The organism is Desulfoluna sp. (genome assembly GCF_030145185.1).
GTDB lineage: Bacteria > Desulfobacterota > Desulfobacteria > Desulfobacterales > Desulfolunaceae > Desulfoluna.
In genome coordinates this window covers 57,672-115,342 of record NZ_JAQYWB010000004.1, presented here as the reverse complement: position 1 = coordinate 115,342, position 57,671 = coordinate 57,672, and the positions used below count along the sequence as shown (strand labels likewise).

The following is a 57,671-nucleotide window of genomic DNA, read 5'->3' as shown; positions in this document are numbered from 1 at the left end:
TTATCCTTCTCAGTGATAGAACTGGGATCGAGTGTAATCTTAGACAAATCGCTTCGCGTGTATGTTTTTAACCCGTTATCCGGAACGCAGTAAACGCTGTCCTTAAAATTAGAGTAATCATTTGCCACCGGGTCTTTTACGTCCCCCAAAGGATGCTCTCTATCGCCTGTACCAAAAAAAACACGATCTTCATTGCAGGCCATGCCTGCCACAGGGGCATAAAAAATTTTCTGATACAGATTTCTGCTGTCTCCTTCAATGGTCACGGCAAAGGGAGGATCATCAGAATTAGAGCTGTCCCCAGAAAAAAGCTTGTGACCGCTGTTCCAAGTGCCGTTTTCCCCAGCATCCTCCCAACGGTAAACATTGCCTTTAAGGTCACCTGCATAAACATGTGAGAAAATGCGGTTTTTCCCGCCTTTATGGTCGTGGTCAATGATTCTGGCATCCACGATGCAGGCCTCAACTAAACTGGAGGTACCATCGGCATTCAGACCCAATGTATGGAGAGGATTCCCGTCAAATCCGTATATGGCAACAAATCGACCCTCATTATCATCAGTACTCAGGAAATCATTATCCTGATTGGTATCGTATCCCCCAGCCACCAAAAAACCTTGCTCAATTAAATTATTGCTATCTTTCACCTGACAAAGTTGAGGTTTGCTCCATGACTGACCCCATGAATACCCATCACTGTCATTACCAACGGATGCTACATAAGAAGGGGTGCCAACGGTTGATACATCAATAATATGATATGTCTTTCCGCCTCGGCGCTCTCCGGCAATGAGATACTTGGGATTTTTCACCTTATAATCAACGCTTTCCGTCTCGATCGTGGTTGTATGGTCTTCATGCTCATAATACAGGGTAATATGTCCATCAGCAAACCAATGCTCTTCATCATCAAAGAAACTCTCCAGTTCATGGAGACGGTCTTTGAAATCCGGGTAGACAATGGCCCATTCCTCCTTGCCCGAATCGATACCTGATGACGCCTTGAAACAGTGAAGCATTCCCCCATTGGTTCCAACAAACAGATAGTCAGTCACATCATGAACATGATCCGTTGAATCAGGATAACGGGCAATGGCTACGTTTGAATGAATAATGTCACCGAGTGGCCAGTTGTACCCAAGCCCATATATTTTTCGAGTAAGAAACAGATCCAGCTCACCAACCGTTTGGGCATTAACCGTATCACCATAATACCCCCCTCCTTCCTTGGGGATCTCTATCGTCCCCGCAACAGCCAAGTCTGCTATATCACCAAGGCTCCCACCATTTAAAAACAAAATGTCACGTTTTACTTTTACCGTATTTAATATCTCTCTGGGAGTAGGATTATTACCAAAAGAGAGGCCTGTATTGATCTGATCATAAAGTTTGCGCGCAAGACCATCCTTGGCTTTTGGGTTGTCTTTTGGGTTGTCTGTTGTATTATAAGTCGGATCACCTCCTGGATACCAACAGTCACGGGTAGACGAGTCTACTTTGCCATCCATGTCAAACAGATTGTGAGCCTCATTTCCATTGACCTCACCTCCTTTGACCTCATCCCCGACACGCTTATATTTGGTAATATTTCCACGGCCTCTGGTACCGGCTTCATAGAGAAAGGAAGACATATACAAATCGCTGTCCGTGTAAATCATATCAGACTGGCTTACGGGTGAAGCTGCGGATGAAAATGAGAAATCTTCCATGGCCGAATTCAAAATAGAGTTCAACTCAGCAATCAGCTTTTCCTTACTGCTTGTAAACATATAGTGGCCGTGCCCATTCTCCGCAGCCTGAGTCAACAGGGGGCGGTCAATACTGCCTGCGTTTACTGCTAACTCAAGCCCAAGAGTATGAGTATGAATATTTTGGCGCCCTTTATCATTCTGTTTATTCGTCATATCTTTTTGAAAAAGAAAATACGACACATCATCCAGCCATTGCTGCTTATAGTTAACGTTTAATTTAGTTTCAAAAACCATCTTCACATCGTTGTCTACAAGTGGTGGCGTGGGAACGAAGCAATTCCCGATAGGTTTATCGGATACGGCGGTATTGTCATCTGGATCGAAATGGTAAAATGGTTTGTTCAGTATCCATTTCCATGAAACCCCTCTGCCCTTGTTCGTAAACAGCCCATCAAAAACTTCAAAGTCATCTTTGGGAGCCCCGTCGGTAATGATGATGATATGATTCTTCTGGTCCCTGCACTGGATAGGGCTTTTGTAAACAGAATCCGTTACGGAGCCCCCCCCACTATGGGTAGTATCAAAAAAACCAGTACTAAACGGAGCTGTATTGAACCAGCTTTTAGCACCTGCGAAATAACAACCGGCCTCTATCAAGGACTCGGCAAGAGGGGTCTCTTTTGAAATATCAGCCGGGTGTCCGAAATATAAAGGTTGTCCAAACTCTTTATAAGTACTCTTAGTCCTTTGATCATGGTCGTATTTTCCAAAAAGGATACGTTTAATGGTATCTTGCGAACTACCACAAGGAGCGGCAAGGTCAGCACCCTGGCTTGTCCAATGTGAAAGGTCGAAAAAGGTAGAAAATATTCCCAAATCAAACTGCATGATGCCATATCGTGCGTCATTCGTCCTTTTACTCACAACACTCCAGAGGGCATCAATTGCATTGTACCTCCTAGACTTAACTTTATCTAAATAATTCAGAAAATTACCTACCATAAGAGTATAAGTAATCGTCCCCCCACAAGAACAACCAAAAGCTTCCCATACTTTGCTTCGAGTCCAACCATCCTTAATCAGATTCTTTCTCGCATCCTCACAGTTAATAATTTGACGTCCTTTCCCGCCAGGATCACTGATATAAATACCATTTGGGATATTAGCGTCTAAAAAATTTCTTATGCTGTTAAATGGGCGGATATCTCCAGCCATTCTTACATAGACCTTGTTGGTTATATAGTCTCCGTAACCAAGATCTTCTACTTCAGTCGAACTGTCATTGTGGAATCGTCGATATTCTTCTTTAGAGTCATAAGGTTCACTGCTATCAATTTCGTTCCAGTTAAGGCTTTTTTGAGCATTTTCCATATACCGCAAGTAATTTATATAGTCTCCGGTCGCATAAAGATTCTGCTCATCGGTATTTTCGATTTCACCATGTTTATCCAGATCCCCTTGAAACATTCCGAATTTTAAAAAAGACTCCACAACATCTTCGTTTTTTACTTCATATATCTGTAACCAATTTCCAGGATGAAAAGGGTGCCAGTCCCCTGCCCCTGTGGTCTTGTTTATTACCAACCAATAAAAAATATTGTCTTCGTACTTATGTTTTCTATAACCACTCACGCCATAATCATTTCCCTCAAAGCCTCTATCTCTATAGCTTTGTTTATTACTGCTATCTGGATTGGAATCGTTATTATCCTCATCTCTCCGGATATTCCAATTTCCTGACGAACCTTCCAGGGCCCCACTGCTGTCTCTTTTTATAATAAAGGCACCCTCGCTATCGTAGCTTTCGATACCATCCGGCAGAACATCCTGCCTTCTCATACTCAAAGAGGTATCCATCAAAAACAGAACGTTGGGCTTGATCGCCACCGAACACTCATCAAACACATCTATATCGTATGCCATTGCTCCTGTTGGAGTCATCATCATGAACACCAGCAGTATAATTATCAGTCGTCTCATCCTATCCCCCTTCACAAGTAATGTTTAGAACAAGTCTGCATTCTGCTCCGCAGGCAGTGAAATACCCTTCTGCACCCAGGTAACGGAAAGGTTCGTTGAGTTTCGCCTGTAAGATGTGGCTGTGACTGCAAAACGACGCTTATCAATGGAACCGGCGTAGTACCGGTGAGGAAGGCGGGGAACGGTTCTTGCCGGCTCCGACAGGGTACAAAAGGCAGGGTCACTGCCATTCCCGCTACACGTCGGCTCGGTTTCATCGACGATCCTTCGAATTTCAATCAATGCAATACTGCTTGAGGTCCCCGGGGAATCCAGAGGAAAATCCTGCGGAGAATCATTGATATAGAAAGCAGTCTTAAAATCTCTGTACTTTGTATCGTTGAGGACATGGGCAATATCATAGGTGGTACCCACCTTTGACTGACTTCGAAAATTGGCGATAGAATCGTTCAACGCCGCCTCAGCCCCCGCCAACTCTTCACTGTACCTCCGAGAGTTTTCAGCAATCTTGATCTCAAACACCGAAGTCTGTGTCGCGATAAGCCCCATCACCGTGATGATAAGGATAAACATCAGGGTAAAGAGCATCACGTAGCCCTTTTCGTTGGATACATTTGCTGACATCACACCCCCTATTGAAGCATATTTGGCGGTTTAACCATCATTCGAGACAGAGTCTCTCTCTGGCCGGTCTTGATAGAATTCCAAACCGCCACCAGATAAACATTGCGATAGTTCACATCCCCAACGGTCTCCGTTTGGCCACAAAAAAGACCGGCCTTGTTGTTGCTTGAACCCATCCAGAAATAGGCTGCATTATTGGCTTTTGCCTTGGTCAACAGATTGGCGTAACCAACCCCATTGACAGCACCTAATGAGTCGTAATCAAGGCACTCCACCATCTCCGTCCCAGCAGCAAGAAGCTGAGATGCCATGTCCTTTCGCCTCGTCTCCTCGTCGGTCTGAATGGCGTTGAGCTGCAAGCCGATCACCCCGAACATGGCCACTGCAAAAATCGCCATGGAAAATAGGGCTTCCAGAATGGTAAATCCATTTTCTTTATTCATTGTCAGGTCTCCCTGTTTGCGATCAATAGTACATATTTCGAAGTTTCACGGTAGTGGTATAAAGACGGTATGAGTAGTTATCTGTATCCAAATCAGTATCTATGTTAACCCCCGGTATATTATCAACTTTATTTTCTACGGCATCCTTATTCTTTCGTTTGTTGCTTCGCATGAGCAGCCAGATCTTGGCAGCACGTATCCGGTCAATGGAGGGCTCTGCAGTCAAAGGCTTAGGAGATTCATCATTGGTTGCGATCTTCCCGACGCTATTAAGAGTATAATAATTGTCAAGCAGGTCATCATTGTCGTCATCATAAGCCCAGATCACATTGTTGCCGTCTTTTTCAAGAACGCCATACTTATTATTGCCTGCCCCCAAGCCATCTTTGTCATAGGCATAGAGGACTCTAAATACCTCTACATTTTTAAGAAACGCATTGTTATTGCCATTACGACGGACCACCTTCGCCCCATCGTTCTGGAGGTGCCACGAATAAGAAATGTTGGTATCGGTGTTCACGTTAAAATAGTTAAACTCAAAATTGTCGATTGCTGCGTTTATCATCCCTGCTACCTGGTCAGGTTTAGGTGAATACCCGGCAATCATCAATTCATTGGACAAAATAGAAAGCGCCGCCCTCCCCTCCTGCTGCATCATCACCTTCATCTGGTGGTCTTCGTGGGTCTGGGTCTGATCGATGATCAATGTGCAGATGGCGGTAATAAAAATTGATCCCATCACCAGGGCCACGAGGATTTCAAGGAGTGTGAAGCCCAAGTGGTCAAGAGATACCGACAACCTTACCGTCTTTTTCTGTTTACCCTTTTGCTTTGTTATCATTTATTACCCTCACACCGATTGTCGTTATTCTCACTTTAGGTAGCATTGCCATGGCCCTCATCTTCTTCTGTGGATTGTCCCTCCGTTTACGTTCCAGGACTGAGATCTTGATGCATCCCCGATGCCTGCCTTAGAGTACCAAGATTACCTATAACAACGCTGTACTCTCGTTTTGTGAGTGAACTCCATGTCCTCACTGTTCCGCTGTTAGTGGCCACAAGGATTCCCCGAGAGTTGTAGGCCATGCGCTCTTGATTTGTGTCACAATCTATATGTTTTAGTTTCAGAAATATTTCTTCTTTAATATCATTATTGCCATCGTTCCAGCATATAAACATCTTTTCAAATTTAGCGGTTTTTGGCGGAATATTGGGATCAGGAGGGTCAGCAGGGGCAGGAACATTAACGACACCTCCGTCACCGTCGCAATACTCTACGGTTATCGTCTTCCCCTCTTTGATGGCCTTCATTCGTGTATGCTGCAAGGCATTGTAAATCTCCCTTGATGCCCCCGCAGTCCTTCTATTCGATAAAAACTCCTTCCAGGAGGGCGCCGCAATCATGACGACAATAGCAATCATGGCGACGGCCACCATGAGTTCAAGGAGGGTAAAGCCGTTCTTATTTTTCATCACAAGCTCCCGGTTTTTGGAATCAGGAAAGAGTTCATTCACTTAATTTCAATTATTCAAAGTACCTGCATTGCATCTGCAAGTGAGATCCCGTGGAATCACCCCGATACATAAAGCAAAAGACACGCCAAGAGAACAATGTTTAAAACATTTACATTTCTACCCAAATCGAAGAGTAGCAATATAGAAGGGGCTTCCGCGATGCTGCCACGAAATCAAGGGTTTTTGGCACTGTCGCTTAGGCCGCCCCTTGCATGAGGGGGCCCCAAAAAGCCCATATCACTATCAAACTTTTTAATAGCTATCGAAAAAGCACAAAAAAAACGTGGCATTGCAATACTACTCTGTCATTTAATTTTTTTTACACCTGGTTAAGTTTCTGGCCCACCTTATTTCGCAATGCACTAAGAAACATGGCGTTTCGCTCGTTGATCAGGGGCAAACGATCCACACGTCTTTCCTGTTAAAAAATTTTACGACTGTTTACGAAACACAACGAATCATACAATTTTTAGAATGACGGGTTTAGTTAAATGTGATCACTGATATTGACAAAGGGAGGGGAGGGAGAGCCTGGTTTATGCCTATGGATTGGTTTTCAAACAAAGGGCTATTTAACCATGGGACATGAAAAACACGAACAGGACCGAATCCTGCTGCCCGACAATAAATGGTATGCTCCCAAAAAGCCTCCGGCGGCAAGGTGTGCCACCTTGAAAGCAGGTTACGAATGCGCTTTGCCCCATGTCACGGCGTAGCCGCAGGCGAAGACGGATCGCTTGTCGCGCCGTAGCCCATTGACGTTGGTCGACTGGTGGCGCATAGACATGGGCGTAGGCGGACTTGTCACGCCGGAGGCTTTTGCGTAGGCAGATTCCTCGGATCAAATCACATCCGTATTTGGGGTGATGCAAATTTGAAATATTTATTTAAGACCTGTTTGTTAAACTTTTCAAAAGTTTAGCCCCCGGCAGGGCCGCCGGAGGCACTATCTGAATAGTTACTAATAAGTCGTAACTATTCAGCCCAATCTACCTGAGTGGAGATAACATCCCGCCATACGACACCCCGTAGGCGTGTGTTTACGCACCATTTATTCGGAAAACCAACACCTTTCGCCATTTAATGGCAGAGTGAGAAGCACCCGTACACGGACTTTCGTGACCGTTGCGATTGGTCCACGGTGCGCAAGCGCACCCTACCTCACAGCCCCCACACCGTTGGCAACGGGTCACATAAGGGTGCCCTTGCTGCTATTCCACCGGAGCCTCATACAGAAGAGAAAAGTAAATCCAGGCATGGATCCCCGATCATTTGGCGATACAAAAGGGGGCAGGTGTCGGGCAGTAACGCTGCGGGAAATAAATAATCATACATTGACTCACCAGAATTCCGTTGGGATTTGACCCGAGGAACGATGGGAAAAGCCCATCGGAAACCTGCTTTCAAGGTGGCTCACCTTGCCGCCGGAGGCATTGTTTTTGTACTTTTATATTTTTCTTGCAACCTAAAGCGCGACAACGACACCTATTCCCCCGGGCAGCCGGGGAAGACGAGGAGGGACGAAGGGTATCACTCTCGCGACCCTCTTTTTCGCCCCACCCACGTCTTTCCCGCGAAGGCGGGAACCCATTTTAATTGTAGAATACTGGCGGGCTTTCTGATGCAGGCAGTGACGTAAGGGCCTACAATTCATGCACGTACCACGCACTGTGCGTCTCTTTGCACTTCACGCGAATGCGGACGCATTACAGCCCGGAGTTATGACTCCCGATGCGCATTCGCAAACCCGCTTTCAAGGTGGCACCACCTTGTTCCGGTAAAAATCAACGGCTGAGCTATATCCTGCTCACCTGTAATTCATGCACTTGCCACGCACTGTGCGTCTCTTTGCACTTCACGCGAATGCTGACGCATTACAGCCCGGAGTCATGACTCCTGATGCGCATTCGCAAACCCGCTTTCAAGGTGGCACCACCTTGTTCCGGTAAAAATCAACGGCTGAGCTATATCCTGCTCACCTGTAATTCATGCACTTGCCACGCACTGAGCGTTTCTTTGCACTTCACGCGAATGCGGACGCATTACAGCCCGGAGTTATGACTCCCGATGCGCATTCGCAAACCCGCTTTCAAGGTGGCGCCACCTTGTCGTTACTGCCCTGAAGTACTGGACTTCCAGTATTCGGATTTCACCACGGGGAGTCCGGAGTCATAAACCTCGCCATCGCCTGTGCTGATGAGGACATTTCCGGATTCTTTGTCATAGATCAGAGCAGGCTGTGGCATGGGGTCCTGCCCCTTGGTGACGATGGATTTCACGTCAAAGGACAAGGGACAGGCGTTGACAATATAGACCCGGCCTTCCCCTGTGATGCATTCGTTAGAGGCCCCGCAGCGACTGGTAAAGGCCTCCGTTTCTTTCGGGGTATAGGTTCCGAAGATCAGGTTTCCATTGACGACGCTGATTTCTGAGATTACCTTCTCGCCGTCTCGCTCAAAATCGAAATACCACCCTTTGAATTCTGACAAATCCGCGACGGTGGCTGTCTCATTGTAGGATTCACTGCCATCCACATTCCCTATGGAATCGCCAATTTGAAAGCACGCCAGGTCCGACCGGATCAGGGTGTCGTGATCGCTTAAATCACCGGCGTCCTGTTCCCAACGCTCACGAATGGCGTAGACGCTGTTGATCACAGTCTTGTCTTCGGGTTTTTCCCGGTCTCCGGTGCCGGCGTAGACCATATCGATGCCGCAGCCTTTTCCGTACATGGGGGCATAAAAAATCTTCTGTTTCACTTTCGTGCCGTCGTCCTCTTTCGGCTCAAAGAGTTTATGACGCCGGGGCCAGGTGCCATCCATGACGGAGCAGTCGCCTTCAATCTCTCCATCGCCGCAGTCGGCGGGCCGTTCAAAGGACATCGTCTTCCATTTTCCATCGGCCCCTTTTCGAAGCTCATCGGCAAAATGGTACACATTACCGGCCAGGTCACCGGCGTAGATCCGGGAAAAAATACGCGCCCCGTCGTGGTCGTGATCGACAATCCGCGCCCCCACGATGCACGCCTCAATATTATGGGAATCCCCTGATGCATCATAATATTCCGTGAACTCACGGATCATCTCGCCTTCAAGGTCATAAAGCGCCACAAATCTCCCGAGGGAATCTGTCACCGGAGGATTCTGGGTATCCAAGTCCTGATTGGTGTCATAGCCGCCCCCCACCAAAAATCCAAAATCCTTAACGCCAGCCGCTCTCACAATCTGGCAGAGCTGTGGCGTGCTCCAGGATTGTCCCCAGGGAGAATCGCCCCCCACCATGGAGACGTACTTCGGTGCATTATTAAGCGCCTGGGCAACGTTCACGAGGTGATAGGCACTCCCCCCCCTTCGTTCTCCGAAAATAAGAAGGGTGGGCGCTCTCTTCTCTCCCCCCCCGGTATCGGGCTTCGTGTGATAAAGCACCATCTGCCCGTCAATAAACCAGGGGTGAACAAGGGTATTCGTGAGCTCAAAGAGCCGTTTCGTCTGATCCGGGGGCACCAGGGCCCATATTTCCTGTCCGGTGCCCATGTCAAAGCAGTGAAGCATCCCGTCGTTGGCCCCGACAAAGAGCATGGGCAGATGACCACCAGAGATCGGGTACTGCGCTACCACGACATCCGTGTGGACGATGTGCCCCAGGGGCCAATTCAGGGCCAACCCATAGACCTCTTGAGTGAGAAACTGTTGCAAATCCTTGACGCCATACGTCCCCCCATCGGCCTTCACGTCATCGGCCTTGACGTCATAGGCCTCGGAGAAGGCCTTCGGGCTGAGGCCCATGGCCATCGTGCGCAGATCTTTGACATGGTATTTCGGATGGTCGCCATTGTCTACGGTCACCTTGACCCCATAAATCTTCCGGTCATTGGCCACCTTGTTAAGCTTGGCACTCCAGTCCGCATTCTCCTGAAAAGTAATCCCTGCAAGGCGGTTGAAAAGGACCCCGGCTACCCCTTCCTGGGGCGCGTCCTCATTGGCACTGTTGTTAAAATTTTTCGACCAGAGATCCTTGACACCGCTTTGCACACCCCCGGCTCCCACCAGGGGAGATGAGGCCCCTCCCTTCAAGCCCATGATCACATCACCCGAGCGACTGAATTTTTTGACGTTGCCCTCCCCCCTCTCATCGCTGCTCACATGAAAGGTGGTCAGCAGGGTTTCATCGCCGGAGTAGGTGAGATCATCCTGCCGCACCGGGGTCACGGCAGAGGAGAAGGTGGATGTCTTGATGGCGCTTGCAACAATGGTCGTCAGCGCTTTTGAGAGAGCCTCCCGCATCGTGTCTGCATTGGATTGGTTCGCTGTTTCCGCAGACTGACCGCCCACCACAAAGAAATGACCCTCCCCATTTTTTGCCGTGTTATTTAACAACCACTCGTTGGCCTGGGGAGCGTCGGCGTCCATGCGGAAGCTGATGGCATGGGTATGCAGAGGCTGCGTCCCCTCCAGCGGGGAGAGATCCTTATCGGCCAGAAAATCAGCCACATCATCTACCCAGGTCTGCTTGAACTTCTGGTCAAAGCACACGCCAAACAGGGAGAGACAAAACTCTTTGTCCTTATCGTAATCCCCAATTTTTGACGCATCGTCCGCCGTGAGCTTGCCGTTGGGCAGGTAGGTGCGAAAATTCCAGGTTTTGATGGCGTCTTCATCGGGAAAGGAAGGATCCACGAGGGCAAAATCATCTGAAGGCGCCCCATCGGTGATGATGATCACATGGTTCCCTTGCTCCGGGCATTCAATGGGACTCATGTAGCTTCGCCCCACGGTTGTCCCCGTGTGATAAGATCGATCCGCTGAAAAAAAAGAGGACTTCATGGTGTAGGAGTTAAACCAACTCGGCTGACCCGCAAAATAAAGTCCCGCTTCGATGAGGCTCTCAGCCAAGGGGGTCTCCTTACCGATATCACTCTTAGAACGTCCGAAGTGCAGCGGCTGCCCGTACTCTTTGTCTGCATCGGAGGTGTGAGTGTAAAGCACCCGTTTTATATCCGCAAGACTTGCACCACATGGCGCAGCCAGGTCCCCACCGTCGCTCTTCCAGGAAGAGAACGTGGGGAAATGCCCTAAGTCGAACTGCATAATGCCGAAATTCACATCATGATGGCGGGCCTGAATCACGTCGTATAAGGCGTCAATGCCATTGTACCGACGGGACCTTTTCATGTCGAGATAGTTAATAAAATTACGCGTCATGAGAAGTTTGGTCGTAACAGCCCAGCTCAGAAGTTTCGAAGGGCATGAATTATCACCGGATAATTTGATCTTTCGCTTGCTCCACCCATTGGAGAGGAGATCGCTTTTAACCTCTACACATGCAATATCCTCAACCTTCGTATTTCCGCTGAAATGAAAATAGGTCCCTCCGATTTTATGATACACCCTATCCAATGCCCTTTTGTAACTCCCGTCGGTAATGGCGTAATCGCCATATCCCATCCCATCCCCGTGATAGTTATAGTAATCGGTGCTTGGACAGTAATGATCAAGATCAGTCCCTGATGATCCGTTCTCCTGACCTTTGGCGAACGAAACCTTTTCCATCTCCCGTTCTACATACCTTATATAATTTAAATAATTGCCTGATGCGACAATTTTTGAAGTAACCAAAGTCCCCCCACACTCACCCGTGTGCGAGCTCAACTCTCCTTCAAAATACCCTTTAGAAGTAATATCATCAATGGCCTCCTGGCACGTCACATCACTTAAATGCGATATCTTATCCCCCCATAAAGAGCCCAAGGTAAGCCACAAACCACCTTTCGACGGCTTGTAATACAACCTGTAGGGTTCATCGTACTTCATATCCGAGGCCCAATCGGTTTTACCGTGGGCGTATGCTCGGATAGAATCATCATACGCATCCTGATTCCGCATGCTCAGGGACGTATCAAAAATCACCAGCACGTTTGGCGGGATTGCGTTGTCGCAGTCGCTGAAGACGTCGATGTCCTCGGCTTGAGCGACGGATGCCATAAGCACAAGCATCAAAATCAGCTGTATCAGTCGTTTCATCTTTTCCCCCTGCAGCCCCGAAATAAACATGGACTCTTTATGACGATGTCATGGTTCAAAAAGCAGCCTCCGGCCAGGGGAGGATCCCCTGGACCCCAGGTTGCGAATACGATGCGGCTGTCGGTACTCAAAGCACCTCGCGTCCGCGTCCGCATTCGCGCGAAGGGCGAGTACATCGCAAGCGCATTAGCTGCCGGTTCTTCCGTGTCAATTTACGGGTTGACAGTCACCGGAATAACTCCGGCTGCAAGGTGAGCCACCTCGGATGCGGATTCGTAAAAGTGAATCCGCATTTTGCATTTTCCTGGACAGGCTGACTTAGAACAGATCCCGATCCTGCTCGGAGGGCAGCGCCACGCCTTTCTGCACCCAGGTATGGGAGGGTTCAACGCTCCCTCTCTTCATGGCTGTGGCCGTAACAGCAAAACGTTTGCGGTCGACGGATCCGTCGTAGTACCGATGGCTCAAAACCGGCACCGCATTGGACTGGGGCAACAGGCCGGGGACCACTCCCGTCTCGCCCGATTCCGGAATAAAGATCCGACGAATCTCCACCCGGGCCAGGGCCACGCCGTCCAGGCTTCGCGTCTCCACGCAGCTGACGGTCTGGTTCCCCGGGTTGTCGGTGTCATTTAAAAGGGCCGCCATGTCCGTCTCTTTGGTCTCATCCTCGGGCTTGCGAAAGTTCCGGACAGCAAGGTTTACGGCCGTCTCGGCCCGGGTAAACTCCTCATCGAGGGTCCGCTGATTGCCGGCCATTTTGATTTCAAAGACACTGCTGCGGGTGGCGCCCAGACCAACCAGGGTGAGAACCAGCATCACCACCAAGGCCAGGAGCATCACCGAGCCCTCTTCGTCGTCTCTGTATCCCGTTCCATCCGCCATCACCCCTCCCTGTCCGGCGATTTCACCACCGTTCTGAAAATCTGTTCCTGACGCGTTCCCAGCGTCCACTGGACACAAAAAAACACCGTTTTTGTCATTTCGGTGGTATTTTCCGAAACAAAACGGCTCAACGCGTACCCTCCAGGGCCCACATCGATGGTCACCCCCACACTGTTGTCGCCAAAGGGAGCCTTGCGCCATGCCTCACGTTTATCCGCAGTCCCTTCAACGCTCCCTGTGTTATTCAAGGAGCCATAGGTGCTCAGCCCGATTCGTTCGGCGTGAAAGGCCAGCAACCGGTTGGCGTCATCCCAGTGGCGCGTCTCCGCGTTCGTCCGCAGCGCATTCAATTGAAGTGTCATGATCCCCAAGATCCCCACGGCAAAGATCACCATGGTCACCATCACCTCGATGAGGGTCATCCCCTCCTCGTTATTGCTCTTCTGCACGGGGTCCCCCTTCTCAAAAATACATGTTCCTCAGCTTTACCGTGGAGGCAAAGGACCGATACCGGTAATCGGAGTCCAGCGTTGAGGTATCCAACCCGGGAATATTGAAGACAAGATCCTGAGGCACGTCGAGGAGCTTCTGCCGGCCGCTACGCAGCAACAACCAGAGACGGACTCCGCGAATCTGCTCAAAAGGAATGCTGGCCGTGGTGGTGTCGGGGGTGGTAAAGGCCATTTGCCCGTCAGCCCCGGCCAGATAGCAGGTATCCAGAACACCATCTCCGGTACTGTCATGGCACCACTGGGTGCCCGCACCAGAAGGCTCGAGGTCGCCATACCCGCTTGAAGCCCCAGGGCCATCACGATCCCAGGCGTAAAGGATGGCAAAGGCCGCCACATTGGTGAGCAGAACATCGGTAACGCCACCCGTGATGCGCTCCAGGGTCGTAGGGGTACCGGAGTTCAGTCGATAGGAGATGGTTTCACCGGAATCATTCTGTCCGTTCTCGTTAAAATCACAGACAAAGGTCACCCCACGAAGGGCTGCCGTTGTCATCCCTGAACCGGAGGTGCTCCCATTCAAAGCCTCTGTGGCCTCAACACCCATGGGAAAATAGCCGGCCTGACGCATCCCATTCGACAAAATATTAAGAGCGGCCCGGCCATCCTGCTGAAGGGTCATTTTCTGGTTTTCATCCACCTGAAGACGATTCTGATTGTCGAAGATCTTATAGATAAAAAGCATCAGCACCGACGAAAGAACCAATGCCACCAGGATTTCCGCGATGGTAAAACCTCTTTCATCTCCCGGATGGGCTATCATACGCCCTCCCCAGGCACCGTCTTGCCTCTCATGTCGATAGTCCCCACGGCCGAAACGGAGAGTGCATAGGCTCTACGAGTGAGGGTGTTCGTCACCTCCACACCGGCCGCACTCCCCGTCAGCGTCCCCTGGGGATTAAAAAACACCCCCCGGCCGTCAGCCAAAGACCGCTTGGCCTTCACCGGAGCCTCAAAGGAGAACCGTTCCCGGATCTCATCCAGGGCCTTGCCGTCAGCGTCGATTTCGGTCAACTTCCCGTCATTATTGAGATCCAAGCCAAGCACAACATCGGAAAAAGAGGTGTTATCACTGCCTGGATCGCCAAACTGGATCCACACGGCCCCCCCCTCCCTGACCGCCAGAATGCGGCCATGCTGAAGCAGGTCATACACCTCTCTGGCCGCTGACTTGGTCTTAACATTCACCGTCATTTGCCTGAACTCGGGCAGGGCAATCCCGGCCAGAATACTCAGCATGGCCACCCCCACCATCAACTCCACGAGGGTAAACCCCGTGGTCCTTCTGCATATTTCCATGATCCTCCCACCACTCATACGTAATTGCTTGTGTTCATTGTTTACCACCAGATAACAACTAAGCAATACCCATACCATCGTCGATACCCACAGCCTATCAAGGAGCCGCGACATCTTTCGCAGAGGCGAGAGATTAAAGTTTAGCCTTTGTTATAAATGATTTTTTTCTTATTTAAGCGATAGCTAAAATAAAAAGCGAAAAGCGTGTTGTGATGGGATTTTTGAAACCGCGACAAAATGTGGAAAGGGGCAGGTATTAAAATATTTTATACTGAGCAGTCATTTTTTCTTCTATCACGTGCAGGTGCCTTCACGCTGCGTGCGAATGTGGACGCATTTCAACCCAGAATGCCGGGATCCCGAGGCGCATTCGCAAACCCGCTTTCAAGGTGGCGTCACCCTGGAAGCTCATCTGAGGTTGTGCAGTTTCATTTTTGAGAGGAGGGAGGGGTGACTGATCTCCAGAATCTTGGAGGCTTGCGTGCGATTGCCACCGGTTTCTTTAAGGGCACGCCGGATCATCACCCGCTCCAACTGGCGCACGGCAACCTTGAGGGAAAAGCCTTCAGGAGTCAAGAGTCCCTCCCCATCAGATTTTTCCAGAGACTTTCCGGTGATAGAGGGAGGAAGAGAATCGGGCTCAATGCGGTTTCCGTCAGATAAAACCACGGCACGTTCGATGGCGTTCTCCAACTCACGCACGTTGCCGGGCCAGTGATACCCCAACAGCAGCTTCATGGCTCCAGGAGCGATCCCGGTCACCTGGCTTCCTAATTTTCGGTTGAACTTCTTTAAAAAATGGTCGCAGAGAAGAGGGATATCCTCCTGTCGACCGGATAGGGGAGGAAGCGCAACCATCAGGACATTGAGCCGAAAATAGAGATCCTCTCGAAAGGTCCCTTTGGCCACCTCTTCCTGCAGATTACGCGAGGTAGCGGCGATGATGCGCACATCAATTTTCCGGGTTCGCACATCACCCACGGGACGAACCTCACTCTCCTGAAGAACGCGCAGCAGTTTGACCTGCATGGCGATGGGAAGTTCCCCGATCTCATCCAGGAAAAGGGTCCCCCCGCTGGCCTCCTCAAACAGCCCCTTCTTGTCATAGGTGGCCCCAGTAAAGGCCCCCTTTTTGTGCCCAAAAAACTCACTTTCCATGAGGGTCTCGGGAATGCCTCCACAGTTCACCGGCACCAGGGGCATCTGCGCCCGATCACTCTCCTTGTGAATGCCCCGGGCGATAAGTTCCTTGCCGGTGCCACTCCCGCCAATGATCAAGACCGTGGTGGCGTACCGGGCTGCTTTTCTGGCCAGGAGAAAGACCTCCTTCATGGCGTCGCTCTTGGCCACCATGCTGGAGAATCGAAACTGGTCCTCAATCCGGCCCAGCTGATTTTTGAGAAAGAGGTTTTCATTTTTCAAGGCCCGGTGCTCGGCGGCTCGGGAGAGAAGCAGGGTCACCTCATCGGGCTTGAAGGGTTTGGAGATAAAATCAAAGGCCCCGTGACGCATGGCCGACACCGCGGTATCGATGGTGCCGTAGGCACTCATCATGATCACCATGGAGCGTGAAAAGAGCCCCTTGTTCTCCTTGAGCAGGGAGATCCCGTCCACCCCGGGCATCTTGACATCGAGAAGAATAAAATCATACGGGGCCTTTTGCGTTGCCGCCCTCTCGGCCATTTTCACTCCGGTGGAGCCGGTGGCCGCCGTCTCTGCCGTGTACCCCTCTTTCTCCAGCAGTGTCATGAGCATGTGCCGCATGTTCTTTTCATCGTCGATGATCAGGATCTTTTCCGCCACGTCTTCCTCCATAGCCTTCTATGATCAAAGTGCATAAAACGCATGCCTCCGGCGGCCAGGGGATAATCCCCTGGACCCCAGGTTGGACAAAACCTGTTTATCAAATCCAGCACATCAGGACAGAGGCGGGCTCCCTCAGACGGGGAACCTTAAAATCATACGGGTGGCGTTGCTGTCGCTCTCCGCCCGCAAGGTTCCCCCCAGCCCTTCCACAATGAGAAAAGAGACAGAAAGGCCCAAACCGGTGCCCTGACCCGGCTCTTTGGTGGAAAAAAATGGATCGAAAATATTGGGGAGATCCGTCTCAGAAATGCCGTCTCCGTTGTCTTCGACGACGACCTCAAGGAATATGCGCCCCTCATCCCCTCTGACATTTCGCGTGACAACACCCAATGACCCGTCCTGTTTGTCGGCAGCAGCAATGGCATCGGCGGCATTTAAGACCATGTTGAGAAAAACCTGGCGAAGCTCACCGTGGGTGGCGACCACACCATCGTTTTCCGCATTCAGCGCGGTCGTAAAATCGATCCCTTTAAACAGGGGTTGCACACGCACCAGCTCACGAATTTCGGCCACCAGTTCATGCACACTCACCACCACGGTCTCCCCTTTGGCACCGCTGCGGTTAAAATCAAGGAGCTGACGAATGATTCCGTCAATCCGCCCCACCTCCTCTTCGGTTCGGTGGATAAAATCGGCCCGCTCATCGAGTTGTTCGGACGTTTTTATCAGGGACAGATAGCCCGTAATAATTCCCAGAGGGTTCCCGATTTCATGGGCGACTCCAGAGGCCAGCCGCCCCATGGCCGCCAGCTTCTCGGCTCGGACCACATCCTGCTGGGCACGGGTCAACTCGATATTGGCTTCCTTGAGCTCCCGGACGGTAAGTTTCAGCTTCTCCCGGTCTTCATTGACCCGACTGATCATCGTGTTCAAAGCCATGGAGAGCCTCGAAAATTCACTGCCCGCCTCCTCCTGAAAGAAAAAAGGCTCCTCGGTCCCCGCACTCTCGGCTTTGGAAAGAAGCCGCGTCACGGGCTTAAGGGCCACCTTGGACACCTGGGTCACCCCGGCCCAGGTGACCACGCAGAGATTGATCAGGATATAGATCGCCAGCAGTTTGACCGTGTTTGAAAGCCAGGCACTCACCTTGTCGGTGGAGACCACCACCGCCACTCCGCCCCGCCCCGGTTTTTCAAAAGGAACCGCCACAATCACGGCACCGTCAAACCCAAAGAGGCTATCCGCATCTCCCTTGACGATGACCGGTTCTCCAGCCTTTACCGATTGACCAATGGCCTCTTCTGCCGCCCCCACTCGGGTATCTGTGCCAAAGCCATAACTTAAATCCTCATCCAGAAGAGACACCTTCACCAGGGAGACGGCGCTGCCCTCCACCATCCCGCGCAAGGCGAAACGAAGGCCCGCAATATCCCGCTTCCCATGCTCATCAAACCCGTAATCCGTGACGGCCTGCGCCAGATGCAACGCCCTCTCCACCTCTTTTTTTACCATCACCTGACGCACCAGGGTCAAAGCGGAAAAGGCGGTCACCCCCATGGCAAAAAGAAAAAGAAAGGCAAGGTTCACACTGATGCTGGTTTTGATTCCATTGGACATCATCACATTTTCCCGTTGAATTCAAATCAGAGAACAGACACACTTAAAAAGGGCCGTAACTATTCAGCTTATGCCTTCGGCGACCCTGCCGGGGGCTAAACTTTTGCCTGATTTTATTAAGACGGGTTTAACAAACAGGTCTTAAAAAATTCTTCTTGAATGAATTTTGTTTTAAAGGCGGATGTGATTTGACCCGAGGAACGAGGGACAAAGCGCATCCGCAACCTGCTTTCAAGGTGGCACACCTTGCCGCCGGAGGCTGCTTTTCATGAGCTGAACAGTTACTTCTGTTTTAGTAAAAAGAAAAAAAAATGTCACCCCTAAACATCAGAGCTTGCAGTGCTTTGCCTTCATCATGGCCGCAGCACAGGAGAGAAGTTTGGGGCTCATACGAGTGAAGCGATCAAAATCTGCTGTAAAGGCAAACCCCGGCACCAGGGTTTTCACCACGGGAATGTCGAGGTCTCTGCGGGTGAGATCCACGTAGATAGGGGTGTACCCCTCATGGGCCAGAAGCTGTTCCACGAGCTTGCGGTCCCCGGGGGCCGAGCCGGTGGAGTAATCGGGCAGCTGCTCTTCATGGACAGGTACCGGGGTGACAGGGGGGGTCAGGGACGCCTCGCCGCCGGGAAAAACAAAGGGCACCTCGGTCATGGCGGAGACTGCCGCCCTGCGGGCGTCCAGGTGGGTGGCGCACCCCTTGGCCACAACGCCCTCATGGTCGATCACCATCGCCTTACAGCAGGGAATCCCGAGACGTCCGGTGAGCTCCTGGAAAAATAGGTTCACGCCCTCTTTGCGGTAGGCCGCAAGCAAGGGGCCCAGGTTGTCATTGGCGGTGAAAAGCTCAAAACAGAGGGTCGGATCAAAGGGCTGTGTTGCCTCTGCCTCGCGCTCCAGCGCTTCGTACAGACCTGAAACACGGGCTTCATCTATGGTATTGCCTGAAGCCAGCCCCGTGGAGCCCAGACTCGTAAACAAACCGGGTTCGTCAAGATTCATAAAGAGAAACACGGCCTGCACCGGGACAAGTATGGCTTCCTCTCCCCCTGGCGTGGGGGTGACCCCTTCCATCCAGTGAAGGACGTCGTCCTGATACGGGACATCCAGCATCAACGCATTGGGACTCAGCACCCGCCTTCCCGAAGCCGCCAGCTCACTGTACCGCGCTTTCACCACCTCATGCTGAAGCAGGGTGTCCGTCACGCAGCCGTTTTCAATGGAAGCATACGAGCTGTGGCGCTCTGCGATCTCCATGTACAGGGAAGCCCTGGCAGCGGCAATGGAAAGCCCTTTGCCGTAACTGGTCTGCTCACCGGAAAGGGTATAATTCAAATCGCCCTGGCAGACCCGTGTCTTCACCTTCCACTTCCTCAGAAGAGCCAGGGGAGAGAGTGAGGCCTGATGGCGCATCTCAGACCCTGTAAAAACACCTATCGCTTCGAGCTTTGCCTTGGCAATGGCTGCCGTCTCGGCAGCTGGCACTCCCTCAAGGGCTGGATAATTCTTTCGAATCTCAGCCGCCATCTCATCCACAGACAGAGGCTCGGAAGGACCGGTCGGCCCCGGCTCGACCGGAAGATCAGGGGCCTCAGCAAAAAAGGGCAACTCCTTGAGGCTGTCCACATTCTCCGAAAGCATCTCGGCCCAGGGGTGTGTAGCAGCACCGTTTGCCGCCACATAGCGACCATACACCAGAGGGCTCTCAATCTTTTCCGGGGTCCACCCCTCGGTCTCCAGGCGACCTTTGAGAGCGTGAAACGCATCAAAGGCAAGGGCTGCTTCATAGATCAACCCTTTCACCATCCCATCTCCCCCCACCAGCATCTCCGTCAACCTCTCTTCGCCCAACGCCCCCAGAAGATCCAGGGCCCGTCGACGCATAAACGAATCCATGGGTGCCGTGCGAAGTTCCAGGAGCGCTGCCTCAAAGGTCTCCACACCTTCGGGAACCACATCGAAAAATCCCGTGGCCGCCGTGGTGGTTTTTAACGTCAATCGGTAATCAATCATCTTTGCCTCTTCGTTTCTATGGATAAAGATCAGGAAAAATAAGCCTCCTGCCAGTGGCAAAAATTTGGCCTCCGACGACGAGGGGGGGCACTCAAGCGTTACCCCAAAAAAGTGCAATGAACACATGAAGGAGAGATCGACAGCCCAAAGCCATCCTCCCCCCCCCCTTCACTATTCACGACTCACTATTCACTATTCACCACTCACTATTCACTATTCACTATTCACCACTCACTATTCACCACTCACTATTCACTGCCCACCACTCACTATCCACTGCCCACTGTTTACCAAAAAAGGCCCCGGAACGAATTCCGGAGCCTTTTCACTTCATACAGCCACCGGGGCATTCCCCCCACAGGGTGACCCGTACGCCGTTATCCTTTAAAAAAAAGTTTCATGATATCGCTGTAAAAGACATAGACCATGAGAGACAAGAGGAGAAACATCCCCGCTTGACTGGCCATCTCCCGAATCTTGTCGTTCACCGGCTTTCCGGTCACCCACTCAATGGTAAAAAAGAGAAGGTGCCCACCATCTAATACGGGAATGGGCAAAAAGTTCAAAATGGCGAGGTTGATGCTGATAAAAGCAATAAAAGAGATCAGAGAGGAGATCCCCACACGGGCCTGATCACCGGCCATCTTGGCGATAATGATGGGACCTCCAAGGTCAGCGGGAATGCTGCCTTTCACCATCTTAACAAGACCCACCACCATCAGCTTTCCAAAGAACCAGGTCTTGGCCACCCCTTCGGTGAAGCATCCCAAAACGCCCAGCCGTTTATTGACCACCTCGTAATAAGGCGCGATGCCGATGCGCCAGGCACCCTCCCGACCATCCAGCTGTTCCGGCTGAAGAGAAACGGTGAGTTCCTCACCCGCCCTCAGCAGCTTCAGTTCCACAGGTTTTCCCGCGCTGCCGGTGATGGCCGTCACCACATCGGTCCAGAAAATAAGGGGATCGCCATCCACAGCGAGGATCCGGTCCATGGCCAGAAGACCGGCTCGGTCGGCCGGGGAATCACTCTGGATTCCGCCGATGACGGGATCCTGACGCGGACCAATCCCCACGGCCCAGGAGGGGACCTCCTCACCAAAAAGATTTCGGGAGGTGGAGGCCTCGGGGGTAAGCTCAACGCGCCGGGTCTCTCCGGCCCGTTCATAGGTGAGCGTCAAGGGCTTGCCCTTGCTCTCTTCAATGGCTTCGGCAAGATCATTCCAGAGGATGACCGCCTGGCCGTTGACGTCAATCACACGATCACCGTACCCCAAACCGGCATGATCGGCCGGTGTCTCCGCCACGACCTGGCCCACGATGGGGGCAAGGCCATTGACCCCGTGAACCCCGAAAAGACCGGTATAGATCACCACGGCAAGGACCAGGTTAAAGACCGGACCGGCAGCCACAATCAGCATCCGCTGCCACACCACTTTGTGGGTAAAGGAGAGATGCCTCTCCTCGTCGGTAATGTCTGCATCGGGGTCCTCGCCCACCATCTTCACATACCCGCCTAAGGGGATGGCCGACACGATGTACTCGGTCATACCGACTTTGCGGCCAAAAATGCGGGGTCCGAAACCCAGGGAAAATTTCTCCACCCCCACGCCAAACCATCGGGCCACCAGAAAGTGCCCCAATTCGTGAAAGAAGACGAGAACGCCCAGAACAATAATGATGGAAAAGAGGTTGGTCGTCATGAACTATCCTGCAAGGGTTGATGCCGCTACCGGCATATCAGTTCAGTTGCTTTTCGTCGGGCCCAGGCATCCGCCTCCTGGACATCGTCCAGAACAGGGCGGGTCATCACGCCGTGAGCATCCATGGTCGTTTCAATAATTCGTGGTATATCGAGAAAGCCAATCCGTTCCTCAAGAAACGCTGCGACAGCCATCTCATTGGCGGCATTCAACACCGTCGGCATGGTCCCCCCTGCGTCGGTCGCATCAAAGGCAAGCTTCAGGCATCGAAATCGTGAAAAATCTGGTTTCTCGAACGTAAGTGTGGCCAAAGCCGCAAAATCAGGCGGTGCCATGCCGATATCAAGCCGCTGCGGATAATTCAAGGCATACGCGATGGCCCCTTTCATATCCGGTTGCCCCAACTGCGCCATCACCACCCCGTCCACATAAGCCACCATGGAATGTACAATACTCTGGGGGTGAACCACAACCTCAATTCGGTGCGGATCAACGGCAAAAAGGTGATGGGCTTCAATGACTTCCAAGCCTTTGTTCATCAGGGTGGCAGAATCGATGGTGATCTTTTTTCCCATGCTCCAGGTCGGATGATTCAAGGCCTGGGCAAGGGAAATCGCCGCCATCTCCTCCGGGGGGGTGCTGCGAAACGGCCCCCCTGAGGCGGTGAGAATCAAGTGGCTCACCTCCCTGGGGTTTTCCCCGTTCAAGCACTGAAAGATTGCGCTGTGCTCGCTGTCCACGGGCAGAATCGGCACCCCTTTTTCGGCGGCCAGGGGCATCACCAAATCGCCGGCCGTCACCAGGGTCTCTTTGTTGGCAAGGGCAATGCTCTTGCCTGCCTCGATGGCGGCGAGGGTGGGCACAAGTCCGGCGGCGCCGACAAAGGCGGACACCACCATGGAGACGTCGGCATGGGACGCCGCCTGTTTGTAGCCCGAAACGCCGAAGAGAAGTTCGGTGGAACAGGTTGGCGGGAGCAGGGCCTTGAGTCGATCCCGGTGAGAGGCATCGATGACACAGGCAACCTCAGGAGAAAACTCCACGATCTGAGCCGCCAGAAGATCGACGCTGGTGGCGGCACACAGGGCCTTCACCCCAAACCGATCCGGGTAAAGCCGCACAATCTCCAACACATTTTTTCCAATGGACCCGGTGGAGCCCAGCAGGGTCAGGTATTTCATAGCACTCTCCATCAAGCGCTGACGATCATGAAAAAATAGAAGAGGGGCGCCACAAACAAAAAGGCGTCGATACGATCTAAAAGGCCACCGTGTCCTGGAATCAGATGCCCGGAGTCCTTGATCCCGGAGGCCCTTTTCATGGACGACTCAAAAAGATCGCCCAGGGGACCAAACACCCCGACCAGGGGAAAAAGCAGAAGACAGAAAAGCCAGCTCAATTCGGGGACAAAAAATCCCTTCATGACGAACCCGGCCACCAGGGCCGCGGCCATACCGCCCAGAAACCCCTCCACGGTTTTCCCGGGGCTCACTGAGGGACAGAGCTTTCGCTTGCCCAGAAAGGTGCCGGCATAAAACGCACCGGTATCACAGGCGGCAACGGTGACGAGCAAGGTAAAAATCCACAGGATCCCGTGGTCGGGCACGATGCGGAGCCGCACCACAGAGGCCAACGCCATGGGAATGTAGAGAAGACCAAAGACGTGAGTGAAAAGATGCCTCAGCACTTTAGGTTCCGTTTCAAAACGAGGCAGAAGGAGGAAGCCACCCAGGGGAATATTAAGAAAAACAACGCCAAGGAGAACGCCCCAGGGGTTGGAGATCACATGGGCCAGCCCCACCATCATGATGGCAGAGGCGTAACCGAGAAGGGGAAGGGGGCCGAGACGGTCGACGGTCTCGTCAACCAGGGGATAGTATTCGGTCAGGGCGATCACGGCCACAGCCATCATCAGAAGGGTAAAAAAAACAGGCCCGCCCTTAAGGATAAAAAGCCAGAGCAGAGGGATAGCCACAACCGCTGAAAGAATCCGTTTCACATGCATGGGTCTCACATCCTTTTTAATACAGCAAAAGGGAGCCCGGTTCTGCCGAATTCGGCAGCCGATACTCCCTTCGGGTACCCACTGTTTGAGCTTCCGCCCTCAGGGCTGAAGCACTTTTCCAAACCGTCGTTCACGCTCCTGGAAATCCTTGAGGATGGAGGCAAACTCCGACTCGCCGAAATCGGGCCAGAGGGTCTCGGTGAAGAAAATTTCGCTGTAGGCACACTGCCAGAGAAGAAAATTACTGAGGCGCATCTCTCCGCTGGTGCGAATCACCAGATCCGGATCGGGAAAGTCACGGGTAAAAAGAAACTGAGAAACCATCTTTTCATCCACATCCGCAGCCTCGATGTGCCCGACCTTCACCTCGCCTGAAATACGCTGCACCATCTCCACCAGCTCAGAGCGGCTGCCATAGCTCAAAGCAAGACATAGGGTCAGACGCGTATTATCCTTTGTCTCCGCCATGGCAAGATCCAACTCCCGACGCACCTCCTCGGGCAGTCGGTGAAGTTCACCGATGGCTGTCAGGCGAACACCGTTTTTCTGGAGTTGTTTCCTCTCATTGCGAAGAAATCGAGTCAGAAGCCCCATGAGGGCATCCACCTCTTTTTTTGGCCGTTGCCAGTTCTCCGTGGAAAACGCGTAGAGAGTCAGGTAGGGAATGCCGAACTTTGTGCAGCTCTCCACCACCGTACGAACCGCCCCTGCGCCCTTTTCATGGCCCTTGACGCGATTCAACACCCGCTTCTTTGCCCACCTTCCATTGCCATCCATAATAATGGCCACATGCGCCGGAAGGCGATCTGCTGAAAGGCCATCGGGAAGTTCTCGTTCCATCAAACCTCGAGGATCTCTTTTTCTTTGTCTTTGTACATCTCGTCGATCTTGCCGACGTAATCATCCGTGACCTTCTGCACAGCATCCTGAGCTTTAAACTGCTCGTCCTCTGAGATATCCCCATCTTTCTTCAGGGTCTTGAGAGTCTCATTGCCGTCACGGCGGATATTACGAACCGCTACCTTGTGGTCTTCACAGGTCTTATGAACCAGCTTCACAATCTCTTTTCTGCGTTCTTCCGTCAAAGGGGGCACAGAGATGCGGATCAGCTTGCCGTCGCTTGAGGGGGTCAACCCGATATTCGCTTTGAGGATGCCCTTTTCGATCTCTTTAAGGGCAGTTGCATCCCAGGGCTGAATAACAAGCAGGCGAGGCTCCGGAACAGAAACGGAGGCCATCTGGTTCAGGGGGGTCAAGGTACCATAATAGTCCACCTTGACACTGTCGAGCATATTAGCCGAAGCACGTCCGGTGCGAACACGGCCCATCTCTTTTACAAGAGCGTCCATGGTTTTGCCCATCCTGTCTCGGGTCTCTTCAAAAAGCGAATCGATCATATCGTCACCTTTCCTATTTAAATGTTAAGGTTAGATGGTTGCAAATCAGATATGGCAAGGGGGATTGAAAGGGACATGAAAACCGGCGAAAACACCGCCGAAGGAGATCCCCCCAAAACAGAAAAAGATCAGGCCCGCGAATCGCGAACCTGACCTCATTCATACCCGTAAGATCATCAGTTGTCAATCAGGGTCCCGACATCCTTGGCCCCGGTGACGACTTTGAAAATATTGCCTTTGCCGGAGAGATTAAAAACCGACAGAGGCAAATTGTTGTCCATGGCAAGAGAGATCGCGGTCATGTCCATGACACTCAGCTGTTTCTCCAGGACTTCCATGTACTTGATCCGGGGAAAGAACTTGGCGTCTTTCTCCTTGACGGGATCTTTATCATAGATGCCGTCCACCTTGGTGGCCTTCATCAAGAGCTCTGCATGAATCTCCTGAGCACGAAGCACCGCCGCCGTGTCGGTGGTAAAATAGGGACTGCCCGTCCCTGCGGCGAAAATCACGGCACGTCCCTTCTCCAGGTGGCGAACCGCCCGACGGAGAATGAAAGGCTCAGCCACTTCATGCATGCTGATAGCAGACTGAACCCGAGTGGGAATTCCGATCTTTTCAAGGGCACCGGAAAGGGCAATGCTGTTGATAACGGTGGCCAGCATCCCCATATGATCGGCAGGTGCCCTGTCCATGCCATAAGAACTGGCGGCGATACCTCGAAAGATATTGCCTCCGCCCACGACAATGGCCACCTCAACGCCCAGTTCATGAATCGACTTCACCTCGTCGGCGACGTACGTCATCATGTCGGGGCTGATACCGAAACCCTGATCACCCATCAGAGCTTCACCACTTAATTTAAGAAGAACACGTTTGAAGGCAGGCTTCGCCGCTGTCATCTACTCTCCTAACTGGTAACGGACGAAACGGCGGATACGAATATTCTCGCCCATTTTGCCGATAACCTCTTTTGTATAGTCTTCAATGGTGATCTGGGGATTCTTTACGTAAGCCTGGCTCATCAGACAGGATTCCTTGTAGAACTTCTGGACCTGACCTTCAACGATCTTGTCCACGATGTTCTCAGGCTTGCCCTGCTCAAGAGCGCGCTCACGGTAAATTTCCCGTTCCTTAGCAACAACTTCTTCGGGAATATCTTCAGGGGCAAGGCCAGCAGGACTGACCGCTGCAATATGCATGGCAACATCTTTAGCGAAGGTCTGGAAATCGTCGTTCTTGGCGACAAAATCCGTTTCGCAGTTGATTTCAACCATGACACCGATTTTTCCGCCCATGTGGATGTAGCTCATGACGACGCCTTCGGAAGTGGCACGGGAGGAGCGCTTGGCTGCTGCTGCGAGGCCTTTCTTCCTCAAGAAATCGAGGGCTTTCTGTACATCGCCTTCGCTCTCTTTGAGGGCTTTTTTGCAATCCATGATTCCAGAGCCGGTTTTTTCACGAAGTTCTTTTACCATTGCTGCGCTGATCTCTGCCATGACTACTCTCCTGCGTTCTCGGCCGCGGCGTCTGCTGCCGGGGCATCATTCTCGGTTTTCTTACGGATCACTTCAACCACGGGGCCTTCGGTATCGCCTGCAGCAGCCTCGGCAACAGCAGCTGCCTTGGTTTCTACTTCTTCATTACCCTTATCACTGGCAGCGGCACGTTTTTCGTTGTAACGCTTGCGGCCTTCGATGCAGGCATCGGCAAGGCGTGAAGTAATCAGGCGAATAGAACGAATGGCGTCGTCGTTGCCGGGAATGACATAATCGATGGGATCCGGGTCACAGTTGGTATCCACAAGACCGACAATGGGAATATTCAGACGCTGGGCTTCTTTAACAGCGATGCCCTCTTTCTTGGGATCCACGATCACAATGGCACCAGGCAGACCGTTCATCATGCTGATACCACCAATAACTGCCTCAAGCTTATCGCGATCTTTGGCGAGTTTGAGACGTTCTTTTTTGGTGTAGCTTTCGATGGTCCCGTCGTTCTGGATCTCATTGAGCTTGTTCAAGCGCTCAATGCTTGTTTTAACGGTCTGAAAGTTGGTGAGCATGCCGCCGAGCCAGCGGTTCTGGACATAGTACATTTCAGCGCGGTTGGCTTCTTCGTAAATAGCTTCTCGTGCCTGCTTCTTGGTGCCGACAAAGAGAACGGACTTTCCGCTTGTGGCCACATCAAGAACAAAGTCATAGGCATTTTTGAACATGCCAACAGACTTCTGCAGATTGATGATGTAGATTCCGTTACGAGCGCCAAAGATATAAGGCTTCATCTTCGGGTTCCAACGTTTGGTCTGGTGACCGAAATGGCAACCGGCTTCGAGAAGCTCTTTCATGCTGACGTAAGACATAATCATGACTCCTTTGGTTTTTCCACCGCCCCCATCATCCCCGGGATCGACTTCTCTATGATGAAGAGAAGAACCTGATACGGGTCAAAGAGCGTGTGTCATTAAGATGGCATCCACCCGTCAATCGGGTGAATTCAACAAAAGCAGCGTGACATGCTGCTCGAAAATATGCCCTCGGACGAGGACAAAAATAAGGGCAAAAATATCAGATGGCGCAAAAATACGCCTATATCGATAAATCCGATCATAAATAACAGGTTCATCCAAAATCTGCAAGGCTATTTACAATTCATCTCATGCCGAAAGGCAGGCGCACTGATCAGAGACGACGCCGCGCACGCACCGCCCTGTTGTTCCCCGCATAATCCTCAAAAAAACGGATAGACTCGAAGAGCCCTTCCGCCTCCAGCAATACACGAACCGATTCCCGCTGATCCCACCCCATTTCGAGGAGAACCCAGCCCCCGGGCTTCAGATACTGCCTGCACCCGGAGATAATCAACCCGAGGTCCCGCAGACCGTCCGCATCACCGTCTAACGCAAGACGCGGCTCATAGACCGCCACTTCAGGATCGAGCAGATCGATATCAGCGGTTGGGATATAGGGCGGATTGGAAACCACCACATCAAATAAAGGATGCGTCGCTTTAAAAGGAGAAAACCAGGCACCCTGAACAAAAGTTACCTGATCTGAGAGGTTATTTTTGCGGGCATTTTCCCGAGCCACATCCAGGGCCGCGCTCGATCTATCGGTGGCATAAACCCGGTGCTGGGGGCAGGCCTTGGCCAGAGACAAGGCAATGGCACCGGAGCCGGTCCCCAAATCCACCACACGCAAGGACCCCAGCCCGTCTTGCGTCAAGAGCTCAAGAGTCGCCTCCACCAGGGTTTCGGTATCAGGACGCGGCACCAGCACCTGCGGAGTCACCCTCAGGTCGAGGTCCCAAAAGCCCGTTTCACCGAGAATATAAGCAATGGGCTCTCGATCGAGCCGCCTGCGAACAAGGGCTTCATAGCCCTGCTTCAGGCCCTCGGTAGCGTGATCGTTTTTCAGCATGACAAGACCTGCTCGACGCGTCTCCAGAAGATGCATCATCAACAGGTCGGCCGCAAGGGCCGGCGCATCCACTCCCGCCTGCTCAAAAAGCCGGGCCGCTTCGACCAGGACCTCACCGACAGAGACGCACGGGCCAAACAGAAGATCAGAGGGTTTGTTCATTTTGAAGCGCCTGAGCCTGGGCATGTGTCCGCAGAGAAGAGATGATCTCTTCAATATCGCCTTCCATAATACCATCCAGACGATAGAGTGTCAGTCCGATTCGATGATCGGTCATACGACCCTGGGGAAAATTGTAGGTTCGGATCCTCTCGCTGCGGTCGCCGCTGCCAATCTGACCCTTACGGGCCGCAGATCGTATCGCCGCTGTCTCTTGAACCATCTTATCAAGGACACGGGAACGCAGGACCTTCATGGCCTTCTCTTTGTTCTTGTGCTGGGATTTTTCGTCCTGGCAGGTGGCCGTAATGCCCGTGGGAATATGGGTGATTCGAACCGCGGAATCGGTGGTGTTCACGCTCTGGCCCCCGGGACCGGAGGAGCGGAAAATATCGATCCGCAATTCGTTGGGCTCAATCTTCAACTCCACATCTTCCGCCTCGGGAAGAACCGCCACGGTCACCGCAGAGGTATGAATACGACCTTGGGTTTCGGTGGTCGGGACACGCTGGACCCTGTGGACCCCACTCTCATATTTAAAGGAGCTGTAGGCCCCTTTGCCGTTCACCTGGAAGACCACTTCCTTATAGCCCCCCACGTCTGAGCTGTGGGAATCCATAAGCTCAATACCCCACCCCCGGCCTTCGGCGTATCGGGTATACATCTTGAAGAGATCCCCGGCAAACAGAGAGGATTCGTCCCCTCCGGTGCCCGCACGAAGCTCGACAATGACGCTCTTTTCATCCATGGGATCCTTGGGAACCAGAAGCACCTTGAGCTCCCCTTCCAGGGCCTCGACCTTCGCTTCCAGAGGACCTATCTCCTCCTGGGCCATCTCTTTCATATCAGGATCGTCATCGGCCAGAAGCTCCCGAGCTTCCCCCAGGTCGGCGACCACCTTTTTATACCGTCGATACGCGTCCACCAGCTTGGTGATCTCACCGTGTTCTTTGATGTATTTTTGATACAGAACACGGTCGCTGACCACAGCGGGATCGCTGAGAAGTTGCTCCAGTTTTATAAACCGGTCTTCCACACCCTCGAGTTTACCAAACATTGCTTTGCCTGCCCCATAACCCCTTCTTAATGCGAAACAATCGCACAAAGGGAAGTGTCCGCACCTTCGCACTGCCCAGACCCACCGTCCGGACGACAAAAAGGGAAATCGTAAAACCGATTCCCCTTTTTCTCCCAAGCCATACGGTCTTGATTACATCGCGATCATTACTTGCCAACCTTGTTGACGTCGAAATTTGCAAATTTTCTACGGAATCGATCAATACGACCGGCAGTATCCACAAGCTTCTGCTTCCCAGTGAAAAAGGGATGGCAGCTTGAACAGATTTCCACTTTGATCACTTCGCGGGTAGATCCTACACTCATAACATTGCCGCAGGCACAGGTAGCTGTGGCCATTTTGTATTCGGGGTGAATGCCCTTTTTCATTGGTAACCAACTCCTTAAAAATGTAAATATATGAAAAATACCAAACAGGGGACCCCCATTGAGATCGCCTTACGCTGCCGTCAATAAGCAGCTATGGCATTATGAATTCATAGAATCAAGAAACTCCATATTATCCTTGGTTCCGCTGATCTTGTCAAGCAAAAAGCCCATGCTGTCCACGGTGTTGAGGGAAGCCAGAAGCTTTCGCAAAATCCAGATCCGGTCGAGTTCACCCTTCTCCACGAGAAGTTCTTCTTTACGGGTGCCGGACTTTTTGATGTCGATGGCAGGGAACATACGCCGATCGGCCAGCTTGCGGTCAAGAACCAGCTCCATGTTACCGGTGCCCTTGAACTCTTCAAAAATAACTTCGTCCATTCGGCTGCCCGTGTCAATCAGAGCGGTGGCGATGATGGTCAAGCTGCCGCCCTCCTCCACATTACGCGCCGCGCCGAAGAAACGCTTGGGGCGGTGCAGGGCGTTGGAGTCAACACCACCGGAGAGAATTTTACCCGAGGGAGGCATCACCGAGTTGTAGGCGCGAGCCAGGCGGGTGATACTGTCCAGAAGGATCACAACATCCTTTTTATGCTCCACAAGGCGCTTGGCTTTCTCGATCACCATCTCAGCCACCTGCACGTGACGCTCCGCCGGCTCGTCAAAGGTGGAGCTGATCACTTCCGCTTTCACGGAACGGGCCATGTCGGTCACTTCTTCGGGACGTTCATCAATAAGGAGGATAAAAGGAACGATATTGGGGTGACTCTTGATCATGCTGTTGGCAATGGTCTTCAGAATCATTGTCTTTCCGGAGCGGGGTGGGGAGACAATAAGCCCCCTCTGGCCAAAACCGATGGGGGCCATCAACTCGATGATGCGGGTGGAAAAGTTGTCCTTGTCGTTCTCCAACTGCACCTTTTTCTCAGGATAAAGGGGCGTCAAGTTGTCGAAGAAGATCTTCTCCCTTGCCACATCGGGATCTTCGTAGTTGACCGCCTGGACCTTAAGCAAAGCGAAATAACGCTCCGACTCCTTGGGCTGCCGGATTTGACCGGAGACCGTATCCCCCGTCTTAAGGTTGAATCTTCGAATCTGAGATGGAGAGACGTAGATATCATCGGGACCGGGCAAATAGTTGCAGTCCGGAGATCGAAGGAAGCCAAAGCCGTCGGGAAGCACCTCCAGGGTGCCCTCCCCATAAATCTGCCCTTCCCGTTCGATCTGCGCCTGAAGCAACATAAAAATGAGCTCCTGCTTGGGAAGACCAGCTGCGCCCTCAATCTTGAGGCTCCGTGCCATCTTGGCCAGCTCTTCAATCCGCATCGCTTTCAATTCAACAATGTTCATCAACAGTTTCCCCACATTTTATATGCTCATCCAGAACAACAACCAACGTCGTCCCAATCCGTTTCATTTCGGTACAAGTGAACCCACCCCTCGTATGACCTGCAAAGACAAGATGATAAAGCCCCTTTAAGAAAGGCACATCGCGGTATACAGGCCCAATAAGCCCATCGGATGTGTTACAGATTTTTTACCATGATTTCTGTAAGGTGAGTGTCTGTTCTGTAGGTCCCATAAGGATCATGACTTTGGCAATGACAAAAAGAGCGGTTTAATTGGTTAGATACAATACCGCCAAGCGCCATGTCAAGGACTTATAAACGGCTACGGCTTTTTTTTTATAATTTTATCAAACACCTTATAAAAGGCGGCCTTCAATTCTAAAAGCCCCTGCGTGTTCTCAAGGACCCAATCCGCCCGGCCCCGTTTCTCCGCATCGGAAAGCTGAAGCGCCAGCAGGCGCGATGCCTCGTCTTCTGTCACCCCATCCCGATTCATCAACCGGGCGCACTGGGTATCGCGATCCACCCCCACATGAAGTGTCACGTCAAACATCGCCTCTAATGTCAATTCAAAGAGCAAGGGCACTTCACAAACGGCCATCTCCGCCCCCTTGGCCCCCTCGGCGCAAAGAAACGCCTCCATCAGGCGAATCACCTCGGGCTGAACAATGGACTCAAGGACCCGGCGCGCCTCCGGGTCGGAAATCAACTGGCGCCTCAGCGCCGGGCGGTCCAGCCCGCCGTCTTCGGCCACCACGCCGTCACCAAACCAGGCGACCACCGCATCAAACCCCGGGCTCCCCGGGCTCACGGCCTCCCGTGCCAGATCATCGGCAATGGACACCGCCACACCCTGCTCCCTGAAAAAACGGCAGACCGTCGTCTTTCCCGAAGCCGCGCCCCCTGTCAACCCAACCCTGACCATCGTGTCCCCTTTGATTTCACATGAATTCAAGCCCAATGAGCCCCATTTCGAAGCATCCACTTCCCATACAATATATCTCCCCCTCTTGACAAGCCATCCACATTCTACTACTTAAACTTTTTTGATGATTTATGTAAAAAATAATGGAAGAACCGGCCCCGGGATCGATTAATCTGCCGAAAGATGCTGTTGCGCCTCAGCTTCTTCAGCCCAAAATCCGTCCGGGCGTCGCCACCCCACAAGATATAAGGCAACGGAGCCGCGGCCATGAGACTCCGTCCATCCGTACAGTTATAAATTATTGTTTATCACTCAAGAGAAAGGATTTTCGCATGAACATCTTATTTTTCGGTCCCAACGGAAGCGGGAAAGGCACCCAGGGTTCCATCCTCAAGGGCAAATACAACGCTGCCCACATCGAGTCTGGAGCTATCTTCCGTGAAAACATCAAGGGTGGCACTGAACTCGGCATGAAAGCCAAGAGCTTCATCGATGCTGGAGACCTCGTGCCCGACGACATCACCATCCCCATGATCCTGGACCGCCTCAAGCAGGACGACTGCGCCAATGGATGGCTCCTGGACGGGTTTCCCCGCAACAAGGTACAAGCCGAAAAACTCGACGAGTCTCTCAAAGCCGCCGGCATGGAACTCAACTACGTGGTTGAGATCGTCCTGGACCGTGAAATTGCCAAACTCCGAATCACCGGTCGCCGCCTCTGCGAAAACGACCCCAACCACCCCAACAACATCGGCATCGAGGCCATCAAGCCCAACGGCGACAAGTGCCGGGTCTGCGGCGGCGCTCTCACCGCCCGCGCCGATGACCAGGATGACGCAGCCATCGACAAGCGTCACTCCATTTATTACAATGAGGTAGACGGCACCCTGGCCGCAGCCTACTACTTCAAGGCGGTTGCCGAAAAAAGCACCACCACCAAGTACCTGACCCTGGCCGGTGAGAAAGACATGAAATCCGTCACCGATGAGCTGGTCTCCAAGCTTTAGTCCGAAAATTGAGGTCCAACACCGAACATTCCAAATGAGATGAAATACAAGAGGCGGTAACAAGATTTTTTTCTTGCTATCGCCTCTTTTTTGCTTTAGTCTTATAGGAGTTTACTTTTTAATAGTATACAGACTAACCATCATGCCGGCGCAAGAGATCATCGGCCTCTGATGTTGAGAAAGGGGCGATATATTTGAAGGAAATCGAAGTTAAAGTTCTCGATAACGATCTTGAAAAAGCAATGCGTATTCTGAAGAAAAAAATTCAGAACGACGGCCTTTTCAAGCGGCTTAAGCTCAAGAAAAGTTATGAAAAGCCGAGCGAATTTCGACGTCGTAAGCAACGAGAAGCGCAGCGACGTCAGAGGATTGCAAGTGCCCGTAACCGTTAGGGTCTAATCTTCACATCGCTATCGATTCTTTTTTCAAAGGACCCGGCTTAAGCATTCTTGCGCAAAGCCGGGTTTTTTGTATTGGCCGATCACCCACATCTTCAGAGTAACATCCACCATGACACTGCAACCCGACTACGAACGCTGCCTCGACACCCTGTACAAGCTTGGCCGTTTTGGCATCATCCTGGGCTTGGATACCATGAAGGGCATCCTGAGCCGCCTGGACAATCCAGAAAAAAAATTCACGGTCATCCACATCTCAGGGACCAACGGAAAGGGCTCTGTGGCGTCCTACCTGACCCGAATTCTCTCCCTCTCCGGCTATCGCACGGGCCTCTACACCTCTCCTCACCTCGTACGATTCAACGAGCGCATCCAAGTCGACGGCGAGATGATCACCGACGACGAGGTGGTCGCCAGCTACAACCGGATAGAGGCCGCCAACAGTGGAGAACGATCCGGCACCTTCTTTGAGCTCACCACGGCCATGGCCTTTGACCTCTTTGCAGAAAAAAAGGTGGAGATAGCTGTCATCGAAACCGGCATGGGTGGACGCCTGGATGCCACCAATCTCGTCACCCCGGCTCTCTCCATCATCACCAACATCTCCCTGGAGCACAAAGCCCACCTGGGTGATACCATCGCAAAAATTGCCTATGAAAAAGCCGGTATCATTAAAGAGGGAGTCCCCGCCATTATCGGTGTGCGTCAGGCCAGCGCCATCGGTGTGGTAGAAGAGACGGCCCGGGAATTAAACGCCCCCCTCCTCAGACTGGGACGTGATATCCATCTCCGACGGTCAAAAAATGGATTCAGTTGCCGGTGCGAAGACACGGCCATCAGCAACCTCTCGACCGCCCTGCTCGGGAAACATCAGGTGGACAACGCGGCCCTTGCCGTGGCAGCCTGCACGGTCCTGCGGCGGGACACCGCCTTTAAGATTTCTGATGAGTCGATTCGAAAAGGCCTGGCCACCACCTCCTGGCCCGGACGCTTAGAACGCGTCGCCAACGCCCCCGAAACCATCATCGATGGCGCCCACAACCCCGCCGCCATTAAGGTCTTGGTGGCCTACCTTGAAGAGGAACAAAAAGGCAGAGACATCACGCTGATCACCGGCATCTTAGATGACAAAGCCTACCAGAAGATGTTTGCCAGCCTGCTGCCCTTCTGCCGACGTGTTATTCTTGTGGAAGCTCAGACCGATCGAAGCCTTGACCCGGAGACCATGCGAGCCGACGCCCTCAGATACCTCCAGGATGTCTCCGTCATTCGCCCCATTGACCAGGCCATCACCGCGGCCCGCACCTCGGCATGGGAGAATGAACTGATCCTCGTCGCAGGATCCCTATACGTGGCCGGAGAGGCACGGGCAGCAATCCTCGGACGTTAGGACGCAGATAAAATGGAGTGCGTGTCCTCTTCGCCCCCGGATCCGACCACACGCTTATAGATGGAGTCAGGCACCCGAAGAAGTGAGGCCACCTGATCCATCAGCGCCATCTTTTTTTCAGAGGCCTGCCCATCTGCATGGGCCACCCGAAAGGCCGATTCCAAAATCAGTCGTTTCTCCGCATTGGTCAGGTAAGGAACAATGGCCCGGAGTCGGTCCCCCAAGGCGTCCTTTTCTGCGAGAAGCTGCTGTATTTCGGCGTGAATGGATTCGGAACAAACCTCCTGCCCCGTCACCTCCGCCACGATCCGCGACACAACCGACATCTCCAGCCGCGACTCATCCGCCTCCATCATCAGCATCAACACGGCCACCAGAGCCGGTTTCAACCCATCCCGTGAAACTGAAGGGCTGAAGGCCGTTACCTCTCTCCCGAAAACCCCGCCACAAAGGGGACACTTCACCAACCCGGAATTCAGAGCACGCCGATAAACCGGGATCCAGAGAAGGCGTGTCACCGTGACCGTTGTCACCACCAGACACGCCACGGTCTGACGGCACCCAGGACAATAAAAGGTCCCTCGAGCCTTGTAGCTGTGCCTCTCATCTCTCCGCAATAGAAAGTTCACCGTCGCCTTTACCCCTTCCCAGAATGGATCCCGGTTCGTTTCAACAATTCACTGACCTCCCCTTCCGAGAGATGACGCCATTGCCCCGGCTTCAGCTGCCCCAGACGAATATTGGCCATACGAATCCTCTTCAGAGTCACCACCTCATGCCCCACCTCGTGCGCCATCCGACGAATCTGCCGGTTTTTCCCCTCCTGGAGCACCATGGTGTAACTCACCTCATCCTGGCGTCGAATCTTGCAGGGACGCGTCATCCCCTCCTTTAACCTGATCCCTGCTTCCATGCGCGCAAGGGCCGCAGGTGAAAGCGGGGCCGCCACCCGCACCCGGTACTCCTTCTCATGATCAAAGGAAGGATGGGAGAGCTTGTGATGAATCCGCCCGTCATTGGTTAAAATAAGGAGTCCCGAGGAGTCCTGGTCCAATCGGCCGACGGGAAAAACCCGCTCCGGCACATCCACCAGGTCCGTGACGACCTTCGCGTCTCCGTGATGACAGGAGGTGATCACCCCCACCGGTTTGTGAAGCAGAAGGTACACCCGCTTCTCCTCAGCACGAATTTCCCGACCTTTCACACAGACACGATCCGAGTTCGGATCCACTCGGGTTCCGAGTTCCGTCACCACCCGATGGTTCACGGTCACCGCACCGTCTATGATTAGCGTTTCGGCGGCTCGCCTGGAACAGACCCCTGCATGGGCCAGATATTTCTGCAGACGTACCCCCTGATTTTCAGTCACAACACCTTCTCCTTCCAAAGAGCGGTTGAATCCGCCCCGTTTCTTCTATATACATGAGTGCGTGGCCTGCGCCACGTGACAACCCGAAAACAAAGGGGCCGAAGCCAGACCGGCAAGCCCCCCCACATATGTACAGGAAACCTTAAAAATGTTCAATCAATCCGACACACACGGAGAATGCCCTCAATGCGGCAGACCCCTTGATATCCAGCGTTCCTGAAAAAGCGTTACCTTCCGTTGCAGGTCCTGCAACGCCAGCTTTCGCCCTGAAAAACTCCAGGAACTCATCGATGAAGCCTTTGAACGGAAAATGGCCTGTGTGCCCATCGACCGCATCTGATATGGAAACGACCTTCAAACTCACCATTGAATATTGTGGCACGCCCTATGCGGGCTGGCAGATCCAACCCGACCAGCCAACCGTACAGCAGACCATTCAGGAGGCGCTCAGCCGGATGGTCACCCGGCCCGTCACCGTCATCGCCTCTGGACGAACCGATGCCGGAGTCCATGCCGTGGCCCAGGTCGCGCATTTCAAAACAAAGACCGCCATCCCTGCAGAAAAGTTTCAAGACGCCCTGAACCGGATGCTCCCACCCGGCATTACCATCCACGCGTGTCAGAAGGTGGCCGACACCTTCCACGCCCGATTCGGAGCCAGACGGAAGCGGTACACCTACCGGATCATCAACCGTCCCGAGGCCCCCGCCGTGGCCCACGACACCTTCTGGCACATCCGCAACCCCCTTGATGTGGCCGCCATGAAAAAGGCGGCTGCGCACCTTGTGGGCACCCATGATTTCAAGGCCTTTGAAGGCGCAGGGAGCCCACGGGCCACCACCGTCAGAACCGTTTCAGAAGCCTGTATTCACGACCACGGCCAAGGGCTCGTTACCCTGACCTTTTGTGGTAGCGGTTTTCTTAAATTCATGGTGAGAAACCTTGCGGGCACTCTGGTGGATGTGGGACTGTCCCGCACCTCTCCGGAAGCGTTCAAGGGCATCCTGGACTCCTGCAAACGGAAAAATGCCGGCCCCACAGCCCCGCCACAGGGACTCTTCCTCGTCCGCGTGGAATACGAGGACGTGCCCCACGCCCCAAGGCAATTCACCGATTCCCCCCTCTACCCGGCCGGCCTCTGGCTGGGACCCTGTTAGGAGAAACACCCATGAAAAACACATACCGAGGCGTTGTCTTTGATCTGGACGGCACGCTCATCGACTCATTGGAAGAGATCGCCACCGCCACCAACCACACCCTGGAAGGGTCCGGTCTCCCCCCCCACCCGAGGGACGCCTACAAATACTTTGCAGGCCATGGCGCCCGGGTCCTGATGGAGCGGGCCGCCCCGAAGGAGGTGGTCTCAGATCCCGAGCAATTCGAGCCCCTGCTGGAGCGATTCCTGGCATACTATCATCAGCTGACCGGAACCATCGCCCGCCCCTACGATGGCATCCCAGAAATGCTGACGGCCTTGACGAACAGGGGACTCAAACTCTTTGTCCTGACCAACAAGCCCCATGAATCCGCCGGGGAATGTGTGACAGAACTCATGCCTGACTGGACCTTCACCCAGATTCTTGGCGCCCGGGACAACGTCCCCAAAAAGCCCGATCCCACCGGGGCCATCGAACTCCTCGACACAACGGGGATCAAAGGCGAAGAGATGCTCTACCTGGGCGACACCGCCGTGGACATGAAAACCGCCTCCGGGGCCGGCATGGTCCCTGTGGGTGTTCTCTGGGGCTTCCGGGAGAGAGAAGAGCTGGAACAAAGCGGCGCACGCCACCTCATCGCCCACCCCCTGGAGCTGCTCGACCTGCTGTAAAAGCGTCCTTCGACGGACATCTCAACCTGCTTTCGAGGTATTTTCGCCTAAGTGGCTTTGCCAGACTTGCCGCAGGAAGGGTTTTTGCGGGGGCTGAGCCCTTACAAAACCAAAAAACAAAAAAGGGAGATTGCGTCCAAGCCCGCGCAATCTCCCTTTCCTAAATCGACCCCACCGACTCACCCGAAGAATTAGCCCCGGGTACTTTTCATCCGCTCCACCTGGTGGTTATAGGTGGCAATCACATCACGGCGGTCAAGCATACCGATCAGAATGCCGGAGTCGCGCTCCCGGACCACGGGCAGGCTGTCGATGTTCTTCTGGGTGAACTTTTGAAGCACGGTGTTCAGATCCTCCGAGGGTGTGGTGGTGATAATCTCCGTGGTGGCGATGTCCCGCATCACGATCAAATGCTCCACCTCTTTAAGGAAGATCACGCTTCGGATATCCGTGGAGGAGAAAATGCCCACCAGCCGTTCCGCTTTATTCATCACGGGAAAATAGTGCTGCTTGGTCTCTGAGAAAAACCGTTTAAACGCCAGAAATCCCATCTCTTCGTGGACATGGGGGACCTGTTTTACCGCGGGGAGGAGATCCTTCACCCGAATTTTCTGGAGAATATCCACCATAAACTCTCCTTCATGGGCCGGGGAGTCCACCTTGGTCTGCACCTGATTTTTAAAAATCGTAAAATTTTGTCCCAACAGAAAACAGATCGAGCAGACCAGGAGACTGGGCAGCAGAAGATGATAGGAATTGGTCATCTCACTGACAAAAATAATGGTGGAGATCGGTGTATTGGAGACGGCCGTAAAAAAACCGGCCATACCGACAATCACGAAGGCACCGGGAGCGGTAACGATCCCCGGCATGATGGCATGAAAAATCTGTCCCACCACGCCGCCCATGGCACCGCCAATAACGATGGATGGCCCGAACACGCCACCGCTCCCCCCGGATGCAATAGAAAAAGAGGTGGTAAAGATCTTGCCGATGGCAAGGGTCAGGAGCATGGTGATGGGAAGCCCCGTGGTCAGGGCGGTCTGGATAAATCCATAACCAAAGGCAAGGGTATGGGCAAAAAAGAATCCGATGATCCCCGTGCAAAGCCCCCCTATGGCCGGCTTCAGGTGATTGGGAATCCCTGTCAGGCTTTTAAACAGCTTTTCCGTGCCATAGAACACCTTGACATAGAACCAGCCGGTGGCGACCAGTACCCCGGCGAGGACCAGATACGGCCCCAACTCCAGGGGGTTCCTGAAAAGGAAATCCGGCGATTCAAAAAGGGAGCCCCAGCCAAAGACCAGGCAGTAAACGCAGTAAGCCACCACCGACGAGATCCCCGCCGGGATGATGACGTCCGATTCAAACTCGGGGTCCCGGTAAAGCACCTCCGAGGCAAAAAGGGCCCCTGCCAGGGGGGCACGAAAAATACTGCCGACCCCGGCACCGATCCCGGCGGCCATCATGATACGCCGTTCTCGATCAGAAAGGTTCAAGCGGGTGGCCAGAAAAGAGGCAAAGCCGGCCCCAATCTGTGCGATGGGGCCTTCCCGTCCACCGGAACCACCGGTCGTCAGCGTCAAGGTGGAGGCGATGGTTTTTATGATGGGGACCCGGCTTCGGATGAACCCGCCTTTGTTGTGATAGGCGTCAATGGCCGCATCGGTGCCATGGCCTTCTGCCTCCGGGGCAAAGGTATAAACCAGCCAGCCGCTGACGAGGCCGCCCAGGGCAGGGAGAAAAAGCAGAATCCACCGGTTGAACGGTCGGGTGGTGGGGACCAGCAGATGATGTTCACCGGCTGGAGGGGTGGGACGATACCCGGCCATAAAATCCATAAAATAATGAATTCCCAACTGGCACAGGTAGTGAAAGAGGACGGATCCGCAACCGGCAATAAGACCAATGATGATAAAGTAAGAAAACCACTTACCGGCGTTGTAGATTCCTTTCCGCCCCCTCGCCCCTTTGGTCAGCAAGACCATAACTACTCCAATGGAAATTCAAATGTGCCGCCCTCTACCCCAAACAGGCAAAGGACTTTCAGAGAACCCGGCGGGCCATTCTGTGATGAACAGCCCGCCGGGTTTGAACAAAAGAACCCGAATCAACCGGCGAGATCCTGAACCCCTTTATAAATGGTATCAAAGAGTTCACGAATATCTTGGATATCAATACAGGAAAAGGCCACCCGAAGGTCGGTCTCACCCAGAGAGATAAGCCCCACCCCATACGTATCGAGGAGGTGAATGCGAAGGGTTTCCGCATCGGTGTTCGTCAGGCGAATACACATAAAGTACCCGGAGTTAAAGGGATAGACGCTCCAGGCATCGGCGTAGCGGGGGTCCATGGACACCTCACCGACTTTGTTGGCACGGGCCTTGAGAATCTCGCCTTTGGCTTCCTTTGACTCCTGATAACCCGGTGTCTGCATCGCCTTGAGAACAATGGACTGGCTCAGGTGTGAGGCGTTGGAGATGCTCCCGCGAACCGCACCGGCCGTCTTCTTCTCCAGGGCATCGTAAATGGCGGCCTGGTTGTCACAGGCGGAAATACCGTAGGTGAGGAAACCCACGCGGAGCCCCCAGACATAATCTTCTTTGGTGGCACCGTCCATCTTGACCGCCACCAAACGCTCGTGACGACCGGTCAGAAGAGAAAAAATAGACTCCTTGAGCACCTCTTCTTCGTAGAAAAGCCCAAAGTAAGCGTCGTCGGTGACGGCAACCACATTCGTCCCGCCCTTGGCCACGTCCTCCAGAATATCGACGATGCGGGCCGCTTCGGTCCGGGTGACCGTGTAACCGGTGGGGTTTAAGGGAAAGTTAAGGAGCACGATGATCTTATCGCGCCTGGCCGCCTCCTCGGTCACCTTTGCCTGAAAGGCATCCAGATTGAATCCCCCCTCCTCGGTAAAAAGGGAGAACTTGGACAGGGTGGCCCCTTTTCTAACCGAGAGGATCAAGTTGTAGTTACCCCACATCATGTCCGGAAGAATCACCACATCCCCGGGATCGATCCAGACGTCAGCCATCACGCTAATGGCATGGGTGATGCCGCAGGTCACCACGGGCAGACTCACCTCTTTGCCGGAAAGTGAAGGGTTCTTTTCATACATCGCCTCTTTCCAGGCTTTACGAAGACCGGGAATACCGAAAGAGGGCGCATACGTCAGGCTGTTTTCCGGTAACAGCCCATCAACAGACTCCATGATGGACGGAAGATGCATGATGCCACCCTCTTCCTTGGCAATGCCGATGGTGCCATTGATCCGGTGCGCTTTCAATTTCGCTTCCGCAGACTGACTTAAAATTCCCTTGGGAAAAAAGAGATTTTTACCAATCTCTGACAGCATCTCAATCAGATAACCGTTCCCCCGCTCCATCTCTTTATTCAGCTGTCTGGCGATTTCGTTCATGGATCATGCTCCTTAAATCTGTGTCGGTTCAACACATCCGGCTGTGAACTGAGCCCCAGCCTTATATAAGTATCATGCGGCAAGGTGCCGCCCCTGTCCTCTTGATAAATGCCCGAAAAAAAACCCCCGTCATTGAACCACAAAGGTATAAAAACGGGGGTTTTGAATCGTCCTAAAGGGCGCATCTATGATCTGTTCTGTATCGACACGATACGCTATCTTCCCCCACGCTTGGACGCTTTGATGGGGTTAACTTTTTGTTTTTTCTCAACAACCACGTTCTTCACGTGGGTGGCAAGATTGCAGTTACCGGTTTTCCAGCGTGCTTCAGGGTCCGGTGCGGACATGCAGTATTTTTCAGAAGCGAACTCACCTACACGGTTGCAACCTTCGCACTTTTCGATGATGGGTTTACAAACGCCGCCCTCATAAGAGCAACCGCTTTTGGTCATGAAAGGGCAATCGCTGCCATTTCGAACTGTTGTACAAATCATTGGATATACTCCCCATATCACAGATTTTGGCCAGAAGGCCGACTCATGGTATCTCAATAGATCAAAATTAAACCAAATATTTATAAAGAAATGGCACCCATTTGTCAAATTCAAATTCACCGGCCCACGGAAAAACCATCCCGAGGGCTGAGCCCTTGATGGGGGTACCCGCTGGACAAACCCAAAAAAACGAAAGACCGCCGACCCGACGGAGGACCATATTTAAGAGGTGTTCCCTACAACAACCGCCGGCTTTTTCCCTTGATCTTTGACCCGTATGATGCCACTTACCAGTAAATAATAAACGCACCGACACCATATCATCCATGGTAAATAAATACGAGGATATGAAGGATAAACCCATGAATCGAATTGAACAGGCCTCTGAGGTCATCCGTACAGAAGCCGACGCCCTCCTTAACCTGATCCAGAAAATTGACGACAACTTCACCCAGGCCGTCACGGCAATCCTTGAAAGTACGGGCCGCGTGATCATCACCGGCATCGGCAAATCCGGACACATCGGCCGCAAGATCGCCGCCACCATGAGCAGCACCGGCACCCGCGCCGTCTACATGCACCCGGTGGAGGCCATGCACGGAGACTTAGGCATGGTGGACCCGAGGGACGTGGTTATCGCCATTTCCAACAGCGGCGAGACCCTTGAGCTCAACCACCTCATCCCCAGCATAAAAGCCATGGGATGCACCGTTGTGGCCTTCACAGGCAACCCACATTCTGCGCTGGGCACACTGGCGGATCTGGTTATCGACACGGGCGTGGAAAAAGAGGCGTGCCCCCTGGGCCTGGCCCCCACCTCAAGCACCACCGCCCAGCTGGCCATGGGAGATGCTCTCTCTGTGGTGCTCATCAATGCCAAGGGATTCCAGTCCGACGACTTTAAAAAATTTCACCCGGGCGGAGCTCTGGGACAGCGGCTCTCCCTTCAGGTGTCCGAAATGATGGTCACCGGAGAGGCCGTCCCCCTGGTGAGCGTCTCCGCCACGGTAGGCGAAACCTTAGCCGTCCTGGACGCCCAGCGCCTGGGGGCCGTCTTTGTCACCGATGAAGAGGGGATCCTTACCGGCCTTCTCTCCGATGGAGATGTCCGACACCTCCTTGCCGTGAAAGGCTGTGACATGAGCCGCCCCGTCTCCGAGGTCATGACCGAATCCCCCCGCTCGGTATCCACCACTGCGCCGGCATACGACGCCTTGAACCTGATGGAGTCCCATCAGATCACCGTCCTGCCCGCCACCGATGAAAAAGGGCGCGTCAAAGGCCTTCTTCATCTTCATGATATCCTCGGCAAGGGGGCCTTTCGGTTCAACGGACGCTGAGCCCACCCCAGATCGTTCTTTACCGGTGCCCCCGCTTTTTCTGCGGGGCCGCCGCCACATCATGATGGGAGTGATTATGAAATTTGAACAGATCGACACCACCATCCAAACCCTTGGTGAAGCCAAAATTCAATCCCCCCTTCTGCAAACCGCAGATGGCGGAGGCGGGACCTACTTCGTCGACGACGATGAACGAATCCTCCTTCACGTCAACGAAAAAGCAGTGGCCGAGTTAAAGGCCAAGAAGATCCCCGCCCCTGCCTTTGAATCCGCCGGGCCCAGACGTAAAATCTTCTTCGACCCCAGCAAACTCCGATGCGCCTTAGTGACCTGTGGCGGCCTCTGCCCGGGCCTCAACGACATCATCCGCTCCGTGGTTCTGGAACTCCATCACCGATACGGCGTCAAAAATATCTGCGGCATCCGCCACGGCCTCCAGGGATTCATCCCCAAATACGGCCACAACACCGTGGACCTGACCCCGGAAAGCGTGGTGCACATCTTAGACAGCGGGGGCTCCATTCTCGGATCCTCACGTGGCGATCAGGACATTGAAGAGATTGTCGACAGCCTGGAGCGCATGCACATCGGCATCCTTTTTATGATCGGAGGAGACGGCACCCTCGCCGCCGCCTCAAAAATAGCCCATGTCATCAGCAAGCGAGGGCTTAAAATCAGCGTCATCGGTGTACCGAAGACTATTGACAACGACGTCTACCTCGTGGCCCGCTCCTTTGGATTTGACACCGCCGTGGACATCGCCACCCAAGCCATCAGCGGAGCCCACAACGAAGCCGAAGCCTACCCCAACGGCATTGGCCTCATCAAGCTCATGGGCAGGGAATCCGGCTTTTTAGCCGCCACCGCCGCCCTGGCCCGCCAGGATGTCAACTTTGTCCTCATCCCTGAGGTCCCCTTCGACATCGACGGCCCCAACGGCTTCCTGGAAAACCTGGAGAAACGTCTCGTCCACCGGGGACATGCCGTGGTCGTGGTGGCCGAAGGTGCCGGGCAGGGGTTCTTTCAAGGACGGAAAAAGATGCATGACGCCTCTGGAAACGTCAAGCTCTATGACATCGGCCTCCTGCTGAAAGCCAAAATCATGGCCTACTTCAAAGAGAAGGGTTTTCCCGTCAGCCTGAAGTACATCGACCCCAGCTACATCATCCGAAGCCTCCCCGCCAACGCTAACGATCATGTTTTCTGCAGTTTTCTTGGACGCGACGCCGTCCATGCCGGTATGTCGGGAAAGACCAAAATGGTGGTGAGTCACTGGAACAACCACTTCGTCCATGTTCCCATGGACCAGGTGATCACCCAGCGTAAAAAAGTGGACCCCGACGGAAAACTCTGGGCCACGGTCTTAGAGGCCACCGGGCAAAATTCTCTTAAAAATCCAAGCGCATAAAAACCAGCCTCCGGGGTGTCTGGGATACGTCCCTGCACCCCAGATTTGCAGAGGTTTCTCACCCTCCTTCGTGCAGCCTGGAGCCCGAAGGAGCCGTAGCCCCACCCGGCCTTCGGTCGTTGCTAAACAGGCGACTGGCAGGAATCCCTATTCACGACTCACCACGCCCTATTCACTATTCACTATTCACTATTCACTACTCACTACTCACTACTCACTACTCACTACTCACTATTCACCGCCCCTCACCTCGGCACTTCCACAAACCGCCGTTTCTGGCCTTTCAAAAGGGTCAGCGTCTTGTCGGCGTCGCCCGTGGCATCAAAGGAGGTGGACCCGGTGACACCGGGAAAGGCATTCACCGCCAGAAGCGCATCCCGGACCGCACCCCGGGTCGCCGGCGCCTTGTCTGCAAGGAGCCCCAGAACCAGCGAGGCCGAGTCAAAAGCCACCGCTTCAATGTAATCCGGCGTTCGCCCATAGGCGTCCCGGAAGGCCTTAACAAACTGCTGAACCTGCGGGGCACGACTGCGCGCAAAAAAACCACCGGGAAAGATGCTGTGCCCCAGATGACCGGAGACGTCTTTCCGAAGCGCCGCATTGTGCCAGAGATTGGTCCCCAGGGTATACACCCCGCCCAGATCATGGAAGTCCAGCTGCGGAAGAATCAGCTCCAGATTCTTTCCCCCATCCGGAATAAAAATCGCCTCAAAATCGACCACCGCCCCCGACGCTTCCGACCACTCAGCAAGCGTCCGCCCCCAACTCGGCGTCTCATCGCCCGTCACAGGACGGTTATACCAAAGCCCGGTCACCTTCTTAATCACCGAGGAGAAATCGACGGTCTTTGCATCATAGGCCTCCACCCCCCGGACCTCACCCCCGTAACGCGCCACCTCATCCCAAAAGAGATGCATGAATTCCCGGCCATAGGGTTCATCTGGATACAAAATGACAAAATCGTTGATACCCAGCACCTGAAAGGCATAAGACACCACAGAACGCACCTGCATGCGAGGCGTCAGAAAATTCCGAAAGATAAAATCCCCTGAGGCGGTGATCCCCTCTTTTCCTGTCATGGCAATCATGGGGACGCCTCGCAGCTGGGCTTCTGCCGTGGCTGCCTCCACATTCCCCACCGGCCCCAAAATGGTAGAGGCTCCCACCTCCACAAGCTCTCGAACCGCCTGGCGTGTCATCTCATCATCCGACCCGGTGTCACGGAAAATCAGCTGAAAATCATCCAGCCCCCGCGACGCGGCAACCGTTTGAAAAGCCAGCTCGATGCCCTCCTTTGCCTGCCTGCCATAATCAGCATAACGACCGGTAAAGGGGAGAAGACACCCCAGCACCTTCGGATTAAAATGCGACTGACTCAAAAGCTCACGAAACGCCACCGCCTCTTCTCGAACGGGGTGCTCGAGGTAAAGAGATAAAAAATCATTCGCGCCCTGGAGCGCCTCATCCACCTGCCCCCCTTCGGCCAGCGCCTTCATGCGCTGCAGCAGCAGATACCCCCGCTTCTCCTTCCCATGGGTCCGTGAAAGCATCTCCTGGGTTTCAGCCAGGGTGAGACCCACCACCGTCTTGCGAAGACGCGCCACCACGCTCCTGCGCTCGGAAGGCAAGACCATATCACAGGCAGTAAAGTACGCCCCGACGGCGTCAACACGATCACCCAGGGCAAGATACGCATCCCCCATGATGGCATACTTACGCACGCGATAGTCAGGCGGTGAAAGGGTGTCCGGGATCTGCACCCCTTTTCGTATCACCCCGATAAAATCGCCCATGCGGTAGGATAGATTCAGAGATTCCACCAAAGCAACCGACACAAAAGGGCTCTTCGGGTACTCCGATGAGACCCGTGCCAGGGCCGCCTCCGCATCGCTGAAGGCCTTCATGGAACCATAAATCATCCCCTGCTTTAAAAGGGCAGCAGCGGCCACGTGACTTTCGGGGAAGCGATTCACCAGCTCGCCATACAAGGCCAACGCCTGGTCAACGTGGTGAGCACTGAAGGCCTCCTCCGCCCGAACAAAGAGTTGTTCGTCCGCAGGCAATGCCATCTCCGGCCGGACCCCCTTCTGCCCGCAACCGGCAAAACAAAAAAGGCACACCGCCAGGCAAAGTACCCGGCCCCCTCTTTTCATAAACGCGATCTCTGTTGCCATACCCTGTGGCCATCCTTATATAAGGGATTCTTCAAATGATAAATTCATCAACCGCCGACACAAGCCCTGCCCTGTCCCCAGGATCCAGCCAGACCATCTCTGAGTCGGCCCGAAACCATGTGAGCTGGCGCTTGGCAAACCGCCGGGTATCTCGCTTGAGAAGACGAATCGTCTCTTCCCAGGACACCCCGTCTTCAAGGTGCTCCACCATGTGACGATACCCGATGGACCCCATGGATTTCAACCCTCGGTGGTACCCCCGGGCCAGGAGTCCCCTCACCTCATCGAGCAGCCCCTCTTCCACCATCAAATCCACACGCCGATTGATGCGATCATAAAGCACCTCACGATCCGAAAAAAGACATATTTTCAAGGCATCATAGCGAGACTCAGCAAAACCGTGCTCCGTGTGATGGGTACTGAAAGGCTTACCTGTCGCCTCAAACACCGACAGAGCACGGACAATCCGCACCGAATCCTGGTCGCTGATCCGGGCGGCATAGACCGGGTCAACAGAAGCGAGTCGGGTATAAAGCGATGCCGGACCCTCCGCTTCGGCTTCCTCCGTCAAACGCGCAGTAATCGCCTTGTCCGAAGGAATGGCCGCAGAGAGGCCATGGAGCAGGGCTTTCACATAAAGACCAGTCCCCCCCGCCACCACGGGAAGCACCCCTTTCCCTGCAAGGGCCTCAATCACCCCATCGGCCTGAGCGGCAAAAAGCGCCGCATCAAAATGCTCATCCGGGTCCACCACATCAATCATATGGTGAGGGGCAAGTCGCTGTTCCTCCGCCGTGGGTTTGGCCGTGCCGACATCCATTTGACGATAAACCTGCATGGAATCCGCCCCGACAACTGCCCCCCTGAACCGTCTGCAAACCTCTATTGCGGCAGAAGTTTTTCCTACACCGGTCGGTCCGCTAATTATGATAATTTTTCTTTTCATACCAGTAAATAATGTAAACCTGTCTGAACGGATTCATCCCGGTATAAGGCGTCGTTCCACGTTGAAACGACGCAGCCTCACCAAGTATTTAGTCCCTTAATATATAAATATAATTCTGTTGACAACACCCAATATAGCGGGTAGTAAGTGTATTTGCTCATTTTATCTTGAATATAAGGTAGGATAGCTTCGGGTTAATACGCCCGTTAATTATGGTAATATAACTTTTCAGGTTTATTTGGAATATTTTGTAACACTGCAAGGCCATTCGCATTAATTCGGATGCGCCTGCGCACCATTCAACAGGAGAAAGAAGCCATGTCTAAGGATGTAATCGGATCCGTGATGGTCATCGGGGGGGGTATCGCCGGTATGCAGACTGCCCTGGATCTGGCCGATTCAGGTTATTATGTATACCTGGTCGAAAAAGGGGCCTCCATTGGCGGTGTCATGTCCCAGCTGGACAAGACGTTCCCGACCAACGACTGTGCAATGTGAATTATTTCACCCAAACTGGTCGAGGTCGGCCGGCATCTAAACATTGAGTTAAAAACACTTTCTGACGTGATTGACATTCAGGGCGACGCAGGTAATTTTGAAGTTACCATCAACGAGAGACCCCGATACGTCGATGAATCTAAATGTATCGCCTGTGGTCTTTGTGCCGAAAAATGTCCCAAAAAGGTCATGGACCCTTACAACGCAAACCTGGTGAAGCGCAAAGCCATCTACGTCGAGTACGACCAGGCAGTGCCGCTTAAGTACGCCATTGATCCTACCCAGTGTATCAAGCTGACCAAGGACAAGTGCGGCAACTGCGCCAAGGTCTGTCCCACCGGCGCCATCGATTACACGATGACAGCCAAAGAGACCAAACTGAACGTCGGCTCCGTGGTCCTTGCCACTGGCTTCAAGCCTTTTGATCCTTCCATTTTTGATACCTATCAGTATACCAAGTTTCCCAACGTTGTGACATCCCTTGAGTACGAACGTATCCTCTCTGCCTCAGGCCCCACCCAGGGTCACCTGACCCGCCGGAGCAAGGATGGCGGTGAACCTAAGAAGATCGCCTGGTTCCAGTGCATCGGCTCACGAGACGTTAACCGCTGCGAAAATGGCCACTGCTCCAGCGTCTGCTGTATGTACGCCATCAAAGAAGCGGTCATGTCCAAGGAACACAACGGGGACGATCTGGATTGCGCCATCTTTTTTATGGACATGCGTACTCCGGGTAAAGACTTCGAAGAATACTACGAAAAAAGTAAAAAACTTGGCGTCCGATTCGTCCGAAGCCGGGTTCATACCATCAACGCTATTCCCGAAACTGACGACCTGGAAGTCCGTTATGTTACCGAAGACGGCCGGATTGAAACCGAAGTCTTTGGTATGATCGTGCTTTCCATCGGCCTTCAGGCGGACCCTGAGACCGTCGAGTTAGCCAAGAAGCTGGGCATTGAGCTCACAGCCAGCAACTTTGCTGCCACCTCAGCGTTCAACCCCGTGGCCACAAGCCGCGAAGGAATCTTTGTCTGCGGCGCCTTCCAGGGTCCCAAAGACATTCCCGAGTCCATTGTTGACGCCAGCGCCGCAGCCGCCGCAGCCGGTGAAGCCATTGCCTCGGCTCGAAACACCCTGACCAAGGAAGCCGAAGTCATCACCCAGCTTGATGTAGGGGGTGAACGGCCCAAGATCGGCGTCTTTGTCTGTTCCTGTGGCACCAACATCGCAGGCACCGTCGACGTGGATGCCGTGGCCGAGTACGTCAAGACCCTGCCTTATGTGGAATATGTGGGCAATAACCTCTTCTCCTGCTCTCAGGATACCCAGGATAAGATCGCCCAGACCATCAAGGAACAGGGGCTCAACCGCGTTGTCGTTGCCGCCTGTACACCCAAAACCCACGAAGGCCTTTTCCAGGAAACACTTCTGGCTGCCGGTCTGAACAAGTACCTCTTCGAGATGACCAACATCCGGAACCAGGACTCCTGGGTCCACAAGGATCAGCCCGAAAGAGCCACCGAAAAAGCAAAGGACCTGATTCGCATGTCCGTTGCCAAAGTGGCCCTCTTCCAGCCCCTTGATGAAGCGGAACTTCAGGTCAACCAGACCGCCATGGTTCTGGGTGGCGGCCTTGCCGGTATCACCACGGCACAGAGCCTCTCCAGACAGGGCTACAAAACCCACATCATCGAACGTGATGCCAAACTGGGGGGCCAGGCCAACAGGCTGTACCGCACCTCCACAGGCGAAAATGTTGCAGAGAAACTGGGCGAGCTCATCAGCGAAGTCACCCAAGATGAGAACATCACCGTTCACTTAAACACCACACTGGAAGGCGTGGAAGGCTTCGTAGGCAACTTCGAATCCACCATCGCATCCCAGGGTGAAGAGACGGTGTTCAAGCATGGGGTAGCCGTCATGGCCACCGGTGCTCAGCCCTACACCCCCACCGAATACAGCTACGGCAAGAGCGATCGCATCATCACCAGCCTTGAAATGGACGAAAAATTCATGGCCAACGATCCGATCCTCAATACCGTGAATTCAGCTGTTTTTATCCAGTGCGTCGGCTCCCGTGAGCCCGAGCGTCCCTTTTGCTCACGTGTCTGCTGTACCCACAGCATCGACAACGCCCTGGAGATCAAACGCCGCAATCCGTTAGCCAACGTCTACATCTTGTACCGAGACATTCGGACCTACGGCGAGCGCGAACACCTTTACCGTGAAGCCCGTGAAAAAGGCGTCATATTTATCCGATACGAGGTGGACAACAAACCGGTTGTCTCTGTTCAGGGTGACAAAATCATGATCAAAACCATCGATCATGTTCTCAGGCGCGACATCGAGATTGAAGCAGACCTTCTCTCCCTGGCCACCGCCGTGCTGCCTTATCGTGACGGAAAAATCGCCCAGTTCTTCAAGCTGCCCATGAACGAGAACGGCTTCTTCGTGGAACGCCACGCCAAGCTCGGTCCCAGCGAGTTCGCTACCGACGGTGTGTTCCTCTGCGGGATGGCTCATTATCCGAAGCCCATTGATGAGGCCATTGGCCAGGCCAAGGCGGCGGCGTCCCGCGCCATCACCCTGCTGGCCCGTGAGACCATCCACACCAGCGGCCAGGTCGCTCATGTGGACCCCCTGCTGTGCAGCTCGTGTGGCATCTGTGTCAGTGTCTGCCCTTACTCCGCGCCCTCTTTCATCACCGAAGGACGGAATATCGGCAAGGCCCAGATCAACCCCGTACTCTGCAAAGGCTGCGGGCTCTGTGTCGGCTCCTGTCGCTCCGGTGCCATCCACCACAGAGGCTTCGATAACGACCAGATCATGTCGCAGATCTTTGCCATGAACGAAGCGTAAGGATCCATTCGCACTAAACCTGTTTTTGACCCGTCCTCTCTTTCTTTTAAGAGAGGGCGGGATTCAAAGGAGATAAAATAAAATGGCTGATTTCGAACCAAAAATCGTCAGTTTTCTCTGTAACTGGTGCAGTTACGGAGCCGCTGACCTCGCAGGTGTGGGCAGAGCCCAGTACCCGCCCAACGTCCGCGTGATCCGGATCCCCTGTTCCGGACGCATGAGCCCCAAGTTCTTCCTGGCCGCTTTAAGGGAGGGTGCCGATGCCGTCTGGGTTTCCGGCTGACATCCCGGTGACTGCCATTACCTGGAAGGTAATTACTACGCGCGTCGAAAGTTCGCCCTGATGAAAAACCTGATGGAGCACATGGGCGTTGAGCCCGGTCGACTCCAGTTCTCTTGGATCTCCTCTGCCGAATCCACCAAGTTCGTGGATGTGGTAACGAAGGTCACGGAATCCGTCAAGGCTCTGGGTCCCAATACCAATTACGTGAAAAAGAGCGGGGCGAAGGGTTAAGCCATGGAATCATACATCGGAAAAATCAAAGAGATATCGGAAAGGCTCTTGAACGACGGAACCGTTGAGTGCGTTGTCGGATTCCGTAAAGGGACGGTGGCCCTGACCAATGAGCCCTGCATGATCACCAAAGCAAGCGACGTCCAGGATCTTGTCTGGGATGAAAACTGCCGTCTGAACCTGGCCAACTATCTGACCGGCCGCAAGGAAAAGATCGCCGTCATCGCCAAAGGGTGTGATTCAAGAAACATCGTCAACCACATCATTGAAAACAAGATCTCCCGTGAGCAGCTTGTGATCATCGGTGTCCCCTGCAAAGGGATGGTGGACAAAAACAACCCTGAGGTGCTTCAGGCCAACTGCGCCACCTGCCTGCACAGAAACCCCGTCATCTACGACGAACTCTGTGCCGATCTCGTGGAAGAGCAGAAAGAGGTGGACCGTTACGAAGACGTCCGCAAAATCGAAGCCATGGAAACCCAGGATAAATGGGCGTTCTTTGAAGACCTCCTCACCGGCTGCACGCGCTGCTACGCATGTAAAAATGCATGTCCCTTGTGCTACTGCCCCACCTGCTTCGTGGACGAGTCTCAACCCCAGTGGATAGGCAAGGGGACCGATCCCATTGACATTCGCACCTACCATTTCCTGAGGGCTTACCACTGCGCTGGCCGCTGCACCGACTGCGGCGCCTGCGAAGCAGCCTGTCCCCAGAATATCAAGATGCGTCACTTCACCAAAAAGCTCGAAAAAGACTGTAACGAGCTCTATGGTTGGGAAGCGGGACTCACCGTCGACCAGCGTCCGCCGCTGGACAGCTTCAAGGTGGACGACCCCGACAAATTCATCATGTAATCCCGTTCGTCTCTGTTTTCTTCTATGAAAGAGCGAATGAACCATCATATGAACAAGGGCAAATATCATGAAGGTCATTAAAATTGATAAAAATATATGGGCCGGCGGGATTGACAGCCTGAGAAGCGGTTACCGCCTTTTCGGCCCCGTGATGCAGGGTGATGCCCACGAATACAAGGAACTGACGAGTGACGAAACGCCTGACATGGCGTACACCAACACCCGTCTCTCTCCCAAATCCGTGGTTTTCCCCCAGTCTGAGCCTATGTTTACGTACAGCCTGGACGAAAATAATCCGGAGCATCACATTCTCAAAGACGCGCCCAAGGATTATTCACCCCGGGCTGTGATCGGGATGCGCCCCTGCGATGCCAAGGCCCTGTCCCTGGTACGCATGAACTTCGACACCGAAGAATACCGCGATCCCTTCTGGATGAACTCCTACGACGCCACCACCTTTGTGGGCCTGGCCTGCGACAGCCCTTGCGAGACGTGCTTTTGCACCAGCGCAGGGTGCGGCCCCTACCATGAAGAGGGCTTTGATGTTCTCCTCTCCGATTGCGGCGACGCCTACGAGGCCAAAGCCCTGACCGAAAAAGGGGAAAAACTCCTGGCGGCTGCCGGCTGGACGGCTGAAGGCGATGCCTCTGTCTTTGAGCCAAAAAAAGCCGAAGCAGAAGCCAAGATTGTCTGCAAGGTGGAATCGTCGAATCTCCGCGGCAAGAACAGCCTGGATCTCTACGACGCCCCCTTCTGGAAAGAGCTCTCCTTTGCCTGCATCAACTGCGGCACCTGCACCTACGCCTGCCCCACCTGCTGGTGTTTCGACATCCAGGATGAAAACAAGGGCACAGAAGGCGTGCGCATGAGAAACTGGGACAGCTGCATGACCTCTCTGTTTACCCTGCACGGCTCCGGCCACAACCCCAGGGACCAGAAACATCAGCGTTTCCGCCAGCGCTTCATGCACAAGCTCAAATATTTTGTCGATAAATACGACAAAGGCCTCATGTGCGTTGGCTGTGGTCGCTGTGTTCAGCAGTGTCCTGCCAACATTGATATCCGCACCATCTGTAACAAGATGAACGGTTACGAAGCCGCCAGCTAAAAAAAGGAGAAGACCTGTGCAGAATCCTTACAAGGCGTATCCCGTTCGCATTGATGACATTCAGGTTGCGACTGCGGATAAAACGCTCAGAACCTTTAAATTTGTCTTTCTCAATCCGGAAGATGAAGAGAAGTTTTCTTACCATGTGGGTCAGTTTGCCGAGCTCTCCATTCCCGGCCAGGGGGAAATTCCCATCGGAATTGCCTCCTCTCCTTCTGAGAAGGGCTTTGTCATGTTTACCGTGTTCCGTACCGGTAAGGTGACCTCCCACCTTCACAACATGAAGGTCGGAGACATCATGGGTCTTCGCGGCCCCTTGGGCAACTGGTATCCCATTGAGAACCTGGAAGGTAAAAATATCGTCATTATCGGTGCCGGTTTTGCCTTCACCACCCTGCGTTCCACCATCAAGTACCTGCTTGAGCCTGAAAATCGCAAGCGGTACGGTCGTCTTGACGTCATCTACGGGGCACGTAACCCCGGCATGATTCTCTATAAAGACGAACTCGTGGAGTGGGAAAAACGAGATGACATCAATCTCAACCTTACCGTTGACGGCACGGATGATCCCGACTGGAAGTACCACACCGGGTTCGTTCCCACGATCACGGAAACTCAGGCACCCCAGGGTGATGACGATACCTACGCCATCCTTTGTGGTCCTCCCATGATGTTGAAGTTCACCAAGCCGGTCCTCGACAAACTGGGCTACCAAGCCGATCATATTTTCATGAGCCTCGAAAACCGAATGAAATGCGGCATCGGCATGTGCGGTCGATGCAACATCGGCAAAGAGCTGGTCTGCAAAGATGGACCTGTCTTTACCCTCGACAAGCTCAATGAGATGCCGGAAGAGGATCAGTAAACGAAAATAGGCGGTTAAACCCGTAACATATTGTATGTTACGGGTTGACATTGCCCTTTCTTTACTGTATTTCTTCTCTTCGAAGTGGACAGGACAAAATAAGGGATAAGCCTTTCAATTTGATAATTCACAACAGGAGGTTTTAATTCAATGGCCGAGACAGTTGAATACAACGGAAAGTCGTTTGACGTGGATGAGGATGGTTTCCTCCTTGACTTCACACAGTTCACTGAAGAGTGGCTGGAGATTGTCATGAAAGAAGAAGGCATCGCGGAGCTTAATGAAGAGCACAGGCTCGTGATTGACGTTCTTCATGACTACTACAAAAAGAACGGTATCGCCCCCATGGTACGTGTTCTTTCCAAGCTGACCAAATTCAAGCTCAAGCACATCTACGAGCTGTTCCCTTCAGGCCCCGGCAAAGGCGCCTGCAAAATGGCTGGCCTTCCCAAGCCTACCGGTTGCGTATAATCACCGGACGCCGTTTTTAAATTTCTCAAATCAGGCCCTGTCGTTTACGATAGGGCCTTTTTTGTTCCCCCCAGACCTGAAAAAAAACCATCTCTCGAGCACCCAAAGGAGTATCCGGCATGAGCATCGACGACAGGGACAAACAGATCATCAACCATATTCAATCTGATTTTCCTATCTGCCAAAGACCCTATGCAGCCATCGGCGAGGCCCTGTCCATGGATGAACAAGAGATCATCGCACGGATCACCAAACTCAAGGAGTCCGGCCTCATCAGACGCATCGGCGGGAACTTCGGTCCGGAAAAAGTCGGTTTTTCAAGCACCCTCTGCGGAGCCTGTGTTCCGACGAATCAAATCGACGCCTTCGCGGAGGTGGTGAACAGCTACAAAGGCGTCACCCACAACTATACCCGTGAAGATGAGATCAACGTCTGGTTCACCTTTATTGAGTCCTCGGTGGAGAAAATCGAAGCAAATCTGGCGGAAATCACCGAACGTACGGGCGTAACCCGGATCTATAATCTACCGGCCACCCATATTTTCAAGATACGTGCCGAATTTACAGTGAAGTAAGGATGGAGCCTCTACACCTCGCCCTGGCAACGGTACCGGCGGTCCTGTCGGATCCTGCCGTCAATGTGAAGACGATGCACCATTTCTGCCGCAAAGCGCACGAGGCACAGGCAGACCTGGTGGTCTTTCCTGAACTCTCCCTGACCGGTTATGCCAACGGGTCCACAGCGTCAGACCGGGCGCTCACCCGACAAGACGCCCTCTCTCTCCTCTCAGACGCCGTCGACAGAACTGGCATCGGGGTCTTGGCCGGGTATGCCGAAAAAGACACCCAGGGGCGCCTTTATGCCACCCACACAGCCTTTCTTCCCGATGGTCACCACACCTCGTACCGGAAGCTGCATCTGGCCCCCCCGGAAAAAATGAATTACACCCCAGGAAACGACCTGCCCCTTTTCTCCTACAAGGGATTTTCCATCGGCATGATGCTCTGCTACGACGCTCACTTTCCCCTGGCCTTTTACCGCATGGCTGAAATGGGCGCGGATGTGATCCTCCTCCCCCACGCCTCCCCGCGGGGGACCAGCGAAGACAAATACGCCTCCTGGATGCGCCATTTACCCGCCCGCGCCTTTGATAACGGCCTATGGGTGGCAGCCGTCAACCAATGCGGCATCAACGAAGCCCGCTTACACTTTCCGCCTCTGGCCCTGGCCATCGACCCCTCGGGCCACCTGGATGCCCCTGCCCGCCTGCAGGAGGGGCTACACCGGGTCACAATCACCCGAGACAAAATTACATCGGTCAGAAATCACCCCATGCGTTATTTTCACCCGAACACCCGCACCGACCTTTAGTCGGGCCTCCCCATGCGCATTCGCAACCCAATTTGTAACTATTCAGCTATCCATTTTTTTCTTTATGACCCCGGTCTGACAGCACCCTACGCTTTTCGTCTTGCCCGCGCAGGCGGGGACCCATGGTGGTTGTGAGAAAGCGTATGCGTTGTGTCTTTTTATGGTGACGTGACCCGAGTATGGATCCCCGGTCATCTGGTTGTTCCTGCATTGGAGGGTATTTCAGGTTACGGTCAGGCCGTATGCAGCGACTCCCCAGAGAACCGGGGAAGACGATTTCATGGAGCATGGCAGGCTTTTTGATACGCACCTGTTTATGTCTTTTGGGGACCGGCCGGTTTGACGGTACCCTGCGCTTATCGTCTTTCCCGCGCAGGCGGGAATCCATGTATGAAGAGCCGTATCATCCTAATTTTTATAATGAAGTACCGGGTGGATGCGTAGGGTGCGCCGGAAACACCGCATTATAAAATAAGACGCGTAGTCATCGTTAACTTGCGAGGCCGATGGCCCTCTCTACAGTAGAAGTTGCGGGAGCCGCACCCTACGCAGTGA

General features: G+C 53.3%; 48 protein-coding genes and 1 pseudogene (1 of these 49 only partly in view). 16 read left to right on the top strand and 33 right to left on the bottom strand.

The window, feature by feature from the left end:
* The 26 genes from Q1Q75_RS02075 to coaE all read right to left on the bottom strand — a co-directional run.
* Window positions 1-3,671, bottom strand: the 5' portion of a protein-coding gene (locus Q1Q75_RS02075) for a hypothetical protein (protein ID WP_300667353.1). 580 nt of this gene lie to the left of the window's left edge; 3,671 of the gene's 4,251 nt are visible here — the first part of the coding sequence; its start codon is at window positions 3,669-3,671; the stop codon falls past the left edge of the window.
* Between the two features lie 24 nt (window positions 3,672-3,695).
* Window positions 3,696-4,295: a pilus assembly PilX N-terminal domain-containing protein gene (locus tag Q1Q75_RS02070; RefSeq protein ID WP_300667352.1), complete on the bottom strand. Its 600-nt coding sequence runs from the start codon at window positions 4,293-4,295 to the stop codon at window positions 3,696-3,698.
* 8 nt (window positions 4,296-4,303) lie between these two features.
* On the bottom strand, window positions 4,304-4,738 hold the full coding sequence (locus Q1Q75_RS02065) for a prepilin-type N-terminal cleavage/methylation domain-containing protein (protein ID WP_300667351.1): 435 nt from the start codon (window positions 4,736-4,738) through the stop codon (window positions 4,304-4,306).
* Window positions 4,739-4,760: 22 nt separating this feature from the next.
* On the bottom strand, window positions 4,761-5,579 hold the full coding sequence (locus Q1Q75_RS02060; RefSeq protein WP_300667350.1) for a PilW family protein: 819 nt from the start codon (window positions 5,577-5,579) through the stop codon (window positions 4,761-4,763).
* Between the two features lie 86 nt (window positions 5,580-5,665).
* Complete coding sequence (locus tag Q1Q75_RS02055) at window positions 5,666-6,211, bottom strand: Tfp pilus assembly protein FimT/FimU (RefSeq protein ID WP_300667349.1); 546 nt, start codon at window positions 6,209-6,211, stop codon at window positions 5,666-5,668.
* Window positions 6,212-8,364: 2,153 nt separating this feature from the next.
* Window positions 8,365-12,273, bottom strand: coding sequence for a pilus assembly protein (locus Q1Q75_RS02050; RefSeq protein WP_300667348.1), 3,909 nt, complete (start codon window positions 12,271-12,273; stop codon window positions 8,365-8,367).
* A gap of 318 nt (window positions 12,274-12,591) precedes the next feature.
* Complete coding sequence (locus tag Q1Q75_RS02045; protein ID WP_300667347.1) at window positions 12,592-13,158, bottom strand: PilX N-terminal domain-containing pilus assembly protein; 567 nt, start codon at window positions 13,156-13,158, stop codon at window positions 12,592-12,594.
* Window positions 13,158-13,607: a prepilin-type N-terminal cleavage/methylation domain-containing protein gene (locus Q1Q75_RS02040; RefSeq protein WP_300667346.1), complete on the bottom strand. Its 450-nt coding sequence runs from the start codon at window positions 13,605-13,607 to the stop codon at window positions 13,158-13,160. Before Q1Q75_RS02040 ends, Q1Q75_RS02045 begins: the two co-directional genes overlap by 1 nt.
* A gap of 13 nt (window positions 13,608-13,620) precedes the next feature.
* The gene (locus Q1Q75_RS02035; RefSeq protein ID WP_300667345.1) at window positions 13,621-14,430 is read right to left on the bottom strand and encodes a PilW family protein; all 810 of its coding nucleotides are present in this window, start codon (window positions 14,428-14,430) and stop codon (window positions 13,621-13,623) included.
* Window positions 14,427-14,966 (bottom strand): GspH/FimT family pseudopilin, encoded by a 540-nt coding sequence (locus tag Q1Q75_RS02030; RefSeq protein ID WP_300667344.1) that lies wholly within the window; start codon window positions 14,964-14,966, stop codon window positions 14,427-14,429. Before Q1Q75_RS02030 ends, Q1Q75_RS02035 begins: the two co-directional genes overlap by 4 nt.
* 408 nt (window positions 14,967-15,374) lie before the next feature.
* A complete protein-coding gene (locus Q1Q75_RS02025; protein WP_300667343.1) occupies window positions 15,375-16,769 on the bottom strand; it encodes a sigma-54 dependent transcriptional regulator in 1,395 nt (464 codons plus the stop codon).
* A gap of 135 nt (window positions 16,770-16,904) precedes the next feature.
* Window positions 16,905-18,392 carry an ATP-binding protein gene (locus Q1Q75_RS02020; protein ID WP_300667342.1) on the bottom strand — a complete coding sequence of 496 codons (1,488 nt, stop codon included), beginning with the start codon at window positions 18,390-18,392 and terminating at the stop codon, window positions 16,905-16,907.
* A gap of 324 nt (window positions 18,393-18,716) precedes the next feature.
* The gene (locus Q1Q75_RS02015) at window positions 18,717-20,402 is read right to left on the bottom strand and encodes a YcaO-like family protein (RefSeq protein WP_300667341.1); all 1,686 of its coding nucleotides are present in this window, start codon (window positions 20,400-20,402) and stop codon (window positions 18,717-18,719) included.
* Window positions 20,403-20,779: 377 nt separating this feature from the next.
* Window positions 20,780-22,102 carry an RIP metalloprotease RseP gene (gene rseP, locus Q1Q75_RS02010; RefSeq protein ID WP_300667340.1) on the bottom strand — a complete coding sequence of 441 codons (1,323 nt, stop codon included), beginning with the start codon at window positions 22,100-22,102 and terminating at the stop codon, window positions 20,780-20,782.
* Between the two features lie 26 nt (window positions 22,103-22,128).
* Window positions 22,129-23,283 carry a 1-deoxy-D-xylulose-5-phosphate reductoisomerase gene (locus tag Q1Q75_RS02005; protein ID WP_300667339.1) on the bottom strand — a complete coding sequence of 385 codons (1,155 nt, stop codon included), beginning with the start codon at window positions 23,281-23,283 and terminating at the stop codon, window positions 22,129-22,131.
* Between the two features lie 11 nt (window positions 23,284-23,294).
* Complete coding sequence (locus tag Q1Q75_RS02000) at window positions 23,295-24,107, bottom strand: phosphatidate cytidylyltransferase (RefSeq protein ID WP_300667338.1); 813 nt, start codon at window positions 24,105-24,107, stop codon at window positions 23,295-23,297.
* A 99-nt stretch (window positions 24,108-24,206) separates the two neighbouring features.
* Entirely contained in the window at window positions 24,207-24,947 is a 741-nt protein-coding gene (locus Q1Q75_RS01995; protein ID WP_300667337.1) for an isoprenyl transferase, read from the bottom strand.
* The gene (gene frr / locus Q1Q75_RS01990) at window positions 24,947-25,504 is read right to left on the bottom strand and encodes a ribosome recycling factor (protein ID WP_300667336.1); all 558 of its coding nucleotides are present in this window, start codon (window positions 25,502-25,504) and stop codon (window positions 24,947-24,949) included. The genes Q1Q75_RS01995 and frr overlap by 1 nt, the downstream gene beginning before the upstream one ends.
* Before the next feature lie 176 nt (window positions 25,505-25,680).
* On the bottom strand, window positions 25,681-26,406 hold the full coding sequence (gene pyrH, locus Q1Q75_RS01985) for a UMP kinase (protein ID WP_300667335.1): 726 nt from the start codon (window positions 26,404-26,406) through the stop codon (window positions 25,681-25,683).
* Window positions 26,407-27,003 (bottom strand): translation elongation factor Ts, encoded by a 597-nt coding sequence (tsf, locus tag Q1Q75_RS01980; RefSeq protein ID WP_300667334.1) that lies wholly within the window; start codon window positions 27,001-27,003, stop codon window positions 26,407-26,409.
* Window positions 27,004-27,005: 2 nt separating this feature from the next.
* The gene (gene rpsB, locus Q1Q75_RS01975; RefSeq protein ID WP_300667333.1) at window positions 27,006-27,866 is read right to left on the bottom strand and encodes a 30S ribosomal protein S2; all 861 of its coding nucleotides are present in this window, start codon (window positions 27,864-27,866) and stop codon (window positions 27,006-27,008) included.
* Between the two features lie 319 nt (window positions 27,867-28,185).
* On the bottom strand, window positions 28,186-29,085 hold the full coding sequence (prmC, locus tag Q1Q75_RS01970; RefSeq protein ID WP_300667332.1) for a peptide chain release factor N(5)-glutamine methyltransferase: 900 nt from the start codon (window positions 29,083-29,085) through the stop codon (window positions 28,186-28,188).
* On the bottom strand, window positions 29,069-30,139 hold the full coding sequence (gene prfA, locus Q1Q75_RS01965; RefSeq protein WP_300667331.1) for a peptide chain release factor 1: 1,071 nt from the start codon (window positions 30,137-30,139) through the stop codon (window positions 29,069-29,071). Before prfA ends, prmC begins: the two co-directional genes overlap by 17 nt.
* Window positions 30,140-30,306: 167 nt before the next feature.
* Complete coding sequence (rpmE, locus tag Q1Q75_RS01960; RefSeq protein ID WP_300667330.1) at window positions 30,307-30,528, bottom strand: 50S ribosomal protein L31; 222 nt, start codon at window positions 30,526-30,528, stop codon at window positions 30,307-30,309.
* Window positions 30,529-30,627: 99 nt separating this feature from the next.
* Window positions 30,628-31,875 carry a transcription termination factor Rho gene (gene rho / locus Q1Q75_RS01955; RefSeq protein WP_300667329.1) on the bottom strand — a complete coding sequence of 416 codons (1,248 nt, stop codon included), beginning with the start codon at window positions 31,873-31,875 and terminating at the stop codon, window positions 30,628-30,630.
* 321 nt (window positions 31,876-32,196) lie between these two features.
* Complete coding sequence (gene coaE / locus Q1Q75_RS01950; protein WP_300667328.1) at window positions 32,197-32,829, bottom strand: dephospho-CoA kinase; 633 nt, start codon at window positions 32,827-32,829, stop codon at window positions 32,197-32,199.
* A gap of 302 nt (window positions 32,830-33,131) precedes the next feature.
* On the opposite strand from coaE, the gene Q1Q75_RS01945 reads away from it, so the two are divergent.
* From Q1Q75_RS01945 to Q1Q75_RS01935, 3 genes are all read left to right on the top strand, one after another.
* A complete protein-coding gene (locus tag Q1Q75_RS01945; protein ID WP_300667327.1) occupies window positions 33,132-33,806 on the top strand; it encodes an adenylate kinase in 675 nt (224 codons plus the stop codon).
* Window positions 33,807-34,009: 203 nt separating this feature from the next.
* Window positions 34,010-34,198, top strand: a complete 189-nt coding sequence (gene rpsU / locus Q1Q75_RS01940; protein WP_343052515.1) for a 30S ribosomal protein S21 — start codon at window positions 34,010-34,012, stop codon at window positions 34,196-34,198.
* Between the two features lie 118 nt (window positions 34,199-34,316).
* The gene (locus Q1Q75_RS01935) at window positions 34,317-35,594 is read left to right on the top strand and encodes a folylpolyglutamate synthase/dihydrofolate synthase family protein (protein WP_300667326.1); all 1,278 of its coding nucleotides are present in this window, start codon (window positions 34,317-34,319) and stop codon (window positions 35,592-35,594) included.
* Here the strand turns inward: Q1Q75_RS01935 and Q1Q75_RS01930 are convergent.
* Both Q1Q75_RS01930 and Q1Q75_RS01925 read right to left on the bottom strand, forming a co-directional pair.
* Window positions 35,591-36,223 (bottom strand): TerB family tellurite resistance protein, encoded by a 633-nt coding sequence (locus tag Q1Q75_RS01930; RefSeq protein WP_300667325.1) that lies wholly within the window; start codon window positions 36,221-36,223, stop codon window positions 35,591-35,593. The two genes, Q1Q75_RS01935 and Q1Q75_RS01930, sit on opposite strands and share 4 nt — an antisense overlap.
* A gap of 8 nt (window positions 36,224-36,231) precedes the next feature.
* Window positions 36,232-36,963, bottom strand: coding sequence for a pseudouridine synthase (locus Q1Q75_RS01925; RefSeq protein WP_300667324.1), 732 nt, complete (start codon window positions 36,961-36,963; stop codon window positions 36,232-36,234).
* A 277-nt stretch (window positions 36,964-37,240) separates the two neighbouring features.
* On the opposite strand from Q1Q75_RS01925, the pseudogene Q1Q75_RS22560 reads away from it, so the two are divergent.
* From Q1Q75_RS22560 to Q1Q75_RS01915, 3 genes and pseudogenes are all read left to right on the top strand, one after another.
* Window positions 37,241-37,303: pseudogene (locus Q1Q75_RS22560) on the top strand (hypothetical protein); the annotation flags it as partial.
* Window position 37,304: 1 nt separating this feature from the next.
* Entirely contained in the window at window positions 37,305-38,120 is an 816-nt protein-coding gene (gene truA, locus Q1Q75_RS01920; protein ID WP_366945134.1) for a tRNA pseudouridine(38-40) synthase TruA, read from the top strand.
* A gap of 11 nt (window positions 38,121-38,131) precedes the next feature.
* Window positions 38,132-38,791, top strand: a complete 660-nt coding sequence (locus Q1Q75_RS01915) for an HAD family hydrolase (protein WP_300667322.1) — start codon at window positions 38,132-38,134, stop codon at window positions 38,789-38,791.
* A gap of 191 nt (window positions 38,792-38,982) precedes the next feature.
* Here the strand turns inward: Q1Q75_RS01915 and Q1Q75_RS01910 are convergent, their stop codons facing one another.
* The 3 genes from Q1Q75_RS01910 to Q1Q75_RS01900 all read right to left on the bottom strand — a co-directional run bounded on the left by Q1Q75_RS01910 (window position 38,983) and on the right by Q1Q75_RS01900 (window position 42,706).
* Window positions 38,983-40,779, bottom strand: a complete 1,797-nt coding sequence (locus tag Q1Q75_RS01910; RefSeq protein ID WP_300667321.1) for a chloride channel protein — start codon at window positions 40,777-40,779, stop codon at window positions 38,983-38,985.
* Between the two features lie 122 nt (window positions 40,780-40,901).
* A complete protein-coding gene (locus Q1Q75_RS01905) occupies window positions 40,902-42,212 on the bottom strand; it encodes an aminotransferase class I/II-fold pyridoxal phosphate-dependent enzyme (protein WP_300667320.1) in 1,311 nt (436 codons plus the stop codon).
* Between the two features lie 215 nt (window positions 42,213-42,427).
* Entirely contained in the window at window positions 42,428-42,706 is a 279-nt protein-coding gene (locus Q1Q75_RS01900; protein WP_300667319.1) for a PxxKW family cysteine-rich protein, read from the bottom strand.
* Window positions 42,707-43,068: 362 nt separating this feature from the next.
* Between Q1Q75_RS01900 and Q1Q75_RS01895 the strand changes: the two genes are divergently transcribed.
* The gene (locus Q1Q75_RS01895; RefSeq protein ID WP_300667318.1) at window positions 43,069-44,046 is read left to right on the top strand and encodes a KpsF/GutQ family sugar-phosphate isomerase; all 978 of its coding nucleotides are present in this window, start codon (window positions 43,069-43,071) and stop codon (window positions 44,044-44,046) included.
* Window positions 44,047-44,122: 76 nt separating this feature from the next.
* Window positions 44,123-45,454 carry an ATP-dependent 6-phosphofructokinase gene (locus Q1Q75_RS01890; RefSeq protein WP_300667317.1) on the top strand — a complete coding sequence of 444 codons (1,332 nt, stop codon included), beginning with the start codon at window positions 44,123-44,125 and terminating at the stop codon, window positions 45,452-45,454.
* Window positions 45,455-45,699: 245 nt separating this feature from the next.
* Here the strand turns inward: Q1Q75_RS01890 and Q1Q75_RS01885 are convergent, their stop codons facing one another.
* The gene (locus tag Q1Q75_RS01885; protein ID WP_300667316.1) at window positions 45,700-47,628 is read right to left on the bottom strand and encodes a penicillin-binding protein activator; all 1,929 of its coding nucleotides are present in this window, start codon (window positions 47,626-47,628) and stop codon (window positions 45,700-45,702) included.
* 31 nt (window positions 47,629-47,659) lie between these two features.
* Window positions 47,660-48,574 carry a tRNA (adenosine(37)-N6)-dimethylallyltransferase MiaA gene (gene miaA / locus Q1Q75_RS01880; RefSeq protein WP_300667315.1) on the bottom strand — a complete coding sequence of 305 codons (915 nt, stop codon included), beginning with the start codon at window positions 48,572-48,574 and terminating at the stop codon, window positions 47,660-47,662.
* A gap of 318 nt (window positions 48,575-48,892) precedes the next feature.
* Between miaA and Q1Q75_RS01875 the strand changes: the two genes are divergently transcribed.
* From Q1Q75_RS01875 to Q1Q75_RS01840, 8 genes are all read left to right on the top strand, one after another.
* Window positions 48,893-51,931 (top strand): CoB--CoM heterodisulfide reductase iron-sulfur subunit A family protein, encoded by a 3,039-nt coding sequence (locus tag Q1Q75_RS01875; protein WP_300667314.1) that lies wholly within the window; start codon window positions 48,893-48,895, stop codon window positions 51,929-51,931.
* Between the two features lie 82 nt (window positions 51,932-52,013).
* On the top strand, window positions 52,014-52,445 hold the full coding sequence (locus Q1Q75_RS01870; RefSeq protein WP_300667313.1) for a hydrogenase iron-sulfur subunit: 432 nt from the start codon (window positions 52,014-52,016) through the stop codon (window positions 52,443-52,445).
* A 3-nt stretch (window positions 52,446-52,448) separates the two neighbouring features.
* A complete protein-coding gene (locus Q1Q75_RS01865) occupies window positions 52,449-53,300 on the top strand; it encodes a 4Fe-4S ferredoxin (protein ID WP_300667312.1) in 852 nt (283 codons plus the stop codon).
* A 67-nt stretch (window positions 53,301-53,367) separates the two neighbouring features.
* Window positions 53,368-54,408, top strand: coding sequence for a 4Fe-4S dicluster domain-containing protein (locus Q1Q75_RS01860; RefSeq protein WP_300667311.1), 1,041 nt, complete (start codon window positions 53,368-53,370; stop codon window positions 54,406-54,408).
* Window positions 54,409-54,424: 16 nt separating this feature from the next.
* Window positions 54,425-55,273 (top strand): FAD/NAD(P)-binding protein, encoded by an 849-nt coding sequence (locus tag Q1Q75_RS01855; RefSeq protein ID WP_300667310.1) that lies wholly within the window; start codon window positions 54,425-54,427, stop codon window positions 55,271-55,273.
* Between the two features lie 150 nt (window positions 55,274-55,423).
* Window positions 55,424-55,744 carry a TusE/DsrC/DsvC family sulfur relay protein gene (locus Q1Q75_RS01850; RefSeq protein ID WP_300667309.1) on the top strand — a complete coding sequence of 107 codons (321 nt, stop codon included), beginning with the start codon at window positions 55,424-55,426 and terminating at the stop codon, window positions 55,742-55,744.
* A 119-nt stretch (window positions 55,745-55,863) separates the two neighbouring features.
* A complete protein-coding gene (locus Q1Q75_RS01845; RefSeq protein ID WP_300667308.1) occupies window positions 55,864-56,319 on the top strand; it encodes an AsnC family transcriptional regulator in 456 nt (151 codons plus the stop codon).
* A gap of 2 nt (window positions 56,320-56,321) precedes the next feature.
* Window positions 56,322-57,116 carry a nitrilase-related carbon-nitrogen hydrolase gene (locus Q1Q75_RS01840; RefSeq protein ID WP_300667307.1) on the top strand — a complete coding sequence of 265 codons (795 nt, stop codon included), beginning with the start codon at window positions 56,322-56,324 and terminating at the stop codon, window positions 57,114-57,116.
* The last annotated feature ends 555 nt before the right edge of the window (window positions 57,117-57,671 follow it).

Coding starts and splice junctions, on each gene's coding strand:
- Q1Q75_RS01915 (WP_300667322.1), top strand. CDS start 38,132: ATGAAAAACACATACCGAGGCGTTGTCTTTGATCTGGACGGCACGCTC.
- Q1Q75_RS02000 (WP_300667338.1), bottom strand. CDS start 24,107: ATGCATGTGAAACGGATTCTTTCAGCGGTTGTGGCTATCCCTCTGCTC.
- Q1Q75_RS02050 (WP_300667348.1), bottom strand. CDS start 12,273: ATGAAACGACTGATACAGCTGATTTTGATGCTTGTGCTTATGGCATCC.
- pyrH (WP_300667335.1), bottom strand. CDS start 26,406: ATGACAGCGGCGAAGCCTGCCTTCAAACGTGTTCTTCTTAAATTAAGT.
- Q1Q75_RS01840 (WP_300667307.1), top strand. CDS start 56,322: ATGGAGCCTCTACACCTCGCCCTGGCAACGGTACCGGCGGTCCTGTCG.
- Q1Q75_RS01995 (WP_300667337.1), bottom strand. CDS start 24,947: ATGGAACGAGAACTTCCCGATGGCCTTTCAGCAGATCGCCTTCCGGCG.
- Q1Q75_RS02060 (WP_300667350.1), bottom strand. CDS start 5,579: ATGATAACAAAGCAAAAGGGTAAACAGAAAAAGACGGTAAGGTTGTCG.
- Q1Q75_RS02070 (WP_300667352.1), bottom strand. CDS start 4,295: ATGTCAGCAAATGTATCCAACGAAAAGGGCTACGTGATGCTCTTTACC.
- miaA (WP_300667315.1), bottom strand. CDS start 48,574: ATGAAAAGAAAAATTATCATAATTAGCGGACCGACCGGTGTAGGAAAA.
- Q1Q75_RS01850 (WP_300667309.1), top strand. CDS start 55,424: ATGGCCGAGACAGTTGAATACAACGGAAAGTCGTTTGACGTGGATGAG.
- rpsB (WP_300667333.1), bottom strand. CDS start 27,866: ATGTCTTACGTCAGCATGAAAGAGCTTCTCGAAGCCGGTTGCCATTTC.
- Q1Q75_RS02030 (WP_300667344.1), bottom strand. CDS start 14,966: ATGGAAATATGCAGAAGGACCACGGGGTTTACCCTCGTGGAGTTGATG.
- rpmE (WP_300667330.1), bottom strand. CDS start 30,528: ATGAAAAAGGGCATTCACCCCGAATACAAAATGGCCACAGCTACCTGT.
- Q1Q75_RS01910 (WP_300667321.1), bottom strand. CDS start 40,779: ATGGTCTTGCTGACCAAAGGGGCGAGGGGGCGGAAAGGAATCTACAAC.
- Q1Q75_RS01845 (WP_300667308.1), top strand. CDS start 55,864: ATGAGCATCGACGACAGGGACAAACAGATCATCAACCATATTCAATCT.
- Q1Q75_RS01945 (WP_300667327.1), top strand. CDS start 33,132: ATGAACATCTTATTTTTCGGTCCCAACGGAAGCGGGAAAGGCACCCAG.
- Q1Q75_RS01865 (WP_300667312.1), top strand. CDS start 52,449: ATGGAATCATACATCGGAAAAATCAAAGAGATATCGGAAAGGCTCTTG.
- frr (WP_300667336.1), bottom strand. CDS start 25,504: ATGATCGATTCGCTTTTTGAAGAGACCCGAGACAGGATGGGCAAAACC.
- Q1Q75_RS02065 (WP_300667351.1), bottom strand. CDS start 4,738: ATGAATAAAGAAAATGGATTTACCATTCTGGAAGCCCTATTTTCCATG.
- Q1Q75_RS02020 (WP_300667342.1), bottom strand. CDS start 18,392: ATGATGTCCAATGGAATCAAAACCAGCATCAGTGTGAACCTTGCCTTT.
- Q1Q75_RS02045 (WP_300667347.1), bottom strand. CDS start 13,158: ATGGCGGATGGAACGGGATACAGAGACGACGAAGAGGGCTCGGTGATG.
- Q1Q75_RS01860 (WP_300667311.1), top strand. CDS start 53,368: ATGAAGGTCATTAAAATTGATAAAAATATATGGGCCGGCGGGATTGAC.
- prfA (WP_300667331.1), bottom strand. CDS start 30,139: ATGTTTGGTAAACTCGAGGGTGTGGAAGACCGGTTTATAAAACTGGAG.
- prmC (WP_300667332.1), bottom strand. CDS start 29,085: ATGAACAAACCCTCTGATCTTCTGTTTGGCCCGTGCGTCTCTGTCGGT.
- Q1Q75_RS01890 (WP_300667317.1), top strand. CDS start 44,123: ATGAAATTTGAACAGATCGACACCACCATCCAAACCCTTGGTGAAGCC.
- Q1Q75_RS01895 (WP_300667318.1), top strand. CDS start 43,069: ATGAATCGAATTGAACAGGCCTCTGAGGTCATCCGTACAGAAGCCGAC.
- tsf (WP_300667334.1), bottom strand. CDS start 27,003: ATGGCAGAGATCAGCGCAGCAATGGTAAAAGAACTTCGTGAAAAAACC.
- Q1Q75_RS01935 (WP_300667326.1), top strand. CDS start 34,317: ATGACACTGCAACCCGACTACGAACGCTGCCTCGACACCCTGTACAAG.
- rseP (WP_300667340.1), bottom strand. CDS start 22,102: ATGACGACCAACCTCTTTTCCATCATTATTGTTCTGGGCGTTCTCGTC.
- Q1Q75_RS01900 (WP_300667319.1), bottom strand. CDS start 42,706: ATGATTTGTACAACAGTTCGAAATGGCAGCGATTGCCCTTTCATGACC.
- Q1Q75_RS02005 (WP_300667339.1), bottom strand. CDS start 23,283: ATGAAATACCTGACCCTGCTGGGCTCCACCGGGTCCATTGGAAAAAAT.
- Q1Q75_RS02015 (WP_300667341.1), bottom strand. CDS start 20,402: ATGATTGATTACCGATTGACGTTAAAAACCACCACGGCGGCCACGGGA.
- Q1Q75_RS01905 (WP_300667320.1), bottom strand. CDS start 42,212: ATGAACGAAATCGCCAGACAGCTGAATAAAGAGATGGAGCGGGGGAAC.
- truA (WP_366945134.1), top strand. CDS start 37,305: ATGGAAACGACCTTCAAACTCACCATTGAATATTGTGGCACGCCCTAT.
- Q1Q75_RS01885 (WP_300667316.1), bottom strand. CDS start 47,628: ATGGCAACAGAGATCGCGTTTATGAAAAGAGGGGGCCGGGTACTTTGC.
- Q1Q75_RS02035 (WP_300667345.1), bottom strand. CDS start 14,430: ATGATAGCCCATCCGGGAGATGAAAGAGGTTTTACCATCGCGGAAATC.
- rho (WP_300667329.1), bottom strand. CDS start 31,875: ATGAACATTGTTGAATTGAAAGCGATGCGGATTGAAGAGCTGGCCAAG.
- Q1Q75_RS02055 (WP_300667349.1), bottom strand. CDS start 6,211: ATGAAAAATAAGAACGGCTTTACCCTCCTTGAACTCATGGTGGCCGTC.